A 57026-nucleotide genomic window follows, 5' to 3' on the forward strand; every position below is an offset into this window, starting at 1 on the left:
CCCGCGTGGGCGGCGTCTCGGCGGCGTCCGCCGGCGCGGCGGGGGCCGGTGCGGCGGCCGCCCGCGCCTGCAGGATGTCCTTCTTGCGCAAGGCCAGCACGCCCCGCTGGTAGTCGGAAATGCTGCGCCGGCCCAGGTGGTTGTCTATCATCCAGAGCCGCACGTCATCCATCGAACGGAACGTCGTGTTCTGCACGGTCCGGAATTCGATGCCGTGCTTCCTGCATATGCCGTAGCGGTTGTGCCCATCGACCAGCACGTTGCCCCACAGCACCAGCGCATCGCGGCACCCTTCGGCCAGCAGGCTGCCCTCCAGCGCGGCGTACTCGTCTTCGCTCAGCGGATCGATGTAAGCCCGCAGTTCTTCGTTGATTTCTATGTCCATGCAAACCTTCATCGCGGATCGGCCGGAAGTTTAATCGACGCGATTCCCGGACGCGGCCGGAACCCGTCAGGCGCTTTCGCGCGCGACGATGCGGAAGCCGATCTCGACGATGGATGCCGCCGGCCGCTGTCCGCCGGCGCGGGCCGCGATCATTTCCGCGGCCTTGGCCCCGATCGCGGCCCCGTCCACGTGCACCGAGGTGATGGAAGGCGACATCGACGCGGCGATATCCATGTCGCCGAAACCGACGACGGCCAGTTGTCCGGGCACGTCCACGCCCTGCACCATGGCCTCGGTAAGGACGCCCGCCGCCATCAGGTCGGATGTGCAGAAGACGCCGTCGATGTCCTTGCCGCTGCGCCGCAGCGCGCGCAGGCCCTCGCGTCCCTGCGCATGCGTGGTCGGCGCGGGCAGATAAAGCGCGACGGGCTCGGGCAGGCCCATTGCGAGCGCCGCACGCACGTAGCTCGCGGCGCGCAGGTGCGCCCGCTCGTCATCCCCGCTCAACACCGCCAGACGGGTCTTGCCGGCCTCGAACAGATAACGGCTGACGGCCGCGCCGATCTGCTCGTGCGACACGCTCAACAGCATGTCGATGGGCGTGGCCGTGGTGTCCCAGGTCTCGACGACGGGGATGCCGGAAGCCTGGAGCAGGCGGCGCCCCTGCGGCGAATGCATGACGCCGGTCAGCACGATGCCGTCGGGGCGACGGCCGATGATGGCCCGCAGCAGCGCGTCCTCGCGCGGTACGTCGTAGCCGCTCTGCCCCACCATGAGCTGGTAGCCCCGCGCATCGAGCGACTCCGTCAGGGCCGTCAGCATGCCCGCGAACAAGGACCCCGCGACCGACGGCACCAGCACGGTCACCAGATGGCTGCGCGACAGCCGCAGCGCGCCCGCCATCAGATTCGGCACGTAGCCCAGCGCCGCGATGGCGGCATTGACCTTCTCCAGCGTGGCCGGGGAAACCTGCTGCGGCGTATTGATGGCACGCGATACGGTGATCATCGAGACGCCGGCCGCCTGGGCCACTTCGCGCACGGTCACCCGCGCCCGCTCGGCCGGCTGGTCGGAAACAGAGGCAGGCTTACGAACGGAGGCAGACATCGGCGGCGTGGCGGCGGTACGGGTAGGACATGAGACGAAAGGCTAACCCGGCGCGCCCGCCGATAGCGATCCACGGGACCTGGGTTTCCACCTATGGCGTCTCCACGGCCCGGGATCATACATTCTGCCCACGCGGATGTTAACGTTAACAAGTCATGAACAACGCTGACATCCCGGATTGGTAACGTTAACATTCACAAGAATACGGAGACGACATGAACGCCAAAGCACGCGCATGGATAATCGGGATGGCCCTGGCGGCAGCCTCCGGCGCAGCCCATGCCTGGCCCGACAAGCCGGTGACCATGGTGGTCCCCTTCCCGCCGGGCGGCGCGACGGACTCGGTGGCGCGTGCCGTCGCCAACAAGCTGCAGGAACGGCTCAAGCAATCCTTCGTGGTCGAGAACAAGGCCGGCGCCACCGGCACCATAGGGGCCGCGCAGGTCGCCCGCGCGGTGCCGGACGGCTACACGCTCATGGTCACCTCGCTCGCGCCGCTGGTCGTCGCGGAACACCTGATGAAGGACCTGCCCTATGCTCCGGCCAAGGACTTCACCTACCTTACCGTCGCCGTGCAGGCCCCCAATGTCCTGGTGGTCAGCCCTTCCCTGGCGCCCAAGGTGGGCAACGTCCAGGATGTCCTCTCGCTGCTCCGGTCCCGGCCGGGGGCGGTCAGCTTCGCCACCTCGGGGGCGGGCTCGTCGGACCACCTGACCGCGGAACTGTTCTGGCAGAAAACCGGGACGAAGGGACTGCACGTTCCGTACAAGGGCGGCGCGCCCGCCATCGCCGACCTGCTGGGCAACCAGGTCGACATGTCGTTCCAGAACGTCAACGCCGTACTGCCCCACATCAAGGCCGGCAAGCTCAAGGCCATCGCCGTCACGGGCAACACCCGCTCGCAGGTGCTGCCCGACGTGCCCACCTTCGCCGAAGCGGCGGTGCCCGGCCTGGTGGTCTATTCCTGGCAAGCCGTCGTCGCGCCCAAGGGATTGCCGGCCGACCTGCGCAACCAGATCTCGGCCGCGCTGACCGACGCCATCAAGGATCCCGCCGTCAGCAAGCCTTTCACCGACGTCGGCCTGGAAGTCGTGGCGAACTCGAGCGATGAGTTCACACGCTTCCAACGGCAGGAAAGCGCGCGCTGGAAGGAAGTGATCGAGACCGGAAACATCTCCATCCAATAACGCGACCGCCCCGGAAACGATCATGCCTTCTGCTTTCCCGCCAGCCGGACACACGCCCACCGTCACCCGCATGCGGGTGGTTCCGGTGGCCGGCCGCGACTCCATGCTGCTCAACCTCAGCGGTGCCCATGCGCCCTACTTCACCCGCAACCTGGTCATCCTGACCGACAGCGCCGGCCATACCGGCGTGGGCGAAGTACCGGGCGGCGAGAACATCCGCGCGACGCTGGAAGACGCGCGCGACTTCATCGTCGGCAGCTCCATCGGCCGCTATACCGACACGCTCAACCGGATGCGCAATACCTTCGCTGGCCGCGACGACGCGGGCCGCGGGCACCAGACGTTCGACCTGCGCGTTGCCATCCACGCCGTCACGGCTGTCGAATCGGCGCTGCTCGATCTGCTGGGCCAGCACCTGGAGGTGCCGGTGGCCGCGCTGCTGGGCGAAGGCATACAACGCACGTCGGTGCAGATGCTGGGCTACCTGTTCTACGTGGGCGACCGCGCGCAAACCCCGCTGCCCTACGCCAGCGCTCCGGAGGAAGCGGACGACTGGCTGCGCCTGCGGCACGAAAAGGCGCTGACGCCCGAGGCCATCGTCGGGCTGGCCGAAGCCGCCTATCGGCGCTATGGATTCGAGGACTTCAAGCTCAAGGGCGGAGCGCTGCGCGGCGAGGAAGAGATCGAGGCCATCCACGCCCTGCATGAACGCTTTCCCAGGGCGCGCATCACGCTCGATCCCAATGGCGGCTGGCTGCTGCGCGACGCCATCCGCCTGTGCCGCGACATGCATGGCGTGATGGCCTATGCGGAGGACCCCTGCGGCGCCGAGGGCACGTACTCCGGCCGCGAGACCATGGCCGAGTTCCGGCGGGCAACCGGACTGCCCACGGCCACCAACATGGTCGCCACCGACTGGCGTGAAATGGCACACGCCCTGTCGCTGCAATCCGTCGACATTCCCCTTGCCGATCCGCACTTCTGGACCCTGCAGGGCTCGGTGCGCGTCGCCCAGGCCTGCCAGGCGTTCGGCCTGACCTGGGGCTCGCATTCCAACAATCATTTCGACATCTCGCTGGCGATGTTCACCCACGTGGGAGCGGCCGCGCCGGGCCGGGTCACCGCGCTCGACACGCACTGGATATGGCAGGACGGCCAGAATCTGACGCGCAATCCGCTGCAGATCCGCGGCGGCCGCATCGAACTGCCCCAGGCTCCCGGGCTGGGCATCGAACTCGACATGGACGCGGTCGAGCAGGCGCACCAACTCTACAAACGGCACGGCCTGGGCGCACGCGACGATGCCATGGCCATGCAGTACCTGATACCGGGCTGGAGGTTCGACAACAAGAAACCCTGCCTGGTCCGCTGAAGAAAGCCGCCGGGGCGGCCAATCATTCCGACTTGCACAAGAACACCAAGGAGACAAGCAAGATGAGCACTGCATCGCGACAGGCAGGAAAACTGCTGCCGGCGTTCATCGCCGCGGCCCTTCTGGCTGGCTGTGGCGGGGGCGACGACGGAAGCGCAGGTCCCGTGCCCCCGGGTCCGCCGGGAGCGACGGTTTCGTTCCGAACGGCCGGCCTGGTCCAAGGCCTTCCCCATCTGGAAACCGATTCCGGCGGCAGGCAGACCGTACACGTCACCATCCTGACGCAGACGGGCCTGAAGACGCTGTCCACCGCCCCCAGCACGCCGGAACGTGCGGCGGCGATCAAGGACGGGCTCGTGCCGGGCAATCTCGTGGACTGGCTCGCATCCCCGGCCGGTACCGTCATCGTGCCCGAGGACGGTTCGCCTGCCTTCAACGTGATCCTGTCCAAGGGCTCGTCGTCGGCTGCCCAGTTCAACCTGCAGAAGTACGGCGCGGCGGTCACCCGCAACGACGGCGCCCCGGGGCCCATGGTGGCCGCCGGATGGGTCTACGGCAAGACCGGGTCGACCATCACGGTCGGCGACGGCACGACAGTCACCGCGGACCAGGCGGGCCGGGCGTATGCCAAGCCGATCAAGCGCTACGAGGAAACCTACACCGTCGCTTCCGATGCAAGGGTCTTCAACGTCAACACCGAGGACTACGCCAAAAGCGAGACGTCCACGTTCGGCGCCATCCCCGTCACCGCCGACTACCACTATGGCACCACCTCGCGCCAGGCCGCATATCTGCTGTTCGACGACAACTACTTGAACGCGGATCGCGCCAAGGTCGTGGCGATCTGGTACTTCACCCCGCCCTCCAAATCCGATGGCAAACCCACCTGGGACGTTCCCACGCAAAGCCCCATGCTGGGGGACAAGGGCATCGATCCGGTTTCAGGCCTGCCCTACGTGGCCATCAACGCGACCTCGGTATCCTCCGCGCCCTACAGCCGCAGCACCGAGCCGTTCGAGATGGTGAAGAACACCATGTACTACGTCGGCGACAACGAAGTGGCCTCGTACGTGCTGAAGGCCGACATGGGGACCGCGGACACCTCCGACGACAAGGTCATCAAGATCGACGCGGGCTGGCCCAACAGCGGCTACCAATACTGGAAGAACATGGAGCTGGTGGGGATAGACCCCCGGTCGGTCACCGACCTGTGGCTCACGCATGGCCACGCCGACCACTACGGCACGGCCGTCGAGCAGCTCAAGATGATGGACAACGCCGGCAAGACCATGGACGTCTGGGCGTCGAAAGAGGACGTGGCGGGCGTCAAGAGCGACCTGCAAGGCAACGCGTGGGACATCCCCGGCGCCCTGCCCGAATCGGAAACCGCCCTGCGTGCCCGCACCAACAAGTTCTACGACTACGACCGGTGGTACGACTTCGGCAACGTGAGGATCATGGTGATCTGGTCGCCCGGCCACACGCCGGGGTCCACCAACATGCTCTTTCGCGTGAAGAATCCGGCAGACGGCAAGTTCTACACCTTCGGCTATCACGGCGGGTATGGCTTCAACGGCCTGAACTCCCCGACTGCCGCCAACGGTTGGCGCCGCCTGTCCTTCCAGCACGGCTTCAGCTACCTGCAGAGCACCGTCGAAGTGGATTTCGTGGCGCCGCAGCATACCAATCAGTATCCCATCGTCGAGGTCTACCAGGCGCTCAAGGCCTACAACCGGGATCCGGCCAACGCCGGAAAGCAACTCACGATGATGGAGGCGATGACCTCCAGGGTCTACGATGCGCCGGTCCTGGGCGGCGGCAAGATCACGAGCGAATTCGCCAACCAATTGGAGAAACGTCGCTCGGTGGCCTCGTACCGGGCCAGCGATGAAGCCAACCGCTCGTACAAGAGCATAGAGACCTCGGGCCCCTTCAAGCCTGGCCGGGAAGCGGGCCTGGCCAACGTCCGGGCGACACTGCTTGACGAAGGGAAAATCATCCAGGGCTTCGTCGGCGCCCAGAACAAGAACCCGTCGATCCCGCTGCTGGCCAATGGCATCGTGATCCCGACGGACAGCTACGTGAACGACCCTGGCGGCTTCTACGTCCAGGTTGCAGTCGACGTGCAGGACAGCACATACAAGGGCTACATCCCCCCAGGATACAAGCAGGCAAGTCCGGGTATGGGCACCGAGATCACCTATGACGGCGGTCCGGTCGAATCGGTGCATGCGGCCACGGGCACCTTCCACCCGCCCGAGTACCTGCGGACCCAGCGCCTGAACAGCCTGGCCGAGGCACAAGCCGTCCTGGCCAGGGTCGCCAAGGGCCGGACAGTCACGCTGTCGCTTACGCCGGCGAGCGAGATCGTCGTGCCGGCCAACGTCGCCGATGCCTTCCGCTAAGGCCGTCGACGGGACAGGGCCACGGCCGCGAGAAACGGCCGTGCCCGCGCGCATGGCCGCGTGGCTGGTCCTGGGCGGATGGCTTGCCGTAGCGGCCGGGGGAGACATTTCCGGCGCGCGGACCGGCGACGATGCCGCGGCGGCATACGAAATGGCACGCCATTACGGTGGCCTGACCGGCGCGGCGCTTGATCGCCAGAAGTCTTTCGACTACATGAGCAAGGCTGCCGAGCTTGGGCACGGCCCTGCGCAGGTCGATCTTGCCTTCATGTACTACAACGGCAACGACCGCGTACCCAAGGATCTTTCCCAGGCGTTCCGCCAGTTCCGCAAGGCGGCGGCGGGCGGATCGGTGATCGCGCAATGCATGCTGGGCGATTTCTATGGGCAGGGACTGGGAGGCGCTCCGCGGGACGACAAGGAAGCATTCAAGTGGCATCGGTTGGCCGCCTCCGGGAATGACCGCTGCTCCCCCAAGTCCCAGTACGCCCTGTACCAGGCCTATGCGGCGGGCCGGGGAGTCGCCAGGGATACGCGTACAGCGGTCGCCTGGCTGGAACGCGCGGCCCAGGCGGGCAACCCGGTGGCCCAGGCCAGGCTGGGACGGGCCTACCTCGAAGGTGACCTCGTTCCCATCGACCTTGAACAGGGCAAGGCATGGCTGAAGAAATCACGCGAAGGCGTCGCCCCTCACGATGATGAAGAGGAAGGCGCTCACGACCATTAGGGCCTGTTCACGCCAGATTGGCGCCCGCCGGAACGGTCGGCATGCGATTGACCTCCACGGTGACGTGGACCAGTTCCTCGTGGATGGCCAAGGCTTCCCGGAAATAGGAAGGCGTGGCCGGCGTATCGGTCACGATACCCAGGATGCAGGCATACTTGCCCTTGCCGACCCGCCAGACGTGGAGATCCGTGATCGTCGCCTTGAACGGGCAGGCCGCGACCACCTCGCGGATCTCGGCCACGACGGGCGCATCCATTTCCGCATCGAGCAGGACTTTTCCCGAGGCCCGCAGCAGGCCGTACGCCCAGACGGCGACCAGGCCGGCGCCGACGATGCCCATGACCGGATCCAGCCAGGCCGCCCCCCATAGCTTGCCGCCGAACAGCGCGATGATGGCCAGCACCGACGTGGCGGCATCGGCCACGACGTGCAGGTAGGCCGAACGCAGGTTCAGGTCGCTGCCGTGCTCGTGGTCGTGGTCATGCCCATGATGATGGTCATGTCCGTGGCCGTGATCGTGTCCGTGATGCCCGTCCTTCAACAGCCACGCGCAGGCGAGATTGACGAGCAGGCCGACGGCCGCGATGGCGATGGCTTGATCGTAGTGGATCGTCGCGGGGGACATCAGCCGCTGGACGGATTCGTAGAGCATCAGCGCGGCCACGCCGGCCAGGAACAGCGCGCTCGTATAACCGCCCAGCACTTCGATCTTCCAGGTCCCGAACGCAAAGCGTCCGTCGTTCGCGTAGCGCCGTGCCGCGCCGTAGGCCAGCACCGCCAGGCCCAGCGCCAGGGCGTGGGAACTCATGTGCCACCCGTCGGCCAGCAACGCCATCGAATTGAACATGTAGCCGCCCACGATCTCGGCGACCATCATCGCCGCCGTGAGCAGCACCGCCCGGCGGGTGTTGCGTTCGGCCAGGGGATTGCCTTCGTCGAAGACGTGACTGTGGGTCCAATCCTGGGAAATGAGGGATGTCGACATGATGCGGCCCGTTCCGGTGTATCGTGTATATACTATACCCCAGTATAGTTCCAATGAAAGGCGACGGCCATCCATGGCACACACCCTCCACAACCAGAAGCAGCTCCTGACGCGCGTGCGCCGGATCAAGGGACAGGCCGCGGCCCTGGAGACCGCCCTCACCCAGGAAGCCGGCTGCGTGGCGATCCTGCAGCAGATCGCCGCGATACGTGGCGCGGTGAACGGGCTGATGGCCGAGGTGCTGGAAGGGCACATCCGCGAACACCTGGGCCGTGCCGACGTACCCGCCGACGTCCGCGCGGCCGACCTGGAAGAAGTCGTGGCCGCCGTGCGGTCCTACATGAAGTGACGCCTGGACACGCGCCATGATCAAGCGGATGAAGCAGTGGGCCCGGCGCATCAAGCAGGACGTCGTCGCGGTCTGGCTGGCGGCCCGGGATCCTCGCACCCCCTGAATGGCCAAGGTGCTCGCCCTGCTGGTGGCCGCCTATGCGGTCTCCCCCATCGACCTCATTCCCGACTTCATCCCCGTGCTGGGATACCTGGACGACCTCATCATCGTTCCGCTCGGCATCCTGCTGGTGGTGCGCCTCATCCCCGCCGGCCTGATGGCCGAATTCAGGCGGTCGGCCGCGGACATGTCGAGCCGGCCGGTCAGCCGGGTGGCCGCGGCCGTGTTCATCGCGGTTTGGATACTCGCCGCGGCGCTACTCCTGTTAGTCTTCTTCCAGAAGGCGGCATCCGCCTGACTCGACAAGGAGACCCGGTGGGCAATACGTTCGACATCGACGCGTACCTGGCACGGCTCGGATACCAGGGCTCCACGGCCCCTTCCCTCGCGACGCTGGACGCGCTGACCAGCGCCCACTCGCAATCCATTCCGTTCGAGAACCTGGACGTGCTGCTGCGCCGGCCCATCCACCTCGAACCCCAGCGCCTGTACGACAAGCTCGTCACCGCGCGCCGCGGCGGCTATTGCTTCGAGCTGAACGGCCTGTTCCTGGAACTGCTCGCGCAGTTGGGCTTTGCCGCGCGCCCCCTGGCGGCGCGAGTGCGCCTGGGCACGACCGATCGCAGCATCATGGTTCAACGCACGCACCTGACGCTGGCGGTGACCCTGGACGGGCAGGACTGGATCACCGATGTCGGCGTCGGCGCGACCTCGCTCACGCGCGCCCTGCGCCTGGAGGATGGCCTGATCCAGGCCACGTCCCACGACGAGCGGCGCCTGGTGCGCGAGGACGGCAGGTGGTACCACCAGGTGCAGCATGCCGGCCAGTGGGTCGACGTCTACGAGTTCACCGGCGAGGACATGCCCATGGTCGACCGCGAGGTGGCGAACTGGTACACCAGCACGCATCCCGCTTCGCACTTCCTGCAAGGACTCACAGCGGCGCGTGTACTGCCCAAGGGTCGCCGGGTGACCTTGTCCGGCAAGGTCCTGAAATTCCGCGCGGCCGACGGCCATGCCCGGGAACAGGAACTGGACGGCCCGCAGGCGCTCCAGGCGGCGCTGCGTGAACATTTCGGGATCGATCTGCCCATCGACGCGCTGCGGACGATCCCGCTGGAAGTCACCCCGCCTTCGCCTCGAACGGATTGAAAACCTCCACCCCAAAGGGAGCGAAATCGCCGGCGTTGCGTGTCACCACTACCAGTTGGTGCTGCTGCGCGGTGGCAGCAATCATCGCATCCTCATACAGCGTGTCGGAGCGCCGGTGCATCAGTCGCGCCCAGCGCCTGAAGGTTTCCGCATCCATGGGCAGGACGTTGTACGAGGCAGCCACCAGATCGGCCCAGCGAGCGATTTCGTCGGCCTTGTCCGGATCCTGGTCGCGCGTCAGTTCGATGCCGGCCTCAATCTCTCCCAACGTGACCGCAGACAGATAAAGGTCGCCATCGGCAATGGACCGGAGCCAGGCGACGACGGCGCCATGCGGGCGCGGCCGTCGCAATTCGGAAATGACGTTAGTGTCCAGCAGATACATGCGGCGCGCTCAGCGAATAGGCGCAATGCGTCGGCGCCGTGCCGCCCCACGTGGCGGCACGAGGCACTCCGTACGTGCGGTATCCGAAAGCAGCAGTTCCTTCAACGACGGCTTGGCCGCTGCACGCAGGCGTTTCCATTCGGCGGCGGGGACGAGCACCGCGGCTTCGGCTCCACGCTTGGTCACCATCTGCGGTCCCTCCGAGAGACACGCCTCAAGAAACTCGCTGAAGCGCGCCTTTGCGTCCTGTATGGCCCAGCTTTTCATGATGCAGCACCCCATAAAAGACTAGTCATCTGACTAGTTTACAACTTGACTCCATCTCCTACAATCGATCCGTGGCAATCTGTCTCATACTCGCTGGTAGTCGACAGCCCTCACTACAATGCCATATTTGACAGGGACAGCACTCCGCTTTCCAGTAGAACCTGGTCAAAGTTGTCCATTGCTCTCATCCAGCGCCTCACGAACTTATTGATTTTTAATGAAAGAATCGGATACCAGCGCACACACCCCCATGATGCAGCAGTATCTCCGCCTGAAGGCCGAAGCCGGCCCTCTGCTGCTGTTCTACCGCATGGGCGATTTCTACGAGCTGTTCTACGACGACGCGGAAAAGGCCTCGCGTCTGTTGAACCTGACGCTCACCACCCGCGGCGCCTCCAATGGCGTGCCCATACGGATGGCGGGCGTGCCATTCCATGCCGTCGAACAATACCTGGGCAGGCTGGTCAAGCTGGGCGAATCGGTCGCGATCTGCGAGCAGATCGGCGATCCCGCCACGTCCAAGGGACCGGTGGAACGCCGGATCGTCCGCATCGTGACGCCCGGCACGCTGACCGACGAGGCCCTGCTTCCGGCCAAGGCCGACCGCGCCGTCGCCGCGGTCCAGCCGGGCAACGGCAAGACCGGCCGCGTGGGCATCGCCTGGCTGAACCTGGCCAGCGGTGAATTCCGATTGACCGAATGCGCGCCCACCCTGCTGGCGAGCGAGCTGCACCGCATCGCGCCGGCGGAAGTGATCCTGGCAGAAGGCCAGCCGCTGCCGGTCGATTTCAGCGCCCCCATCAGCCCGGTTCCGGTCTGGCACTTCGAAACCAGCGGTGCCCGCCAGCAATTGCTGAACCACTTCGGCACGGACTCGCTGGCCGGATTCGACGTCGAGGACATGCCCGAGGCGATCTGCGCGGCCGGCGCGCTGTTGCGCTATGTCTCGAACACGCAGTCCCAGGCGCTGGCGCACGTGCAGCAGCTGACCGCCGATCGCGCCAGCCAGTACGTGCTGCTCGATCCCGTCACCCGCCGCAACCTGGAGTTGACCGAAACCCTGCGCGGCGAAGAGTCCCCCACGCTGTTCTCGGTGCTGGACCACTGCCAGACGCCCATGGGCAGCCGGCTGCTGCGCCGCTGGCTGCACCACCCGCTGCGCGACAACGCCCCTGCGGCGGCCCGCCTGCGCGCCATCGAGACCTTGCTCGATGGCGGCGATCCGCGCCTGCTGCAGGACGCGCTGGCGCCGCTTCCCGATGTGGAGCGCATCTCCGCGCGGGTGGCCCTGCGCTCGGTGCGGCCGCGGGAGCTGGCCAGCCTGCGCGATGCGCTGGCGCTGCTGCCTGGGCTGCACGCCATGGTACTGCGCCTGGCCGGCGAAGGCTCGATGCTGTCGGCCGATCCCCAGGCGCGGCTGCCCGAACTGGCAGCCCAGCTCGCGCCCGATCCCGCCATCGGCGAGCTGCTGGCGCGCGCCATCGCCGCCGAACCGGGCGTCAATGTGCGCGACGGCGGCGTGCTCGCCGCAGGCTTCGATGCCGAGCTCGACGAACTGCGCGCGCTGGAATCGCACAGCGGCGACTTCCTGGTGCAATTGGAGAAACGCGAGCGGGAACGCACGGGCATCGCCAACCTGCGCGTGGAGTTCAACCGGGTGCACGGTTTTTTCATCGAGGTCACGCGCGGCCAGACCGACAAGGTCCCCGACGACTACCGCCGCCGCCAGACGCTCAAGAACGCCGAACGCTACATCACTCCCGAACTCAAGACCTGGGAAGACAAGATCCTGTCCGCCCAGGACCGCGCGCTGGCGCGCGAGAAATGGCTGTACGAGCAATTGCTGGACACGCTGGCGCCGCACGTGCGCGCGCTGACGCGAACGGCCGCGGCGCTGGCCGAGATCGACGTGCTGGCCGCCCTCGCCTTCCATGCCCGCAACAACGACTGGGTCGCGCCCGAGCTGCTGGATACGGCCGAGATCCATATCGAACAGGGCCGCCATCCGGTCGTGGAACGGGTCATCGAGCGCTTCACGCCCAACGATTGCCGGCTGGCGCAGACCCGGCGCATGCTGCTGATCACCGGTCCCAACATGGGCGGTAAATCGACCTACATGCGGCAGACCGCGCTAATCGTGCTGCTGGCGCGCATCGGCAGCTTCGTGCCGGCGCGGGCTGCGCGCATCGGCCGCATCGATCGCATCTTCACCCGCATCGGCGCCGCCGACGACCTGGCGGGCGGACGCTCCACCTTCATGATGGAGATGATCGAGGCCGCCGCCATCCTGGCATCCAGCACGTCCGACAGCCTGGTGCTGATGGACGAGATCGGCCGCGGCACCTCGACCTACGACGGCCTTGCGCTGGCCTGGGCGATCGCCTTCCAGCTCGTATCGCAGAATCGCGCGCTGACCCTGTTCGCCACGCACTATTTCGAACTGACGCGCCTGCCCTCGGTACGCCCCGAGGTCGCCAACGTCCACCTGGCCGCGGCGGAGTCGCACAAGGGAATCGTGTTCCTGCACGAGGTGCGCGAAGGCCCCGCCAGCCGCAGCTACGGTATCCAGGTCGCGCAGCGCGCGGGCATTCCCGCCGCGGTCGTGCGCATGGCGCGGCGCGAGCTGGAGAAGCTGGAGACGCAGGGAGCCCAGGTCCCGCAGATGGCGCTGTTCGCGCCGCCGCAAGACGAGGCGGCCCAGGCGCAGGAAATGGAGCAGGCACGGGATCACGCCATGGAGGCCGTGCGGGACGCACTCGATGGCATCGACCCGGACCGCCTCAGCCCGCGCGAGGCGCTGGATGAACTCTACCGGCTCAAGAGCCTGGCCCAGCCGCAATGACCGCCACGCCGCCACGCCCGCTTTCCTGGCCCCGCCTTCTGCTGGCGGCGGCACTGGCGTGCGCGTCCATGGCGCCGGCGGCGGCCGCCACCAACGCCGAATCGGGCTATGCGGCCCGCCATGGTTTTGCCTTCGCCCTGCTGGGCGGGGTGCCCGCGCATGACGGCGAGGAAGCGGCCGTTGCCCAGACGCTGGCGCAGTTCGGCACCGAGACCGACCTGGCCATCCATACCGGCAACATCAAGGGCCGCGACGAGCGCTGCGACGACAAGACCTATGCCCGCCGGCACGCGCTGCTGGACGGCAGTCCCGTCCCGCTGGTGCTGGTTCCGGGCGAAAACGACTGGGCCGAGTGCGACCGCCCCGCCGCCGGGCAGTTCGGGCCCGTCGAACGCCTGAACCGGCTGCGCGAGCTGTTCTTCGATCCGGACGATTCGCTGGGCATGCTCAAGCTGGACCTGCAGCGCCAGAGCGAGACCGCCCGCTTCCGCGGCTATCCCGAGAACGCGCGCTGGGAATACGGAGACGTACTGTTCGTCACGCTGAACATCCCGGGCAACCAGAACAATTACCGCACGGGAGCCGGGCGCAACGGCGAATACGAGGAAAGGATCCAGGCCGATGCCTCGTGGCTGCGGCAGGCCTTCGCCGCCGCCACGCGGCTCAAGGCGCGCGGCCTGGTCCTGGCCTTTTCCGCCGACCCGCATTTCGAGGGCCGGCACACCGTGGCCGGCGGCGTGGATCCCTACGCCACGCTCAAGACCGACCTGGCCCGGCTGGCCTCCAAATATGCCGGCCAGGTCCTGGTCGTGCACGGCGGCGGCACGTCGCCCGACCGGCATCGGCCCGGCCATGCCCTGGCGGATCACCCGGTCAAGTTCAACGGCAAGACCCTGCAGAACGTCGCGCGCGTCGCGATGCCGGCCGCCCCCGGGCCCGCTCATTGGCTCAAGGTGAGCGTGGAGCCGGGCAACCGGGATGTCTTCCGGATAGAAAACGCCAACACGGTGCTGCGCCCCCCGCAGCCCCGCTAACGCCGGACGCGGCGGCTCAATGCAGGGTGCCGGGATTGCGGCGGGCCTCGATCAGCGCGTCCAGGACATCGTCGCTCTCGTCCTCGCTGTCGGCGTACCCTTGCTCGATCTCCTCCTGGTCGGCCGGGCGGACCTCCAGCAGCTTGATCCGTACGCGCAGCGCCATGCCCGCGTAGGGATGGTTGGCGTCGAGCACCACCTTGTCGTCGGTCAGGTCCGTGACGGAGAAGATCAGCGCGTTCTCGTCGCCCTCGCCGTCGTCGGGCTCGACCTCGGTTTCCTCGTCGTCCCCGGTATCGCCAGGCACGCCTTCGAACTGCATGCCCACCTCGATCGGCTCCGGAAAGCGCGAACGCGGTTCGACCCGCAGCAGTTCCGGGTCGTAGTCGCCGAACGCGTCGCTCGGCTCGAGGTGGAAAGTCTGCTCGAAACCGGCGGTCTTGCCCTCCAGGCCGTCGTCCAGGCGGGGCAGCAGGCTGTCGAGCCCGCGATAGAGGAAGCTCACGGGGCCACCGCTGTCATCGAGCGCTTCCCCGTCCGTGCTCATGATCCAGAACTCGACCGTGACGACGGTATTCTCGCCGACGGCCAGGGACGGATCGCTGTTGGAAGCGGTCATAATCTTGGTTTCCCGTATACGTTGGATGGCCTTTCATTCTACAGGCTGGCCCCGCCCCTCCCGGACGCAAAGCATTCCCATGACACCCGACCTTCCCACCCGCCTCCTGGGCGGCCTCTCGCCATCCCGGTTCATGCAGCGCCACTGGCAGCGCAAGCCGCTGTTGATACGCGGCGCCTTCGAGAATTTCCGGCCGCCGCTCTCCATCGCCCAGGTCAAGCGGCTGGCCCGCCGCGACGACGTCGAATCCCGGCTGGTGTGGCGCGAGCAAGGCGCGTGGCAGATGGAGCACGGCCCGTTCGGGCGGCTGCCCTCCGCGCGCGAACCGGAATGGACGCTGCTGGTCCAGGGCGTGAACCTGCACGACGACGCGGCGGCCAACCTGATGGCGCAGTTCCGCTTCATTCCCGATGCGCGGCTGGACGACGTGATGATCAGCGTCGCCACCGACCGCGGCGGCGTCGGTCCGCACTTCGACAGCTACGACGTGTTCCTGCTGCAGGCCAGCGGACGCCGGCGCTGGCGCATCGGCCGCCAGCGCGACCTGGAGCTGGATCCGGACGCGCCGCTCAAGGTGCTGCGCCGTTTCGAGCCCACCGAGGAGTTCGTGCTGGAAGCGGGCGACATGCTGTACCTGCCGCCCGCCTACGCCCACGACGGCATCGCCGAAGGCGACGACTGCATGACGATTTCCATCGGTTTCCGCTCGCCGTCGCTGGCCGAACTGGCGCGCGGCATGCTGGAGTTCGCGTCCGAATCTCTGACCGAGCGCCTGCCGTCGGCGCTGCGGGGTCACTACAAGGACGCCGGCCAGCCCGCGGCAAGGCAGCCCGCGGCCCTGCCCGAGGCCATGGTCGAGGCCGCGCTGGCCGCCGTATCGGCGGTGAAGTTCGACGCCGCGCTGGCCGCACGCTACCTGGGCCGCTGGTTGACCGAGCCCAAGCCGGAGGTCGTGTTCGATGCTCCCGACCCCGCGACGCTGCCCGACCTGGAAGCGGACTGGCCGTCATCGGGCGAGCTGGTGCTGGATCGCCGCACGCTGATGATCCACCGGGGACGGATGCTGTTCATCAACGGCGAAAAGGCCGAGGTCGATGCGACCCCGGCCCTTCGTGGACTGGCGGACCTGCGCCGCCTGGCGTGCGTCTCGGCGAAGCCGGACGACGGCGAACGCGCGGCCCTGCAGGAGTGGCTGGAAGCGGGTTGGCTTCGCTACGACTCCTGAAGCCAGGGCCCGCCAATCTTGCCTACTTGCGCGCGGCCAGCGCGACGTTGATGCATTCCTCGTCCAGGTTGCCGCCCGGCGCGCCGCCGACGCCGATCGCGCCGATGGTGTCGTTGCCGACCTTGATGGGCACGCCGCCCGCCAGGATCAGGAAGTCGTTGATCGCCACCAGTTGGCGCGCGCCGGGGTTGTTCTCGATGGCATTGGCCAGCGCCGAGGTGGGAGCGCGCATCGTCAGCGAGGTATAGGCCTTGCGGCGCGAGGCATCGGCGGTGTGCGGGCCGGACAGGTCGGACCGCAGCATGGCCAGCACGTTGCCGCCGCGATCGACCACGGTGGCGGCGACCTGGTAGTTCTTGGCCGCGCAGGCTTGCACGGCGGCCTGGGCCAGCTCGGTGGCCTGGGACAGCGTCAGCGACGCGGGCGTTTGCGCGTAGGCGCTGGAACCGGCGCAGGCCGCCAGGACGAACAGGGTCTTGAGCAGACGGGACATCGTTTTTTCCTCCTGTGGAATCGACACCCGCAGTGTGCCGGCGCGCAGGCCGGCCGCCCATCGTGCCCGCTACGCACCGGCATCCGTAGCCCTACGGATGCCCTCCCGGTCCCGGCTCCTGGCTGGCCTGCGCCAGGCGGGCGAACTCGACCACCGACGTACTGCCTATCTTCTCGGAGATATGGGCGCGATGGGTCTCCACCGTGCGCGGAGACAGCTCCAGCGCCGCGGCGATCTCCTTGGTGGCATAGCCCTGCGCCACCAGCGCCAGGACCTGGCGCTCGCGCTCGGTCAGGCGCGCGAGCAAGGCGCGCTGCTCGTCCTGCTCGCGATAGCGGGCCAGCGCGGCAAAGGCGGCGTTGATCGCCTCCATCAGCACGTGCTCGTCCACCGGCTTGCTCAGGAAATCCTCCGCCCCCGCCTTGAAGGCTCGCCGGCATGCCTGCATGTCGCCATGGCCGGTCAGCAGGACGATGGGCCAGCCGCAACCCGACTCCTGGAGCTTCTGCTGCAGTTGCAGGCCCGTGATGGCCGGCATGCGCAAGTCCAGCACGATGCAGCCCGGCTCCAGCTCCGGCTGGCGGGACAAGAAATCCAGCGGATGGGCGAAGGTCTCCACGCGCAGGCCATACGTGGACAGCAACAGCGCCACCGCGTCGCGCACGGCGCGGTCGTCGTCGACCAGATAGACGGGGGGTTGGGAGGTCACGCCGTGGGCTCCTGTGGGGTTCGCCGGTCCCTGGCCAGCGGCAGCAGCACGGTGAACCGGGCACCGCCCTGGGGCCGGTTGGCCGCCGAGATGCTGCCGTCGAAATGGTGGACGATGCTCTCGCAAATGGCCAGGCCCAGCCCCATGCCGTCCGCCTTGTCGGAACGGAAGGGCTCGAAGACGTGCGGCAGCATGTCCGGCGCCACGCCCGGGCCGTCGTCGCTGACCACGATGCGGGCCATGCCCTCGCTCTCGTCGAGGCTCAGCACGATGCGCCGCCTTTCCAGCGGAACCACGGCCAGCGCATCGGCGGCGTTGCGGATCAGGTTGTACATGACCTGCCCCGCCTGCACCCGGTCCACCCACGCGACGGGCGCCGGCTGGGTCGCCTGCGTTTCAAGCCGCACGCCGCGGGCCGACAGGTCCGCTCCCATCAGCGCCACCATGTCGGCCGCCACCTCGCCCAGGTCGCAAGCCTGCGCCGCCGGCGGGTGGGCGCCGACGTAAGCGCGCATGCGGGCCAGGATGTCCGCGGCCCGGCGGGCCTGCTGCACGTTGGCTTCCAGCACGCGGCGCATGGCGTCCGGCTCCGTACCGGGCAGGCCGGCAAGGCGCAGCGCGGCCTGGCTCTGGCTGAGCAGCGCGGTCAGCGGCTGGTTCAGCTCGTGCGCGATTCCCGAGGCCATTTCTCCCATCGCATTGACCCTCGCCGCGTGCGCCAGGGTGGCTTCCTGCTTGCTCAGCCGACCGGCCTGGCGGGCCCGCTCGGCATCGCCCCGTGCCTGCACGGCACGGAGCCGCTGCACGGCCAGCAAGGCCGCCAGCGCCAGCAGCGCCAGGGACACCAGGACCAACAGGGCCAGCGGCCGGCCCAGTGCCAGGTCGCCCCACCCCGGATGGCGGGACAGCCGCAGCATGATGGGCTGGCCGGCGTTTTCCAGCATGCGTACCGCCGCCATGGCGGGCGGATGCAGCCCCTTCCGTGGCGGGGCCGCGCCATGGTCGATCCCGGCCGCCGCCCCGTCCAGGCGCAGGGCCAGCCGCGTCCCCATGGGCAATTCATCGGCCGCGACCAGCTCGGCCAGGTCTACGGTCAGCACCAGCGCCAGTTGACCCGCCGCGGGGGGCAATCGCTTGACCAGCAGATAGCGGGGCTGGCCCGGCTCCGGCACCGTGCTGACCGGCCGCCCCGGCTGGGCCGCGGCGATCACCGCGCCCAGGCGTTGCGGCTCCAGGGGCGGGAGGCCCGACCGGCGGCTGGACACCAGCGTGCGCCAGCCAGCCTGGGACGACGGTTGTTCCCAACCGATCAGGTCCACTCCTTCGATGCGTGGATAGAAAGCGCGGATGGCGCCCGCCACCTGCCTGATCTCCTCGAGCAGGATACGGTCCGATCGCTGCGCCAGCGCCGCCATGCTGGTCAGGTGGGCGTCGTGCTGCGCGATACGCTGCGACACGAGCCCGGCCACGGCGTCGGCCGCGCCGTCCAGGTCCGCGCGCAACCGGTCCAGCGCCTGGCGATACAGCACGACGGCTCCGGCCAGCACCAGCACCAGCCAGGCCCCCGCCAGGACCACGGCCATCGCGGATTGACGTTTCATCATGGGTGCAGATAGTACTTGCAGGCGCCCCGCCACGCTCGCCTCCCGCTCGGAATCCCCATGCCGGCAGGCATATCGGAGACTGGCGATCTATAATTCGATCCATGGCGATATTCTTCGCCCATTCAGTCTTCCGCCATGGATCTCGACGCCACCATCAAGGCGCTGGCGCATCCGGTGCGACGCGACATTCTGCAGTGGCTCAAGGAGCCCGAACGCCATTTCGCGGGGCAGGAACACCCGCTCGAAGTCGGCGTCTGCGCCGGAATGTTCGAACGTTGCGGCCTGTCCCAGTCGACCGTTTCCGCCCACCTGGCCACCCTGCAGCGCGCCGGTCTCGTCACGACCCGGCGCATCGGGCAATGGGTGTTCTACAAGCGCAATGAAGAAGCCATCGCCACGCTGCTCGATCAGTTGCGCAAGCTCTGACTGCGCGGGAAATTCCCGGCGCGGCGGGTCGAAATGTTGCGTCAAAAACCACAAACCGAAACCCTTGCGCACATTATTGACCAATCGGATACACAAATTGCTTACGCAAATCTTACTTCCAGCTTCCACCATGGAAAATACCTAGAGACGCTGATAGAATTTACCCGTGCTCGAATAACGGCAGACACAGCAGCCCTTGTTTGGGTAATAACGGGAAATAGCGCTATTTCTGGTTTGTGTATTACGACTGACACCTCAAAGGAAAAGAGATCATGAAGAAGACCCTGCTCCTGGCCTCGCTGCTGGCAATCGCTCTGTCGGCTTGCGGCAAGAAGGAAGAAACCGCTCCGGCCCCCGCCGAGTCGACCCCTCCCGCCGCCACCACCCCGGCTGAGCCCGCCCCCGCCCCGGCCGAACCCGCTGCTCCGGCTCCCGCCGAGCCCGCCGCTCCGGCCGACCAGGCTCCTGCCGCCCCGGCTCCCGCCCAGCAGCAGTAAGTCGAATGCGGAAACCCGGCCGGCCCCGCCGGCTCCGGGTTCCTGCCAATCGACGGCCGCATGCGCGGCCAAGAAAAAGCCCGCAGTTATAAACTGCGGGCTTTTCTCATTGACTCAGCGTCACCCAATCGAACCCGGTGTCCTGGTCCGCCACGCCGATCTCCTGGGGCTGCCAACCCAATATCGGCGCAAGCGCCGAGCGCGCCAGTTCCGGCACATTGTTTTTCTTGCTCAGATGCGCCGCGTGCAGGAACTTCAGGCGCGACCGGTCCATCACGCGCAGGATCTCGGCCGCCGCCGCATTCGACAGGTGGCCGTAGCGGCCGGCTATCCGGTATTTCAGCGAAACGGGGTAATCGCTGCGCGCCAGCATGTCCGGGCAATGATTGCATTCCAGCACCAATGCATCGCAGCCGGACAGCGTCCGGTGAACGTGCGGCGTGCCCTCGCCCAGGTCCGTCAGCACGCCCAGCCGCCACTGGCCGTCGTCCAGCACATACTGCACCGGCTCGCGGGCGTCGTGGGGCACCGGAAACGGCTGCACGTGCAAGCCGCCGATGGCAAAGGCGGTGTGGCTGTCGCAGCAGACGGCGGTCATGCCTTCGGGGATGCGGGCGGCAACGGCCGCACGCGTGCCCGTGGTCAGATGCACCGGAATGCCATGGCGGCGGGCCAGGCGGAACACGCCGCCGATGTGGTCGCCATGCTCGTGCGTCACCAGGATGCCGTTCAGGGATGAAGGCTCGATGCCACGGCCGAGCAGGCGCCTTTCGACCTCCCTCAACCCGAACCCGCAATCGATCATGACGCGGGTCACCGACAGCCCTTCCCTGGCCTCGACGACGAGGGCATTGCCCTCGCTGCCGCTGCCAAGACTCGTATAGCGCATGAAGCCCACCTAGGAAATCCACCCCCGGGCGGCCTGCGACCGCTCCCCCTCCAGGGGGCGGCGCTGGCGGACCGGCAAAGCCGGATCCGCGGCGCCCTGGATCAGACGGGACTCATGGCCGACCCCAACCATTACTTCAGCTGGTTGGACAGGACGTTCAGGATACGCCGGCCGGTGGCGGTGTTCTCGGGCGCCCCCTGCGCGTTCAGCACGGTGACCTGGGTACGGTCATTGGAGGTGACCAGTTTCACGCGGTACTGCGGACGGGTCTCGGGCTTGTCGCTGCCGCGTCCGAACAGGCGGCCGAAGAAGCCCGGCTTGCTGTCGGTGCTGGCCGCGTCGGTATCGACGTAGCGGACGTAGTAGACACCCTCGGCGCGGTTGCGGTCCTCGACGGTGAAGCCGCCACGGTCCAGGGCCAGGCCCACGCGGCGCCAGGCACGATCGAACGGCTCGGCGATCTGCAGGGCACCGGTGTCGCCCGAGCCGGTCACCAGTTGCGGCGCCGCGCCGGTGGCCACGGGCGCCGCATTGGTCACGGCCGCCTTGGCACGGTCGAAATCGGCGCCCAGGCGGACCATCAGGCGGCTCAGCATTTCTGCTTCCAGGCCCGGGTCGTTGGGACGCGAGGTCCAGGTGGTCTGGCTCTTCTCCGCGCCGGTCAGCACCTCGACCGCGCCGCGATGGCTGATGTAGATCTCGGTGCTGTTGCCCACGCGCTCGAGGCGGGTGCGGAACATGTCGCGTTCGCCGGTGGACCACAGCGAATCGAAGACCTTGCCGATGGTGTTGCGGATGAAGTCCTGCGGGATCTTCGCCCTGTTCTCGGCCCAATCGGTTTCCATCACGCCGGCCTGGGGCAGGTCTTCGCGCATCAGGAAGCCCAGGTCCTGCCAGAACTGGCGCACGACCGGATAGAGCTGCTCGGGCGAGCGATCGACGACCACCAGCCAGCGCTGGTCGCCATCGCGTTCCACGCGCATGTCCGAACGCTCGGGCAGCACGTTGCTGGCGGCCGGCTGCCGGGTTTCAGGCTGGGCCGTGGAGTAGCTGGAGAAGGTCGTGGTCGAGGGCGCCGGCGGCGTCGACCCGGAAGAGGTCTGGGAGGGGATCTGGAACCGGTTGTCGGTGGGAAGCTGCGTCAGGTCGGGAGGCACTTCCAGCTTGGCCGAGGGCGGCTTGGATGCGCTCTTGTAGTCGATGGACTCTTCCTTGCCCAGCAACTGGTTGACGCTGCTGCAACCCGCGAACAGCACGGACAGGGAAATCAGCGCCGGCAGGACCGCCACGCGCGGCAAACTCGTACGAACTGCATTCATTGATGGGTAACTCCTGAAGCCACCGCCGGCCCATGCGGGGTCCGGCGGGTCATGTCGGGGCGAAACATGGGGGGCGTGTGGGGTTCAGATCTCGACACCGGCCGCCTTGAGCGCCTCGCGCACCGCAGCGTGGTGCTGCGCGCCGAGTTCGGTCATGGGCAGGCGATATCCCAGCGCCGTGCGTCCCATCCGGGCCAGGGCCCACTTGACGGGAATGGGATTGGGTTCGAGGAAGAGGTTGCGGTTCAGCAGCGCCAGGCGCTGATTGATCCGGGCGGCCAGGCGGGCATCGCCGGCCAAGGCCGCCACGCAAAGCTCATGCATCAGGCGCGGCGTGACGTTCGCGGTGACCGAGATGTTGCCCCGGGCCCCCAGCAGCATCAGCGCCGCCGCCGTGGGATCGTCGCCGCTGTAGATCGCGAAACCCTCGGGTACCTGGCCAAGCAGCAACGCGCCCCGGCCGATATCGCCCGTGGCGTCCTTCAGGCCGACGATGCCGGGCACCTGCGCCAGGCGCACCGTGGTCTCGCCCGCCATGTCGCAGCCGGTGCGGCCCGGCACGTTGTACAGGATCATGGGCAGGTCGACCGCCTCGGCGATGGTCTTGAAGTGCCGGTACAGGCCTTCCTGCGTGGGACGGTTGTAGTAAGGCACCACGGACAGGCCGGCATCGGCGCCGACCTTCTTGGCCGCCTCGGTCAGCTCGATGGCTTCCGCCGTGGAGTTGGCGCCGGTACCGGCGATGACCGGCGCGCGGCCCGCCACGTGCTGGACGGCAAAGCGGATCAGTTCGACATGCTCGTCCACCGACACGGTCGGCGATTCGCCCGTCGTTCCCACCACCACGAAGCCATCGGTGCCCTCAGCCAGGTGCCAGTCGAGCAAAGCCCGGAAGGCCTCGAAATCGAGCTTCCCGTCTGGCTGCATCGGAGTGACGATTGCGACGATGCTGCCTTCAATAGGAGTGCGAGATGTGGTTGCCATACGCTGCCAGGGTGACCCGAAACGGGACGACGAAAAGGGAAATCAATGGAGTATACCGCCTGTAGAGGCTCGCTCCTACGCCGCGCGCGCCTCCCAGGAAACCGCGGATCCGGCTCCGCCGGTCCGCCGGTTTCGCCCCCTGGGGGGCGCGCGTCAGCGCGTAGGGGGGGGTCACAGAAACAATCGAACGATGGCGTCACCCAGGGCGAGCATGGGCTGGACCAGGAAGCCCAGCATGCCGGTCATCAGCAGCACGAGCAGGATCATCATGCCGTAGGGCTCGATCTTGGAGTATTTCCACGCCAGGCCGTGCGGCAGCAGGCTGAAGATGATGCGGCCGCCATCCAGTGGCGGAATGGGCAGGAGGTTCAGGGCCATCAGCATCAGGTTGACCTGTACGCCCGCCACCGCCATGGCGACGAAGAAGGTCTCGTCCACGCCGGACTGGACCATGAGCTTGAGCCCTACCGCCCAGATGATGGCCATGACGAGGTTGATGCCGGGGCCGGCGGCGGCCACCCACAGCATGTCCTGCTTGGGCCGGCGCAGGCGGCCGAAGTCGACGGGCACGGGCTTGGCCCAGCCGAACAGCAGGCCCGCCCCGCCCAGCAGCTTGCTGGTCAGCAGGATGACCGCCGGCACCAGCAGGGTGCCGATCGGATCGATGTGCTTGATCGGATTGAGCGTCACGCGCCCGGCCTGGGTGGCCGTATCGTCCCCGAACATGCGCGCCACGTATCCGTGGGCGGCCTCGTGCAGGGTAATGGCGAAGATCAACGGGATCGCATAGACCGCGATTGTCTGAATGATGGAATCCATCGCGGCATTGTAGCGGCAGAGCATGGCCGTCCGGCGACGGCCATGCGCTTTTCCGGACCGGGGATTACCCCGCGATGCCGAGGGTGGCGGGGTCGCCCCGGCCACGGCGCACGACCTCCGGCTCCGGGCCGGTCAGGTCCACCACGGTGGTCGGTTCGAAGGGACAGGCGCCCCCATCGACCACCGCCGCCAGTTCATGTTCGTAGCGCTCGCGTATCTGCTCGGCGTCGTTGAGCGGCTCGTCCTCGTTGGCGGGAATCAGCGTGCTGGACAACAGCGGCGCGCCCATTTCCTCCAGCAGGCACAGCGCGATCGGATGGTCCGGCACGCGTATGCCTATGGTCTTGCGCGAAGGGTGGGACAGCCGGCGCGGCACCTCGCGCGTGGCCTCGAGGATGAACGTCCAGGGGCCGGGCGTGGCGGCCTTCAGCAACCGGTATTGCTGGTTGTCGACGTGGGCGAACTGGCCGATCTCGGCCAGGTCACGGCACAGCACCGTCAGGTGGTGCCGCTCGTCCACGCCACGCAGGCGCCGAAGCGCCTCGGCGGCATGCTTGTCGTCCAACGGCGCCACCAGGGCATAGCTGGAATCGGTGGGGATGGCCACCAGCCCGCCGGCGCGGATCAGCTGCACCGCCTGCTTGAGCAGGCGCAGTTGGGGATTCTGAGGATGAACCGAGAAAAACTGTGCCACGTCGACCGACCCTCGCAAACATCGACCACGCCCGGAAACCGTCCGGGCACCTTGTCGCCGGAGCCCGGCGGCTCAATCGGCTGCCAGCGCGCGCAGCTCGGCGGCCAGCTTGTCCAGCGCGGCATCGCGGCCGGCGGCATCCGCGAAGCGCGAGCCGCGCGCGACCACCGCGCCATCGACCTCCAGCACGTAGGAGTCGCCTTCCGCCCGGATCGCCTTGGCCGGGTCGGGCAGCGCGCGCAGCTGCTTGATGACCGCTCCGGCCGCCTGCGCGTCGGCATGGGCCTCGGACAGCAGCAGGTCCTGTCCGTCGGCCGCCAGGAAGCGGAAGCGGAAGCGCCCGTCATCGTCGCGGAAGCTGACGAAACGGGCCTGCTTGCCCGCCTTCTTCTTCGCGGGCTGCGCCGCCGGCGACGCACGCGGGGTGTCCAGCCCCACGGCGGCCCGCAGTTCGGCCAGGAACGGCCCGCCGATGGCGCGCGCCTTGCGGGCGCCTTCCAGCAGGATGTCCTCGATCTCGTCGGGACGGGCCATCAGGGTGTCGTAGCGCTCGCGCATGGGCCCGATTTCGCGCTCGATGCGTTCGTATAGCGCCTGCTTGGCGTCGCCCCAGCCCAGGCCGTCTTCCAGCGAACGCCGGAACGCGGCGGCCTCGCCCTCGTCGGCGAAGGCCCGGTAGATCGTGTAGAGCTGGGAGTTGTCCGGATCCTTGGGTTCGCCCGGCAGGCGCGAATCGGTCACGATGCGGCCGATGGCCTCGCGCAAATGCCTGGAGCCGCCCTCGAACAGGGGAATGGTGTTGTTGTAGCTCTTGGACATCTTGCGCCCGTCCAGGCCCGGCAGCGTGGCCACGGCCTCGTCGATCTGCACCTCGGGCAGCACGAACAGTTCGCGGCCGCCGCCGTACAGATGGCTGAATCGCTGGGCGATGTCGCGCGCCATCTCGATGTGCTGGATCTGGTCGCGGCCCACCGGCACGCGATGGGCGTTGAACAGCAGGATGTCGGCCGCCATCAGCACGGGATACGAGAACAATCCCATCGTCACGCCGGCGTCCGGGTCTTCGTTGTCGGCCACGTTCTGGTCCACCGCCGCCTTGTAGGCGTGGGCCCGGTTCATCAGGCCCTTGGCGGTGACGCAGGTCAGCAGCCAGCACAACTGGGGGATCTCGGGCAGGTCGGACTGCCGGTAGAAGGTGACGCGCCGGGGATCGAGGCCGGCGGCCAGCCAGGTCGCGGCGATCTGCAGGCGCGAGCGCTGCAGGCGGACGGGATCCTCGCACTTGATGAGCGCGTGATAGTCGGCCATGAAGAAGAAGGCATCGTTGTCGTCGTTGCGGCTGGCCAGGATGGCGGGGCGGATGGCCCCCACGTAGTTGCCCAGGTGGGGCGTGCCGGTGGTGGTGATGCCGGTGAGGATGCGGGTTCTCATGGGTCGAAGCGCGACGAGCGGGAAGATGGAACGTAGAGCCGCAGTGTACCTCCCGGGGCCATGGGATGCCCGGGCATGGCGGATAATGGCGGATTGCCTTTCATGTTCCCAGGACTGTCATGTCTTCGATCACGTTCACGCTGACGGGCGAGTTTGTGCCGTTGTGCGATTTGCTCAAGCTCACGGGGCTTGCCGACTCGGGAGGGGCGGGGAAGGCGCTGGTTGCGGCGGGGGTGGTGAAAGTGGATGGGAAGGTGGAATTGCGCAAGACGTGCAAGATACGGGCCGGCCAGGTCGTGGAAATGGACGGGGCGCGGATCCTGGTCCAGGGCTGATGACAGCGCCTGGACCGCCCCGCTCCGCTTCACCCGCTCAGTGCGCCTGTTCCCACGTATAGCCCGTGCCCACCTCGGCCACCAGCGGCACCTTCAGCTCGGCCACGTTGCACATCATCTCGGGCAGGCGGTGGGCGACGATTTCGCTTTCCTCGCGCGGAACTTCCAGGACGAGTTCGTCGTGCACCTGCATGACCAGGCGCGCGCCCAGCCGGTCGGCGTCCAGCCAGTCCTGCACGGCGACCATGGCCATCTTGATGAGGTCGGCGGCGGTGCCCTGCATGGGGGCGTTGATGGCGGCACGTTCGGCGGCCTGGCGGCGGGGGCCGCTGCCGCCGCGGATCTCGGGCAGCCACAGGCGGCGGCCGAAGACGGTTTCGACGTAGCCCCGCTCGCGCGCCTGTTCTCGGGTGTCGTCCATGTAGCGCGCCACGCCCGGGTAGCGGGCGAAATAGCGGTCGATGTAGTGCTTGGCGGCGTCGCGCGTGATGCCCAGGTTGCTGGCCAGGCCGAACGCGCTCATGCCGTAGATGAGGCCGAAGTTGATGACCTTGGCGTAGCGGCGCTGTTCGGCGTTGACCGCCTCGGGCTGGACGGCGAAGATCTCGGCCGCCGTGGCGCGGTGGATGTCCTCGCCGCGCGCGAAGGCCGACAGCAGGTTTTCGTCGCCGGAGATGTGGGCCATGATGCGCAGTTCGATCTGCGAGTAGTCGGCCGACATGATCAGATTGCCCGGCTCGGCCACGAAGGCCTCGCGCACGCGCCGCCCCTCGGGCGTGCGCACCGGGATGTTCTGCAGGTTGGGATCGCTGGAGGCCAGCCGGCCCGTGACCACGGCAGCCTGGGCGTAGCTGGTGTGCACGCGCCGGGTCCGGGCATTGATCATCTTGGGCAGCTTGTCGGTGTAGGTGGACTTGAGCTTGGCCAGGCCGCGGTAGCTCAGCAGCGCCTGCGGCAGCGGATAGTCCTCGGCCAGCTTGCTCAGCACGTCCTCGTCGGTGGACGGCGCGCCGCCCGCGGTCTTCTTGACCACCGGCAGCTGCAGCTTGCCGAACAGGATCTCGCCCAACTGCTTGGGCGAGTTCAGGTTGAACGGCTGGCCGGCCAGCTCGTAGGCGCGCTGCTCGAGCACCAGTAATTCCTGGCCGATGGCATGGCTCTGGCGGGCCAGTTCCTCGGGATCGATGCGCACGCCGTTGCGCTCGACGATGGTCAATACCCGCGACACGGGCAACTCGATGGCGTAGATGCGCGCCAGGCCGGCGTCGGCCTCGATGCGCGGGTACAGCGTGGCATGCAGCTGGAGCGTGTAATCGACATCCTCGCAGGCATACTGGGTGGCCACGTCGATGGCGACTTCGTCGAAGCAGAGCTGGTTGACGCCCTTGCCGCATACGTCGACGAAGGACAGGCCCTTGCGGCCCAGCCAGCGCTGCGACAGGTCGTCCAGCGACACGCTGCGGTGCGACTCCAGCACGTAGGCTTCGAGCATGGTGTCGTGCGCCACGCCGCGCAGCGCCACCCCGGCGTTGGCCAGGACGTGGGTGTCGTATTTGGCGTTGTGCAGCAGCTTGGGGGCGTCGGCGTTCTCCAGCCAGGGCGCCAGGCGCGCCAGCACTTCGTCCCTGGGCAATTGCTCGCCTGCGTCCGGGTGCCGATGGGCCAGCGGGATGTAGCAGGCCTCGCCCGGCCTGACCGCGATGGACAGGCCCACCAGCCGGGCCTCCATTTCCACCAGCGAATCGGTCTCGGTATCCAGGGCGACCAGCGGCGCCGCCTGGATGGCGGCCAGCCAGCGGTCGAAGGCGGCCCAGTCGCTGACCGTCTCGTAGTTCACCGTTTCCGGCGCGGCCGGAGCATCCGCCTGCACGCGTGAATCGCCCTCGGGAATGCGGGACTCGTCGCCCGTCAGTTCGCGCAGCCAGGTGCGAAAGCCGTAGCGTTCGTACATGACCTCGAGCTTCTCGCGGTCGGCCTCGCGCATGGTGAGCGCGTCCAGGTCGGGAATGTGGGCGCTCAGGTCGCAGTCGGTACGTATGGTGATCAGGGATCGGGTCAGTTCGAAATTCGGGATCGCCGTGCGCAGGTTGGCGCCCGCCACGCCCTTGACGGTGTCGGCCTGCGCCACCAGTTCCTCCAGCGTGCCATACTGGGAGAGCCATTTGGCCGCCGTCTTGGGCCCGACCTTCTCCACGCCGGGCACGTTGTCGACCGAATCGCCGATCAGCATCAGGTAGTCCACGATGCGCTCGGGCGGCACGCCGAACTTCTTCACCACCCCTTCGGCATCCAGCGTCTCGGCGGTCATGGTGTTGACCAGCGTCACGTGGTCGTTGACCAGTTGCGCCATGTCCTTGTCGCCGGTGGAAACGATGCTGTGTATGCCCTGCTGCGCCGCGCGCAGGGCCAGCGTGCCGATGACGTCGTCGGCCTCGATCCCTTCGATGGCGAAGACCGGCCAGCCCTGGGCCCGTATGGCCTCGACGATGGGCCCGACCTGGCGCGCCAGGTCTTCGGGCATGCTGGCCCGGGTGGCCTTGTACTCGGGATAGAGCTCGTCGCGGAAGGTCTTGCCCGGCGCATCGAAGATGCAGGCGAGGTAGTCTGCCTTATGATCGTTCAGTGCGCGGCGCAGCATGTTCAGCACGCCGTACAGCGCGCCGGTCGGTTCCCCTTGCGCGTTGCGCAGGTCCGGCAGGGCGTGGTATGCGCGATAGAGGTAGCTGGACCCGTCCACCAACAGCAACGTCTTGATCATGATCAAACACAGAGAAATCGAAATAGGCAAGGAAACCCACGACAGCGGGAACGCCCCGAAGAAACCCGGACGCATCCCCGGCCTGCGGGATGTGGTGAGCGTGGAACGCGCCACCGCCACCAAGGCACGGGAGTCATGGCATGTGCTGGGGATTATGTCAGAGTTCTTCGAGGCGTCCGAACGCCTGGCGCAGATCCGGCCGGCGGTCAGCATCTTCGGCAGCGCCCGCATCCCCGCCGGCGACCCTCGCTACGACATGGCCGAGCTGATCGCCCGCAAGCTGTCCGAGGCCGGTTTCTCCGTCATTTCGGGCGGCGGCCCCGGCATCATGGAAGCGGCCAACAAGGGCGCCTACGAGGGCCCCAGCCCCAGCGTCGGACTGAACATCGAACTGCCCCACGAGCAGTCGAACAACGCCTACCAGAACATAAGCCTGTTCTTCCGCCACTTCTTCCCGCGCAAGGTGGCCTTCGTCAAGTTCACGTCGGCGTACGTGGTGCTGCCGGGAGGCTACGGGACGCTGGACGAGCTGTTCGAGGCGCTGACGCTCGTGCAGACCAACAAGAGCCGGAAGATGCCCATCATCCTGGTCGGCTCCGAATACTGGCGGGGACTGGTGGACTGGATCCGCGCCCAGCCGCTGGCGCAAGGGCTGATCTCGCCCAACGATCCCGACCTGCTGCAGGTGATCGACGACCCCCAGGCCATCGTCGATGCCATCTTCGATTTCTACCAGCACGAGGGCTTCACCCAGTCCCCGGGCGAGCGCGAGCGGCTGCTGAACCTGTAGCACGCGCCACGGACGGGCCGGCGGCGGGGACGATGACGCTAGAATGCGGGGTAATCGTCGATACCCGCCCTCATCCCGCTTATCCATGGCCGTATTCACCCCCGTCACCGAAACGGATGCCCGCGCTCTGCTTGCCGACTACACGCTGGGCGAGTTGCGCGCCCTGCGCGGCATCCCTTCCGGCATCGAAAACACCAACTACTTCCTTACGACCAGCCAGGGCGAATACGTGCTGACCCTGTTCGAGCGCCTGACGCGCGAGCAGCTGCCGTTCTACATCGACCTGATGACCCATCTGGCCGAACTCGGGATTCCCGTCCCCCACCCCCAGGCGACGCGCGACGGCCGCCGGCTGGCGGAGCTGAACGGCAAGCCTTGCACCATCGCCACCCTGCTGCCGGGCAAGTGCGAGATGTCGCCCCAGGCCGCCCACTGCGAGCAGGTCGGCGCCACGCTGGCCCGCATGCACCTGGCCGGACGCGACTTCCCGTCGGTGCAGCCCAACCTGCTCGGGCTTGCCTGGTGGCAGCAGACCGCGCCCGTCGTCGCCCCCTACCTGGATCCGGCCGCGGCGGCCATGCTGCGCGACGAAGTGGACGTCCAGACGGCGTTCGCGCAGACCGATGCCTGCCGCGCGCTGCCGCAGGGTCCCGCGCACTGCGACCTGTTCCGCGACAACGTCCTGTTCGCCGGCACGCGCGAGGCGCCCGTCCTGGGCGGTTTCATCGACTTCTACTTCGCCGGCTGCGACACCTGGCTGTTCGACCTGGCGGTGTGCGCCAACGATTGGTGCATCACCCACGCCAGCGGCGCATTCCGCCCCGAGCTTGCCCAGGCGCTGCTGGGCGCCTATGCCCGGGTCCGGCCGCTGACGGACGCCGAGCGCGCCTCGTGGCGCACCGTGCTGCGGGCCGCCGCGCTGCGCTTCTGGATGTCCCGCCTGCGCGACTTCCACCTGCCGCGTCCGGCGCAGACGCTGACCCCGCACGACCCCACCCATTTCGAACGCATCCTGCGCCTGCGGCGCGATGGCGACCTTTTTCCGCTTCCCTGAACCATGACACACGCTTCCGACCGGCACGCGCCGACGAGGACCCACGCACACATCCCGCATACGCAGGGAGGCCGCTGATGCAAGCCGCTTCCCTTGCACCCAGTGCCGGCTGGCAATGGGCGCGCGACGGACTCGCCCTGTTCCGCCTGCAGCCCATGGCGATGTTCACCTGGGCCTTGACTGTGGGCTTCATGGTCCTGGTGGCCAGTATCCTGGCCCCCATCGGCCCCTTGCTGTTCGTCGTCGGCATGCCGGCGATCACGGTCATGACCCTGGAGGCCTGCCGCGCCATCGAGCAGGGCCGCACCGTGCTGCCCCTGCGCCTGTTCCTGGTGCTCAAGGCTCCGGGCTTGTTCAAGAAGCTGCTGGCGATGGGTGCCCTGTACGTGGCCGCCGTGCTGGCCGCGGGCCTGGTCGCCTTCCTGCCCTTCGCCGACGGCCTGAGCGAGGCGATGTCCGGCCTGTCGTCGGATGACGTCGGCGGCGTCCTGGCCACCATGCGTGCCCCCATCGCCCTGTTCGGCATCTTCTACGTCATCATCGCCGGGCTGTTCTGGCATGCGCCGGCGCTGGTCGCCTGGCACCGGCTGGGCATCCGCAAGGCCCTGTTCTTTTCCGGCATCGCCTGCTGGCGCAACAAGGGCGCCTTCCTGATGTACGGCGCGACCTGGCTGCTCGTGGTGCTGGCCCTGGAACTGGGCGGCGGCCTGCTCGAGGCCGTCGGCCTGTCGCCGACGATTTCCGGGCTGATCCAGATGCCTTTCAATTTCGTCGCCGCCGCGGTCCTGTATTGCAGTTTTTATCCTACTTACACCAGCGTATTCGGAGCGCCGCCCGCGCCGGGTTTCAGCAACGGTACGTAAGGGATTTTGTGGGTGATTTTCTCAGTGAAAACCCGGGACTTCGCCCACGCCGCCGGCATTTTCCGGTTCAATCCGGCAAACGCGGTTGACGGGCACAACGATAGCCCGTATAACGGCGGGGCATGATTTTCAAGAGTACGAGTTGCTGTACAAAATCGCTTACCACTGCGGTACGGTTGTTCATGGTCTCCATCCTTGATTGTCTTGCTTACATTCGTTTGGTTTTTTCATTTCAAGGATAAACACCATGGAAACCGGTACCGTCAAATGGTTCAACGACGCCAAGGGTTTTGGCTTCATCACGGCTGATTCGGGCGGCGACGACCTGTTCGCCCACTTCTCCGAAATCCGTGTGGACGGATTCAAGACCCTGCAGGAAAACCAGAAGGTTCGTTTCGAAGTCACCGTTGGCCCCAAGGGCCGCCAGGCTTCCAACATCCAGCCCGTATAAGCTATAATCAGCTTATCCGCCGAAACCCCCGCTTGCGGGGGTTTTTGTTTTTGCCTGGAAGAAAAGCTCCCGCCAGGGGGCCATCCCCAGCTTCCGCGACACGGCAAACCCAAACCCAGGCGGCAGCCACTACGCCCCGGCCTTGCAACGGCTTCGGCGTTTCACCGCGAACTTCCCCGTCATCGATGGCGCCTCGCGCCACCTTGCCGCATGCCATGGCGTCGCCATGGCCGAAGCTCGCATTTATGCATTCGCATGCACAGGAGGAATTGACCATGGCGAATAAGGAAGAACTGATCGAAATGGAAGGCATCGTTGCCGAAGTGCTGCCCTCGACCAGCTTTCGCGTCACGCTGGAAAACGGCATGGAGGTTGCCGCCTACGCATCGGGCAAAATGCGCAAGCACCGCATCCGTATTCTGGCCGGCGACCGGGTCACGATGGAACTGTCTCCATACGACCTGACCAAGGGGCGCATCAGCTTCCGCCACAAGGACGGCCCGTCGCCCGCCCCCGGCCACCGCCCGCAGCGGCGCAACTGACATGCCGCGACAGGCGTGCCGCCACAAAGCCTGAAGCTGCTCAGACCGGATCGAGCTTGGCCATGGCGAGCGCCAGCGTCTTGGTTCCCACGCCGCCGAAATTGACCTGGACCTGGGCATCCTGGCCACTGCCCATGAGGCTGACGATGACCCCTTCGCCGAACTTCGGGTGCGCCACGCTCTGGCCCACCTTGAAGGTGCGCCCGTTGACCTCGACCCCGGCATCGGACGTGCGGCGGCTCGAATAGCCCTCGGACGAGCCCACATAGGGCGCGTCCTTGGCCGGCCGCGAAAAGCCGCCGCGCTCGGACTCGTCGCCCCAGGCGGCGTGTCCCCAGCCCCCGGCGGTATCCACCGCCTTGGCCCGGCCGTTGCGCGGCGTCAGCCACTTCAGCGACTCCTCGGGCACCTCGCTCAGGAACCGGGACTGCATGTTGTAGCGCGTCTGGCCATGCAGCATGCGCGTCTGCGAGAAGCTCAGGTACAGGCGCTCGCGGGCGCGCGTGACCGCCACGTACATCAGCCGCCGCTCTTCTTCCAGCCCGGATTGCTCCAGGACGCTGTTCTCGTGCGGGAACAGCCCTTCCTCCAGCCCGGTGATGAAGACCGCCTCGAACTCCAGCCCCTTGGCGGCGTGCACGGTCATGAGCTGGACCGCATCCTGCCCTTCGCTGGCCTGGTTGTCGCCGGCCTCCAGCGCCGCATGCGACAGGAAGGCCGCCAGCGGGGACGGCAGTTCGACGCCGGACTCGGGCAGCGTCTGCGCCAAGGCGCCGGCATCGGCCAGGCCATAGCCGTCCTCGGCGGCGAAGGCGGCCGCCGCGTTGACCAGTTCCCGCAGGTTCTCGATGCGCTCGGCGCCTTCTTTTTCCTGCAGGTAGTGCTGGATCAGGCCGCTGGCCTCGATCACGTGGTCCACGATCTCGTGCAGCGGCAGATTCTGCGTCTCGAAGCGCATGCGATCGACCAGGCTCGCGAACTGGGCCAGATTGTTGCCGCCCCGGCCGGGCACCTGGCTGACCGCCGAATACAGGCTGCAATTGTGCAGGCGGGCGATGTCGGCCTGCTGCTCGAGCGTGCGGGCGCCAATGCCTCGTGCCGGGAAATTCACCACGCGCATCCAGGCGGTGTCGTCGTGCGGGTTCTCCATCAGGCGCAGGTAGGCCAGCGCGTGCTTGACCTCCTGGCGCTCGAAGAAGCGCAGGCCGCCATAGACCTTGTACGGGATGCCCGACGAGAACAGCGCATGTTCCAGCACCCGCGACTGGGCGTTGCTGCGGTACAGGATGGCGATCTCGCGGCGCAGCCTGCCCTCGCCCACCAGCGAGCGGATCTCCTCGATCACCCACTGGGCTTCCTGGGTGTCGGACAGCGCCTCGTACACGCGGATGGGCTCGCCATGCCCCTGGTCGGTCCACAGGTTCTTGCCCAGGCGGCCGGAGTTGTTGCGGATCAGGGTGTTGGCCGCATCCAGGATATGTCCGTGCGACCGGTAGTTCTGCTCGAGCCGGATGACCCGCTCGTGGGCGTATTCCCGCTCGAATTCCGCCATGTTGCCGACGTTGGCGCCGCGGAACGCATAGATCGACTGGTCGTCGTCGCCCACGGCGAACAGGGCCGCGCCGCCGCCTGCCAGCAGCTTGAGCCAGCGATACTGCAGCCGGTTGGTATCCTGGAACTCGTCCACCAGGATGTGGCGGAAGCGGTGCTGGTAGTGCTCGCGAATGGGCGCGTTATGGGTCAGCAGCTCGTAGCAGCGCAGCAACAATTCGGGGAAGTCGACCACTCCCTCGCGCTGGCACTGGGCATCGTACATGCCGTAGAGCTCCACCATCTGCCGGTTGAAGCTGTCGTAGGCCTCGACCTCGGTGTGGCGCAGCCCCTCTTCCTTGGCGGCGTTGATGAAGTGCTGCACCTGGCGCGGCGGGTATTTCTCGTCGTCCACGCCCGCGCCCTTGAGCAGCCGCTTGATGGCCGACAACTGGTCGGCCGTGTCCAGGATCTGGAAGGTCTGAGGCAGCCCGGCATCGCGGTAATGCGCGCGCAGCATGCGGTTGCACAGGCCGTGGAAGGTGCCTATCCACATGCCGCGGGTGTTGATGGGCAGCAGCGCGCTGATGCGGGTCAGCATCTCGCGCGCGGCCTTGTTGGTGAAGGTGACCGCCATCAGCCCGTGCGGGCTGACCTGGCCGGTCTGGATCAGCCAGGCCATGCGCGTGGTCAACACCCGGGTCTTGCCGCTGCCGGCGCCAGCCAGCACCAGGGCGTGGCGCGGTTCGATCGTGACGGCGGCGTGTTGGGGGGGGTTGAGATTGTCGAGCAGGGACATGGGCGCAATGCTGGGAATGAGAGAGTGCGGCAGGCAGTCTAGCACCGCTGGCCCAGGAGGGCCCCGCCTGCTTCTATAATGAGGGGTTTAGCCGGCCGGCTGCCCCGCGCGAGCCGGCCCAGGCCCGCGGCCATGGCGTCATCGCCGCGCCAGAATACCCTAGACCAGCCCGGAACCCATGCAGGAACGCTACGCTCCCAACGAGATCGAATCCGCCGCCCAGAAGCACTGGGAAGCGACCAACGCCTACCTGACGGTAGAACACGCGAAGAACCCCGACGGCTCGGAAAAGCCCAAGTTCTACGCCTGCTCGATGCTGCCCTATCCCAGCGGCAAGCTGCACATGGGCCACGTGCGCAACTACACGATCAACGACGCCATGTACCGGCAGTTGCGCATGAAGGGCTACAACGTCCTGATGCCCATGGGCTGGGACGCCTTCGGCATGCCGGCCGAGAACGCCGCCATCAAGTCCAAGGTGCCGCCCGCCAAGTGGACCTACGACAACATCGCCTACATGAAGAAGCAGATGAAGGCGATGGGCCTGGGCATCGACTGGTCGCGCGAAATGACCGCCTGCGACCCGCGGTACTACAAGTGGAACCAGTGGCTGTTCCTGAAGATGCTGGAAAAAGGCATCGCCTACCGCAAGACCCAGGTGGTGAACTGGGATCCGGTGGACCAGACCGTGCTGGCCAACGAACAGGTCATCGACGGGCGCGGCTGGCGCTCGGGCGCGCTGGTGGAAAAGCGCGAGATCCCCGGCTACTACCTGCGCATCACCGATTACGCCGAGGAACTGCTGGACGAGGTCAAGAACAACCTGACCGGCTGGCCCGAGCGCGTGCGCCTGATGCAGGAACACTGGATAGGCAAGAGCGAGGGCACGCGCTTCGCCTTCACCCACGACATCCGCGACGCCGCCGGCCAGTTGATCCAGGACGGCCGCATGTACGTCTTCACGACGCGCGCCGACACCATCATGGGGGTCACGTTCTGCGCCGTCGCGCCCGAACACCCCCTGGCCCTGCACGCCGCCGCCACGGATCCCGCCCTGGCCGCCTTCATCGAGGAATGCCGCAAGGGCGGCGTAACCGAGGCCGAGCTGGCCACGCGCGACAAGGAAGGCCTGCCGACCGGCCTGACCGTGGTGCATCCGCTCACGGGCGAGGCTGTGCCGGTCTGGGTCGGCAACTACGTGCTGATGAGCTATGGCGACGGCGCGGTCATGGGCGTTCCCGCCCACGACGAACGCGACTTCGCGTTCGCCAGGAAATATGGCCTGCCCATCAAGCAGGTCATCGAGGCCGAAGGCCAGGTCTTCTCCACCGACGCCTGGCAGGAGTGGTATGGCGACAAGCAGGTGGCACGCACGGTGAACTCCGGCAAGTACGACGGCCTCGGCCACCAGGCCGCCGTCGATGCCATCGCGGCCGACCTCGCGGCCAAGGGCCTGGGCGAGAAGCGCACCACCTTCCGCCTGCGCGACTGGGGCGTTTCGCGCCAGCGCTACTGGGGCACGCCCATTCCCATCATCCACTGCGAGGCCTGCGGCCCGGTGCCGGTGCCCGAGAAGGACCTGCCGGTCGTGCTGCCCGAGGACCTGATCCCGGATGGCAGCGGCAACCCGCTGGCCAAGAGCGAATCGTTCCTGAAGTGCGTCTGTCCGCAATGCGGCAAGCCCGCCCGGCGCGAGACCGACACCATGGACACTTTCGTGGACTCGTCCTGGTACTTCATGCGCTATACCTCGCCCGGCAACGACGCCGCGATGGTCGACGAGCGCAACGACTACTGGATGCCGATGGACCAGTACATCGGCGGCATCGAGCACGCCGTGCTGCACCTCTTGTACGCCCGGTTCTGGACCAAGGTGATGCGCGACATGGGCCTGGTCAAGTTCGGCGAACCCTTCGTCAAGCTGCTGACGCAGGGCATGGTGCTCAACCACATCTATTCGCGCAAGAACGAAAAGGGCGGCATCGAATACTTCTGGCCCAACGAGGTCGAGAACCTGTACGACGCCAAGGGCGCCATCGTGGGCGCCAAGCTCAAGGCCGACGGCTCGCCGGTGGATTACGGCGGCGTGGGCACGATGTCCAAGTCCAAGAACAACGGCGTCGATCCGCAGTCGCTGATCGATACCCAGGGCGCGGACACGGCCCGGCTGTTCGTGATGTTCGCCAGCCCGCCCGAGCAGACCCTGGAATGGTCGGGCTCGGGCGTGGACGGCGCGCACCGCTTCCTGCGCCGCCTGTGGTCCTTCTGCCATGCGAACCGCGAACGCATCCAGGCGGCGCTGGGCCGCCCCGCCCCGGCCGACTGGTCGTCCGCCAGCCAGTCCGTGAAGCTGCTGCGCCGCGACGTCCATGCCATCCTGAAGCAGGCCGACTACGACTACCAGCGCATCCAGTACAACACCGTGGTCTCGGCCAGCATGAAGCTGCTGAACACGCTGGAGGATGCCAGGCTCGACGGCGAGACCGGCGACGCCGCGCTGGCCGAAGGTACGCGCATCCTGCTGTCGGTGCTGTATCCCATCGTGCCGCACCTGACCTGGCAGGCCTGGCGCGACCTGGGCTATGCCCAGGTCCATGGCGACCTGCTGGACGCGCCGTGGCCCGAGCTGGACGAGGCCGCGCTCGTGACCGACGAGGTCGAGCTGATGCTGCAGGTGAACGGCAAGCTGCGCGGTTCGCTGTCGGTGCCCAGCAGCGCCGACAAGGCCGCCATCGAAGCCCTGGCCGTCGCGCATGAAGCCGTGGGCCGGTTCCTCGAGGGGCGCCAGCCCAAACGCGTTATCGTTGTCCCTGGCAAACTCGTCAACGTGGTGGGCTGATGCAGCAAACGAGCTCGAAGTCGCTACCCCTGGGCGCCGCCTCTCACGGCCGGCGCCGTTTCCTTCGCCTGGCTGCCGCGACAGGCGGAATGGCCGCGCTGGCGGGCTGCGGCTTCGCGCTGCGGGGCACGGCCGACCTGCCCTTTTCCACGCTCTACATCGGCGCCGCCGACACCTCCGAGCTCGGCGCGCAATTGCGCCGCTACGTGCGCAACACGACCAATACGCGCATCGTCGAGGATTCCAAGGCGGCGGAAGCCCAGTTGCAGATCCTGCAGGAGACGCGCGAACGCAGCATCCTGTCGCTGGACGCCTCGGGCCGCGTGCGCGAATTCGAGCTGCGCTACCTGTTCGCCTTCCGCGTCCACGACGGCAAGGGCCAAGACTACATCCCGCCCACGACCATCGCGCTCAAGCGCGACCTGACCTTCAGCGACGCGAATACCCTGGCCAAGGACTCCGAAGCCAACCTGCTGTATCGCGACATGCAGAACGAAGCCGTGCAACAGGTGCTGCGCCGCATGGCCGCGGTCGAGTCCAAGCAGCCCAGTTGATGAAGAAGATGAGGCCCCCCCCTACGCGCTTCGCGCGCCCAGAATGGTGTGCCCCCAGCCGCTACGCGGCAGCCCCCAAGGGGGCCGGGACCCGCCTTGGGGCGGCCCGGCGTCGGGTCCCGAGGGGCGATGCTGGCGGACCGGCGGAGCCGGATCCGCGGCATCCAGGATCGCAGCGACGGTCCGCCGGAGGCACCCTATGAGGCAATTGCGTCCAGAACAACTGATTGCCCAGCTTCAGCGGGCGGGCGAGCAGCTGGAACCGCTGTATACGGTGACCGGCGACGAGCCCCTGCTCGTGATCGAGGCTTGCGACGCCTTGCGGGCGGCGGCCACGGCTGGCGGCTTCACGGAACGGGAAACGGTGGTGGCGGATGCCCGCAGCGACTGGAATGCGCTACTGAGCGCCTCGCAGTCGATCTCGCTGTTCGGCGATCGCCGGCTGCTGGAGCTGAAGATCCCGACCGGCAAGCCCGGCAAGACCGGGGGCGAGGTCATCGCGCGGCTGGCCCGGCAGGCACCGGGCCAGCGGGGCGAGAGCGTCACGGTGGTGATGCTGCCCAAGCTGGACAAGACGACCCGCTCGTCGGCCTGGTTCTCGGCGCTGGCCGAACACGGCATCGTCGTGGACGTGCCCACCATCGAACGGCCGATGCTGCCCGGCTGGGTGGGCGAACGGCTGGCTCGGCAGCAGCAGCGCGCCGGCGCCGAGGTCCTGCAATGGCTGGCCGACCGCGTCGAGGGCAACCTGCTGGCCGCGCACCAGGAAATCCTCAAGCTGGGCCTGCTGTATCCGGAAGGCGCGCTGACGCTGGAACAGGTGCAGGACGCGGTCATGAACGTGGCGCGCTACGACGTATTCAAGCTGCGCGACGCCATGCTGGCGGGCGACGCCAAGCGCGTGGTGCGCCTGATCGAAGGCCTGCGCGCCGAGGGCGAGGCCCTGCCGCTGGTGCTGTGGGCGGTGGGCGAGGAAATCCGCCTGCTGGCCCGCCTGGCCCAGGCCGGCCAGCAAGGGCAAAGCGTGCCGGCGCTGATGCGCACGCTGCGCTTTTTCGGCACGCATGAACAATTGGCCAACCAGGCACTCAAACGGCTGACGCCCCAGGCCTGGACCGCCGCCGTCCACCACGCCCACGAGGTGGACAAGATCATCAAAGGGCTGCGTGTTCCGGGACGCCTTCCGGATCCGTGGCACGAAATCACGCGGCTGGCGCTCAGGCTCGCGGCCTGAAACGCCCCGCCCCCTGCGATTCATACGAATGGAAATCTCTACGCTCGACCAAACCATGCGCCGGATCGGCGCCAGCGCCCGCGCCGCCGCCCGGCTGGTCGCCCGCGCCGACGACCGTGCCAAGGCCGCGGCGCTGCGCGCCATGGCTGCCGGCCTGCGCGACCACAAGGACTGGCTGCAGGCGGAAAACGCCAAGGACCTGGAAGCGGCCCGGGCGAACGGACTGGACGCGGCCATGGTCGACCGCCTGACGCTGTCCGACAAGGCCCTGGGGCTGATGGCCGCCGGCCTGGAGCAGATCGCCGCCATGCCCGATCCCGTGGGCGAACTGACCGAGACCCGCACGCGGCCCAACGGCATGCAGGTGGCGCGCATGCGGGTCCCGCTGGGCGTCATCGCCATCGTCTACGAGTCGCGCCCCAACGTCACCATCGACGCTGCCGCGCTGTGCCTGAAATCGGGCAACGCCACCATCCTGCGCGGGGGTTCCGAGGCCATCCATTCCAATACCGCGCTGGGCCGCATCGTGCGCGCGGGCCTGGAAGCCGCCGGCCTGCCCGCCGACGCCGTGCAGGTGGTCGAGACCACCGACCGGGCGGCCGTGGGCAAGCTCGCCACCATGACCGAGTTCGTGGACGTCATCGTCCCCCGGGGCGGCAAGGGGCTGATCAAGCGCCTGTCCGAGGAAGCGCGGGTGCCGGTCATCAAGCACCTGGACGGCATCTGCCACGTCTACGTCGACCGCGACGCCGACCTGGCCAAGGCCCACACCATCGCGTTCAACGCCAAGACCTACCGCTACGGCATTTGCGGCGCGATGGAAACCCTGCTGGTCCATGCCGGCGTGGCCAGGGCCTTCCTGCCCCCGATGGGACAGGCGTTTACCGGACACGGCGTCGAAATGCGGGGCTGCGAGCGCACCCTCGCGCTGGTGCCGCAGGCCGTGCCCGCGACCGAGGAAGACTGGGACACGGAATACCTGGGCCCCATCCTGTCGATCAAGGTGGTGGACGACCTGGACCAGGCCATCGGCCACATCGAGGCCCATGGCTCCCGGCACACCGACTCCATCGTCACCGAGAACCTGTCCGCCGCCCGCCGCTTCCAGCGCGAGGTCGATTCGAGCTCGGTCTACGTCAACCTGCCGACCTGTTTCGCCGACGGCTACGAATATGGCCTGGGCGCCGAGATCGGCATCTCGACCAACAAGCTGCACGCCCGTGGGCCGGTCGGGCTGGAAGGGTTGACCACGCTGAAATGGATCCTGACCGGCGACGGCCAGACGCGGGGCTGATGCCGCGCGCCCTGCCATGCGGCGGATGCGGCCCGTTGGCCCGTCCCGCCGTCCGATTCCGCCGCCCTCGCGGCACGCATGCATCGACAAGGAAGCGCCTATGCTGTGGGTAAAAGCTTTTCACATCGTCTTCGTCGCCTCGTGGTTCGCCGGCCTGTTCTACCTGCCGCGCATCTTCGTCAACCTGGCGCAGGAAACCAATGCCGCCGCGGCCACGCGGCTGCTGGGCATGGCGCGCCGGCTGTTCCGCTTCACCACCATCCTGGCCGTGCCGGCCGTCCTGCTGGGCCTGTGGCTGTATGTGGGCTATGGTATAGGCCGCGGCCCCGGCAACGGCTGGATGCACGCCAAGCTGGCCGTGGTCGTGCTCGTCATCGGCTACCACCATGCCTGTGGCAGCCTGCTGCGCAAGTTCGAGGCCGGCCGCAACGCCCGGTCCCACGTGTTCTACCGCTGGTTCAACGAGGTTCCCGTGCTGCTGTTGCTGGCCGCCACGGTTCTCGTTGTCGTCAAACCCTTTTGATTGGCCCAAGTCTTGTCCGATACTCCCGAGCGCAAGAAACCCACGCTTTCCCTTCCCAGCCGTCCGCGGCAGTCCGGCGCCCCGCAGGATGCCGACCGGCGCGTCCGCTCGGGCCCGCGCGCCCACCGCGTGGCGCGGGCGGCGCTCGAAAGCGGCAAGCAGCCCACCGCGGCGGACGCACCGAGGGACGACGTCCCGGTCCGTCAAAGCCGTGAAGGCCGTCCCTCGGGGAAACCGCCGGCATCCGTGCCGGGCGACAATCGGGACCGGCGGCGACGCGACGACGAGCCTGGCGCGCGCCCGCGCGAGCGGCAGGCAGGCCGCCCGGCCCCCACGGCCGAACCCCGGCCCCGCGGCGCGCAGGCCGAGACCTTCGCCATGTTCGCGCCCTGCCCGCAGGGCCTGGAACAGGCGCTGGTCGACGAACTGCATGGGCTGGGATACGACGACGCCTACGCCGGCCGCGCCGGTGCCCATTTCACGGCCGACTGGAACGGCATGATGCGTGCCAATCTGGAATCGCGGCTGGCCACACGCGTCCTGGTCCGGGTCGCGCACGGCGCCGTGCGCGACGAGGACGAACTGCTGGAACTGGCCCGGGCCACTCCCTGGGAACGCTGGTTCGGCGCCGAGCAGACCCTGCGCGTGGATACCTCGGCCGTGCGCAGCCCGATGAAAAGCCTGCAATTCTGCAATCTGCGGGTCAAGGACGGCATCTGCGATCGCCTGCGCGAACTCGAGGGCGAACGTCCCAGCATCGATACCGTCCGGCCCGATGCGCGCGTGCATGCCTTCCTGGACGAAACCAGCGCCACGCTCTACCTGGACACCTCCGGCGAATCGCTGTTCAAGCGCGGCTGGCGTCTGGACAAGGGCGAGGCACCGCTGCGCGAGAATCTCGCGGCGGGCTTGCTGGCACTGTCCGGCTGGCCCGCCGACGTGCCGCTGATCGACCCCTTCTGCGGCAGCGGCACCATCCTGATCGAGGCGGCGCTCAAGGGATTGCGCGTGCCGCCCGGCATCTCGCGGCCCTTCGCCTTCGAGCGCCTGCGCGGCCACCAGGACCGCCGCTGGCGCGACCTGAAGGATGACGCCCGCGCCCGCATCCTGCCCGAACTACCCATGCAATTGGCCGGCGCCGACATCGATCCGCGTGCGATCGACGCGGCGCGCGAGAATGCCCACCGGGCGGGATTGACCGAAGACGCGGTCTATTTCGAGGTGGCCGATGCGCGCGACACCTGCCCGCTGGACGAACGCGCCGGCTGGCTGATTACCAATCCCCCCTACGGGGAACGCCTGGACCTGGAGGAAGACCGCCAGCTCTGGTCGGAGTGGGCCAGCACGCTCAAGCGGGAATTCGGCGGCTGGCAGTTGCACGTCATCACCAGCGACCTGGAACTCCCCCGCAAGCTGCGCCTGGACCCGTTCCGGCGCACGCCCGTCTACAACGGCGCGCTGGCCTGCCGGCTGTTTGGTTTCCAACTGGTCAAGGGCAGCTTCCGCCGCTGAACCTTCCTCCGGCGCCGTCAGGCGCCATTTTTCTGCCCTGTTGAGTGATTTATAAACATCCAAACTGAGGCTGGAGGGCAACACTTGACCGCTCATTCATGCTGCGATGCGACAAAGGCTTGCCTTATCCTGGGGTTTCCCCTAATATAGGGTTATCACCTAGGGGATAGCACCTAGGCAACCACTGTAAAGGATACAGCCATGAAATACGTTCAAGACAGCAAGCTGACCGACACGCTCGAGCGCGAACTGATCCGTGGCGAACTGGCCAACGAATTCGAACAGCCCCGTCCGTTCCAAGCCCTGCGCGCCGCGGCCAAGCAGGTTCTGAACCTGATCGCCGACCTGAAGGCGAACGCCCGCCGCTACAACGTCCAGTACGTCAACGGCTGATCGCAGCTCATGCGGTGCCCCGGCAAGGGCGTCCCCGTTCGCGGGAGACGCCCTTTGTTCATTCCGGGACCAGGCATGGACGGATGAAATGTCGACGGGTTGAATGACAAGGGGCGCCGCAGCGCCCCTTGTTTCATTGCACGGTAGAGGTTGGCGCCGCCTTGGCGGCCACCGTGTTCTCTTCCCAACCGCCCCCCAGCGACTTGTACAAGCCCACCAGGTTGTTCAGGCGCTGCGTGCGCGCCTGCAACAGGCTTTGTTCGGCGGTGAACAACGCGCGTTGCGCATCCAGCAGCTGCAAATAGCTGTCGACCCCGTTGCGATACCGCATGTCGGACAGTTCCAGGCTGCGGCGGGATGCATCTACCAGAGTCTGTTGCGACTGGATCTGCCGATCGAAGGTACCCTTGGCGTCGAGCGCGTCCGCCACTTCCCGGAAGGCCGTCTGGATCGTTTTCTCGTACTGGGCCACCGCGATGTTCTTGCGGGCTTCGGCCAGGTCGAGGTTGGCCCGGTTGCGGCCACCGTCGAAGATGGGCAGGCTGATCTGAGGCGCGAAGCTCCAGGCCAGTGAGCCGCTGTCGAACAGCCCGGACAACTGGCTGCTGGCGGTTCCGAACGCGCCGGTGAGCGAGATCCTGGGGAAGAACGCGGCCCGGGCGGCACCGATATTGGCATTGGCACTGCGCAATTGCTGCTCGGCCGAGCGGATGTCGGGCCGGCGCTCGATGAGGTCGGACGACAGACCGACCGGCACGTCGGCCAGCAACGCCTGCTCGCTCAGCGGTCGCGGCGCGGGCAGGTCGGCCGGCAGGGGCTGGCCGATCAGCAACACGATCGCATTGGTGGCCTGGGCCCGGTTGCGCTCGGCGATGGCCTGCTCGGACAGCGCGCTCTGCACCAGCGACTCGGCCTGCTGGAGCTCAAGCTCGGAAGCCGCGCCGGCGTCGTAGCGCAGTTTGATCAGGTTGTACGAATCCTGCCGGGTCTTCAGCGTACGCTGGGCCAGCGCCAGCAGTTCGTCGCTGGAGCGCTCGTTCAGGTAGGCATTGGCCAGCTGGGCCACCAGGCTGATCTGCGTGCTGCGCCGCGTTTCCTCGCTGGCCAGGTACTGCGCCAGCGCGGCCTGGCTCAGGCTGCGGACGCGGCCGAACAGGTCCAGTTCGAACGCCGTCACGCCCAGGTTCACCTGGTACTGGCTGCCTATGGTCGAGCGGCCGGAGTACGACAGGTCGCCGGGCGTACGCTGGCGCGTGCCGTTGGCGTTGGCATTGACGCCGGGGAATTGGTCGGCGCGCGTCACGCCGTACTGGGCCCGGGCCGCTTCGATGTTCAGCACCGCCACGCGCAGGTCGCGGTTGTTCTCCAGCGACAGCGCGATCAGCCGTTGCAGACGTTCGTCGCCGAAGAACTGGCGCCAGCCTATGTCGGCCGTGGCCGGCTGCGAGCCGGCCGGCGCGGCGCCGTGGGCGGAGAAATCCGCCTCCACCGGTGCCGCCGGGCGCTCATAGGTCGGGATCATCGAGCATCCCCCCAGCAAGGCGGCGACGGCCACCGCCACGAGTGAGTATGCGGGTCGTTTCATATCAGTTTCCTTCATGCTTGACCGTTCCCGCCGCGCCGGCGTCGCCCTTGTTCGGCTCGTCGTCATGGTGCCCCATGACATGCAGCGATTCGGGCTTGGTCTTGAACAGCCTCAGCACCACCACGAAGAACACGGGCACCAGAAACACGGCCAGCAGCGTGGCGGAAATCATGCCGCCCATCACGCCGGTACCGATGGCGCGCTGCGCACCCGAGCTCGCGCCGGTGGCGATGGCCAGCGGCAGCACACCCAGGATGAACGCCAGCGAAGTCATGACGATGGGGCGGAAACGCAGGCGCGCCGCCTCGATCGTGGCCTCGGCCAGGCCCTTGCCCTCGGCATAGAGGTCCTTGGCGAATTCCACGATCAGGATCGCGTTCTTGGCCGACAGGCCGATGATGGTGATCAGGCCTACCTTGAAGAACACGTCGTTGGGCATGCCCACCAGCGTCACCGCCAGCACCGCGCCCAGGATCCCCAACGGCACCACCAGGATCACCGAGAACGGGATGGACCAGCTTTCATACAGCGCGGCCAGCACCAGGAACACCACCAGCAGCGACAGGGTCAGCAGGATGGGGACCTGGGCACCCGACACGCGCTCCTGCAGCGACTGGCCCGTCCATTCGTAGCCGATGCCCGGGGGCAGCTCGCGCACCAGGCGCTCCATCTCGCTCATGGCCTCGCCGGTACTGAAGCCCGGCTTGGCATCGCCCGAGATCTTGTAGGCGGGATAGCCGTTGTAGCGGATCACCTGCACCGGCCCCTTGGCCCACTCGGACGACGCGAATGCCGAGAACGGCACCAGGCCGCCGCTCGAGTTGGCGGCGTACAGGCGCAGCAGATCGTCCGGCGACATGCGGTCCCCGGCCTCGGCCTGCACGACCACGCGCTGGACGCGGCCGGCGTTGATGAAGTCGTTCACCACGGCCGAGCCCACCGACGTGGACAGCGCCGAACGGATGGAATCGAACGACACACCCAGGGCGTTGGCCTTCTCGCGATCGATCAGCAGCCGCAGTTCAGGCGCGTCCTCCAGGCCTTCGACGCGGGCGTACGCGATCACGGAGCTCTTGGCGACGGCGCCCAGCAACTGGTCGCGGGCGTCGCGCAGCGCGTTGTGGCCCAGCCCGCCACGGTCCTGCAGGCGGAACGTGAAGCCGGTCGCGTTGCCCAGTTCGGGAATGGCCGGCGGCACGATCGAGAACACCATGGCGTCCTTGATGCGGGCGAAGAAGCTGCCGTTGGCGCGCGCGGCCTCGGCCTGCGCCGATTCGTCCGCGCCGCGCTCGGACCAGTCCTTGAGGGTGGCGAACGACAGCGCCGCGTTCTGGCCCATGCCCGAGAAGCTGAAGCCCAGGATGGTGATGATGGACTTCACCGACGGCCGCTCGGAGTAATGCGCTTCCATGACCTCGACCGCCTCGCGGGTGCGGTTGGCCGAGGCGCCCGGGGGCGTCTGGATGTCGGTGATCACGTAGCCCTGGTCTTCCGCCGGCAGGAACGACGACGGCAGGCGCAGGAACGTATAGGCCATCACGGCCAGGATCGCCGCATAGATGACCATGTAGCGCCCGGTCTTGGCCAGCAGGCGGCCCACCCAGTTCTGGTAGCCGTCGGCCGTCCGGTTGAAGCTGCGGTTGAACCAGCCGAAGAAGCCCTTCTTCTCGTCATGCGCGCCCTTGGGGATCGGCTTGAGCAGCGTGGCGCACAGCGCCGGCGTCAGGGACAGCGCGAGGAAGCCCGAGAACATGATGGACGTGGCCATGGCCAGCGAGAACTGCCGGTAGATCACGCCCACCGAGCCGCTCATGAAGGCCAGCGGCAGGAACACGGCCGTCAGCACCAGCGTGATACCGATGATGGCGCCGCTGATCTGGCCCATGGCCTTGCGGGTGGCTTCCTTGGGCGGCAGCCCTTCCTCGACCATGATGCGCTCGACGTTCTCCACCACCACGATGGCATCGTCCACCAGGATACCGATCACCAGCACCATGCCGAACATGGTCAGCACGTTGATCGAGAACCCGGCGATCAGCATGCACGCGAACGAGCCCATCAGGCAGATCGGCACCACGATGGACGGGATCAGCGTGTAGCGGAAGTTCTGCAGGAACAGGAACATCACCAGGAACACCAGCACCATGGCCTCGACCAGGGTATGGAGCACCTTCTCGATCGACGCCTTCACGAAGGGCGAGGTGTCGTACGGGATGTCGTACTTGTAGTCGGCGGGGAAATAGGCCGCCAGCTCTTCCATCTTGGCCTTGACGCCCTCTGCCGCCGACAGCGCGTTGGCGCCGGGCGCCAGTTGCACCGCCACGGCGGCGGTCGGCTTGCCGTTCAGGCGCGACGAGAACGCGTAGGTCTCGGCGCCGACCTCGATGCGCGCGACGTCGCGCAGGCGCACGGACGAGCCGTCCGGATTCGCGCGCAGCACGATGTTGCCGAACTCCTCGGGCGTGGCCAGCTGGCCGCGCACCGAGATGGTGGCGGTGATCTGCTGGTCCGGCAGATTGGGCTGGTCGCCGATGGCGCCCGCCGGCAACTGCACGTTCTGGCCGGCGATGGCGGCATTGACGTCGGCCGTGGACAGCTTGTAGCCCACCAGCTTGGCCGGATCGATCCAGATGCGCATGGCCCGCTGCGAGGCGAACAGCTGCGCCCGGCCCACGCCGGGGATACGGCGGATCTCGCTCAGCACGTTGCGGGTCAGATAGTCGCCCAGGCCCACGGCATCGGTTTCGCCGCTTTCCGAGGACAAGGTCAGCACCAGCAGGAAGTTGGTGCTGGCCTTCTCCACCCGCAGCCCTTGCTGCAGCACGGATTGCGGCAGGCGGGACTCGACCCGCTTGATGCGGTTCTGCACGTCCACCGCGGCCAGGTCGGGGTCGACCCCCGGCGCGAAGGTGATGTCGATTTCGGCGCGGCCAAAGTTGCTCTGCGACTCGAAATACAACATGCCCTGCGCGCCGTTGAGCTCGTCCTCGATCAGGCTGGTGATCGACTGGGCCACCGTTTCGGCCGACGCGCCGGGATAGGTGGCCGACACCGAGATGACCGGAGGCGCCACCGCCGGGTACTGCGACACCGGCAGGTTGGGAATGGCCAGGACGCCTGCCAGGATGATGAACAGCGCGACCACCCAGGCAAAAATCGGCCTGCTAATGAAAAATTGCGACATGTCTGGTGACTCTCTTAGAGATGCTTCGGGCGGCCCGACAGGACCCGGCTCGACTTTGACGAAGCCGGGTTCGCCCTGCCTGCGTCTCGACCGGACCGGTCTTCACCGGTCCGCGCACCCGGGGCGGATCGCGCGCCGGGCACGGTACCGATCACGACTTGCTGCCTTGCTGGCCAGCCGGCTGCGCCGGCGCGGGTTCGGCCGCGGGCTTCCAGGGTACGGGCTTGACCTGCGCGCCCGGACGCACCTTCTGGAAACCTTCGACGATGACCACGTCGTTGGGCTTGAGGCCCTGGGTCACGATCCAGCGATCGCCCACCGCGGCGCCGGTCTTGACGGGACGCGGCTCGACCTTGTTCTCGGCGCCGACCACGTAGACCGACGCATCGCCGTTGGCGCCGCGCTGCACCGCCTGCTGCGGCACGGTCAGCGCCGCCTCGTCGATACCCTGCTCGACCCGCACCCGCACGTACATCCCCGGCAGCAGGACGTTGTTCGGGTTCGGGAACTCGGCGCGCAGCGTGACCTGGCCGGTGCTTTGATCGACCGTGACGTCCGAGAAGAGCAGCTTGCCGGTCAGCGGATAACGCGAACCGTCGTCCAGCACGAGCGAGACACGGGCTTCGTTCGGCGCGACCTGCTTGATCTTGCCGCTGTCGAAGGCCGCGCGCAGCTGGCTCAGTTGCGCCACGGACTGCGTGAAGTTGGCGTAGACCGGATCCAGGCGCTGGATGACCGCCAGCGGCGTGACCTCGCCCTGGCCGACCAGCGCGCCCTCGGTAACCAGCGCGCGGCCGATGCGGCCGGAAATCGGGGCCGTGACGGTGGCATAGTCCAGGCTGAGCTTGGCCCGGTCCAGCGCGGCCTTGGTGGCCGACACGGCCGCCTGCGCCTGCTTGTACGAAGCGACGGCGTTGTCGTACTCCTGCTTGCTGACCGCGTTCGCCTTCACCAGCGGCTCATAGCGCTCGGCCAGCATGCGGGCCTGGTACAGGTTGGCTTCGTCGCGCTCGAGATTGGCCTTGGCGCTGTTGTAGTCGGCCTGGAAAGGGGCCGGGTCGATCTTGAACAGCAGTTGGCCCGCCTTGACGTCGCTGCCCTCGCGGAACGCGCGCTGCAGCACGATGCCCGCCACGCGCGCGCGGACCTCGGCGATGCGGGTCGCTTCCAGGCGCCCGGGCAGTTCGTTGACGATGACTTCCTTGGTCGGCGTGATGGTGACCGTGCCGATCTCCATCGGAGGAGGCGCTCCCGCGCCCTGCTGCGCGCCACCGTTTCCTTTGCCGCAAGCAGACAGCGCCAGCAGGGTCGCCAGCGATACCGCGCCTAGCAGATAGGGTGAGCGTCTTTTGCGTTGCATAGCATTCCTCTAGGCATAGACGTCGCGGCACGGATGAAGCCGAAACGTAGTCGAAATCCCGGGATGACGAAAGCCTTGCGCGTCCGGCGGCCTGGCGCGCGCCGGGTGCGGACGGGAAGACATTGCGGACATCATGAAGCAGGCGATTATACAAACATTCATGGATGTTTGTATAAAAAGAACGAATTTTTTTGTTTCGTCAGTTGAGCGCGAGAATATGTCAAGTAGGCATTAACCCCTTGCAGGGCTAGGGCTTTTCCCGGCTTGCGTCGCGCCTGGCGCAGCATGCGCTCCCGAGGAGAAATGCTCCCACACTTTTGCGGCCCGTTGCTGCGCCTTTTGCGATTTTGCTCCGCCATCGTTGCGGCATAAACAACACCCCGCCCCCTCCGCGGCCCGGCGGGAGCGAGGCCGCACCGGACCGGATCGGTTTATATTCTGGCCATGCGCCCGCGCACCGCATCGAACGATAAAGGACAGAGGAAGCCCCATGCGTCTGGACAATGGCCGAGAAAGCAGCAACATCGAAGACCGGCGCGGCGGCGGTCCCCGCCTGGCGGGCCGCGGTTCACTGGGCATAGGCGCGGTGGTGCTGGCGCTGGTCGCCATGTACTTCGGCGTCGATCCATCCGTGGTTCTGGACCTGGCCTCCGGCCCCGGCCAGTCGGTCCAGGAATCGTCGGGACCGCCGCCGGCCGACGACAAGCAGGCCCAGTTCGTCTCGAAGGTGCTGGCCGACACCGAGGACACCTGGAGCCAGCTATTCACCGCGTCCGGCAGCCGCTACACCGAGCCGAAGCTGGTCCTGTACTCGGGCGCCACGAATACCGCGTGCGGCACGGGCCAGGCGGCCATGGGGCCGTTCTACTGCCCCGGCGATGCCCGCGTCTATCTCGACATGAGCTTTTTCGAGGAAATGCAGCGTCGCCTGAACGCCCCGGGAGACTTCGCCCGCGCCTATGTGATCGCCCATGAGATCGGACATCATGTCCAGAACCTGCTGGGCACGGCCGACAAGGTCAATCGCCAGCAGCGGCGCTCCAGCCAGGTCGAGGCCAACCAGTTGTCGGTGCGGATGGAACTCCAGGCCGACTGCTACGCCGGCGTCTGGGCCTATCACGCCAATCGGGCCCGGCAGATCCTGGAGCCCGGCGACGTGGAAGCCGCCCTGAACGCCGCCTCGGCCATCGGCGACGATCGCCTGCAAAAGGAAGCCCAGGGCTACGTGGTCCCGGACGCCTTCACGCATGGCACATCGGCCCAGCGCGTGCGCTGGTTCAAGCGTGGACTGGAAAGCGGCAATCCGGGCAACTGCGACACGTTCTCCGCGGCGTCGCTCTGACCGCCGCGTGAACACCCCGCCGCAATGCGCGAGCCCCGCCTAGGCGGGGCTCATTGCTTCGGCGGTGCCTGCCGGCACCTCAGCGATAGATGTAATCCCGGCGGAACGGATACGCCTGGCCGGCCGGCTCGTCGAGCTGGCTTGCATCGAATACGCCCTGACGCTGGCACAGCACCTGATTCAGCGAAATCCAGCCCTGCTCGAACGCCATGGCACAGCCGGCCAGGTACAGCCGGTAGGCCCGCACGGACTTGGCGCCCTGCTCGCCCGGCAAGATCCGGTAGGCCTCGTCCAGCTTGGCCTCGAGCCCGTCGCTCCAGGCCCACAGCGTGCGTGCGTAATGGGGGCGCAGATTCTCGACGTCGACGGCTTCCAGCCCGCCGTCGCTGAGCGTCTCCAGCACCTTGCTGACATGCACCAGTTCCCCGCCCGGGAATATGTACTTCTCGATGAAGTCTCCCATTCCGCTGCCGAGCTGGGCGTTATAGGTGCCACCGGAGGTGATCCCGTGGTTCATCACCAGGCCGCCCGGGCGCAGAAGCCGGCGGATCTTCGAGAAATAGGCGGTCAGCTGGGCACGCCCGACGTGCTCGAACATCCCGACGGACGCGATCTTGTCGTAGGGCTGGGTTTCCTCCAACTGGCGATAATCCAGCAGCACCATCCGGACACGGTTCTGCAGCCCCTTTTCCTCGATCAGGCGATTGACGTGCGCATGCTGGTTCTTGGACAGGGTGATGCCGGTGGCGTCGACGCCGTAGTTCTCGGCGGCCCACAGCAGCAGGCCGCCCCATCCGGCGCCGATGTCCAGGAACCGCTCGCCTTCCTGGAGCCGCAGCTTGCGGCAGATATGGTCGAGCTTGGCTTCCTGGGCCTGGGCCAGCGTCATGCCGGAATCGCGGTAATAGGCACACGAATAGACGCGGCGCGGGTCCTGCCACAGGCCGTAGAAATCATCGGACAGGTCGTAGTGGAACTGGATCTGCCGCGCGTCGCGGTCCATGGTGTGGCGCATGGCCGACGTCGCCTTGCGCCCCAGCTCCGACAGCCAGCCGGGCGGGGAATTGTCCACGGGCGACTCCGTCAGTATGGCGGCGGCCGCCGCCATCAGGTCGCGCATGTTGCCGGTTATGTCGACGCGCCCCTCGACATAGTCTTCGCCCAATTGGCCGATACGCCCCCGCACCAGGTGGGAGACGGATCGCAATGTCCTGAGCTTGAACCCGACCTTCGCATTGTCGGCCCCCAGCCGGGTGCCATCGGGCAGTATGAGTTGAACGGGAATGGGTAAAGCCGAAAGCCGACGTTCCGCCTGAGAAAAAAGTGCATTCATGTAGGGTTTTCCGTATTCCACAACCTGTCAGTCGCGACAGACGCGCGTTTTTATCGGCGCTCAACCCGCACAGGCAAAGATCCCCCTAGGTCGGCGCTTTTCGGTAGACCAAACTCGTAACCACTTTGCTTTTTTATCCTAGCACCAAAAACGCGGACGTTCATGGCATCCCATGGCGTCCAAAAACCCTATTCATAATGAGGGATGCAGCCTTTCCGGCGTCAGTGTGGCGTCCCGCTCGCCATTACCCATCCAGGCCTGGCCTTCCTGCACGTTGCATTGCAGCTGCATGTTTCGTTCCGCGAGCCGGGCCAGCGCGGCGGTATCGTCGGGGGCCAGCCGGAAAATCTGCAGATTATCCAGCCGCGCCACCTTGTCCTGGTTCTGGCGCCACCACGCGTCGGCGGTGCGGCCATAGGCATAGAGCACCACCCGCGCGGCGCGGGCGCATGCCTTGCGCAGCCATTTCTCGTCCGGCAAGCCCACTTCTATCCAGACGTCCACGGCACCGGTCAGATCCTTGCGCCATAGATCCGGCTCGTCGTCGGTCGACAGCCCCCTGCCGAACGCCAGCTCCTCGTCCGCATTCAGCGCGAAGGCCAGTACCCGCACCATCATTCTTTCATCGGTTTCCGAGGGATGGCGCGCAACGACCAGGGAATGTTCCGCGTAGTACCCCCTGTCCATGTCCGCTACCTGCAGTACCGCCTTGTAAACCACCGAACGTAGAGCCATGTCTTTTCATGCGGCCGCCCGCGGCGGCCGTTCCTCAAAAATTCCGGAGTCGGACGGCCTTGCGCAGGCGACTCCGGGAAATTACCCAAGTAGGTTTCCGAATGAACTTCCGGCGCAAATGGCGCTCTATTCTTTTGAAAATGTATCCGTTTTCACATAAGGGCTTCACAGCTTGGAAAATTCGCTTCTAAAATGCGCTGGCAATCCCGCGTTCCAAATCGAGTATTTCCTCTGCCCTTCGCCTGAAAAAACCACCTGGACAAAAATGGCTAAAGATACCTACCAATCACTGCAGGCCCAAATCCGCAAGCTTCAGGAAAAAGCGGAAAGCGTTCGCCAGAAACAACGCCAGCCTGTCATCGCTTCCATTCTTCGCTCGATGCAGGAATTCTCGATCACGCTGGACGAGTTGAAAGCCGCCCAGGCCAAGGGCGGGGCGCCCCGCAAGCGGGCGAGCGGCACCGCCGCCAAGGCCAGCGCGGCAAAACCCGCCAAGCAGGTCGCTCCCAAGTACCGCCATCCCGAAACCGGCGAAACCTGGACCGGCCGCGGCAAACCCCCGCGCTGGCTGGTGGCGGCCGAAGCCGGCGGCGCGACGCGCGACCAGTTTCTCATCGCCCAGTAATACGGCGCAGGCCGGCAGGGCCTTTGTAAAGGTGGTTTTACGATTCATATCCGTAAAACCACCTTTTTGATTGTTACCATCCGGAAAGGTTTACCCGTCCAAAGCCTCGGATTATTACGGTCGTGAATTATTTCTTGAAGGCGAAATAAACCGCGCCCACCAGGCAGCACGCCGCCCATAAATGGTTCAGCCGCAGCCGCTCATCCATGAACAGCAAGGCGAACGGCACGAACACCGTCAGCGTCACCACCTCCTGCAATATCTTCATCTGCGTTACGCTAAGGAAATCGAAGCCGTAGCGGTTCGCGGGCACCATGATTGCATATTCAAAAAAAGCCAGCCCCCAGCTCGCCATCAGGGCCAGATACCACGGACTGCCATGGGCGTATCGCAGGTGTCCATACCATGCGAACGTCATGAATGTGTTGGATAACGCCAGAAGCCCCACGAATGCCAATATCTGGGCAGCCATGCGCCCTCTCCTCAGTCAAACAAGCCAAAACATGGTATGCTTACATACATTCATGCATGTATATAAGCATTGCGCAGGGGCACCTTAGCTAGATAGCCCATTCACTCACACACCTCCGTCCGGCTGCCTTCCAGGCTGATGCCGGACACCACCGGCTGGGCATGGCCATGGTACGCAAAACGAAAGAGGAAGCGCTCGAAACCCGCACCCGCATTCTCGAAACCGCCGAGCAGATCTTCAGCGAACAAGGCGTCTCGCACACGTCGCTGCAAGATATCGCGGCGGCCGCCAATGTAACCCGTGGCGCGATCTACTGGCACTTCAAGAACAAGACGGACCTGCTGGACGCGATGCTGCAGCGGGTCAAGATGCCGATCGAGGATGCGCTCGAGCGCAGTTGCGACGCCAACTCCCCGGATCCGCTCAACCAGTTGCGGCGCAGCGCCGTCGGCGCCATGCAATTGATCTCCGAGGGCGCGAGCGCGCAGCGGGTCTGTGAGATCCTGCTGTTCAAGTGCGAATATGTGGCGGAAACGGCGGACATGCGCCGTCGCCACGTGGAAAGCCGCAAGGTCGCCCTGGGCCGCTACGAAGACGGCTTCCGCCGCGCCATCGCCCTGGGGCAGCTTCCGCCCCACACCGACCCGCGCATAGCCGCCCTGGGCCTGCACGCCATCATGCATGGCCTGTTCATGGACTGGATGCTGGAACCGGGCGACTTCGACATCACCGAAGTGGGCGGCCGCGTCATCGACGACTTCCTGGCGGGGCTGAAGATCAGCCCGCCGCCGGCCCGGGCCGGCTGAGGCGCGAGCGCTACCTGCGCTGCTCCACCTCGTAGGTGACGTCCCGGACCTGTCCGTTCGTGTCGGGGAAACGATCGAAGATCGCCCGCACGAGGTAGGGCATCACCTGCGGAATGGAGTCGCCCGAGCCGGTGCTCACGGCCGTGGACTCGTAGACTTTCTGCCCGTTCTGCCTGGCGTCCCGGATCTCCACCCGCAGCGACGCGCGGGATGCGTCTACCGTGGTGGACGTCCAGGTCGGCGGGTACGGGGGCCCCCAGGCGAAACCCATGCCGCCGCGGCCGCGATAGCCGAAGCCGCCCCAGCCGTAGCCCCACGGCCCCCAGGGCCCGTAGAAGGGATCGTAGGCCGGACGCTCGATGCGCACCTGCACCGGCTCGACGCCGTACGAGAAGCTGACGGTGAAGCGGGCGGGCTTGCCCGCCTCGGCCTCGACCATGCCGGTGGGGCCGAGGCCAGACCGGATCATGTCGGCGTATTCGCGATATTCCAGGCTGTCCCGCTGCGCCGCGGACGTATCGAATTTCCAGGTGGCGCCGACGGCATCGGCCGGCCATTGCTGGAAGGTCGTGACGCGGGCCGGCACCGTGGTCGCGCAGCCCGCGAGCAACGCCACGGCGGCCACCTTCGCGACGCGGCTGGCCCATGTCCAGCCGCCCCGTCCGAAGAAAGAATTACATTTGGATATCGACATGGTGCTTTCGCGTCCGCAGCAAGAATCGTAATTTAACCGTTATGGCGCTTGGACCGACACGAGGTGTTTCGGTTCTCGGCCGACGCGTCCCGCCCCGCCCCGCTACAATCCCATCCCTGCGCCGCCACTCGTTTCCGCCATCATGCGTACCGATACTCCCGTCACCATCAGACGCCAGAATTACCTTCCGTTTCCGTATGACATCGCGACGGTCAGGCTGGAATTCGACCTCGACCCCGCCGACACCCTGGTCCGTTCGCTGCTGGAGGTACGGCGTACCGGCGAAGGCCCGCTGGTCCTGGACGGCGAGGAACTGGAACTGGTCGCCGTCAAGGTGGACGGCCGGGACTGGAGCGGACACTACCAGGTGGACGGCAGCACCCTGACGCTGGACGACCTGGGCGTCCAGGCGCAGGTCGAGATCGTCTCGCGCTGCCGGCCCGAGGCCAATTCGGCGCTGATGGGGCTTTATATCTCGAACGGCGTCTTCTTCACGCAGTGCGAGGCCGAGGGCTTTCGCCGCATCACCTGGTTCCCCGACCGGCCCGACGTCATGTCGCGGTATTCGGTGGTGCTGCGGGCCGACAAGAAACGCTTCCCGCAATTGCTGTCCAACGGCAACCTGGTCAAGCAGGCCGACCTGCCCGATGGCCGCCACGAAGCGCATTGGGAAGACCCCTTTCCCAAGCCCTGCTACCTCTTCGCGCTGGTCGCGGGCACCCTGACCTGGCGCGAGTCCCGCATGCGCACCCGCTCGGGCCGCGAGGTGCTGCTGCAGGTCTACAGCGACCCCGGCAGCGAGGCCAAGACGCAGTACGCGCTGGAGTCGCTGGAGCGCGCCGTGCGCTGGGACGAGCAACGCTTCTCGCTCGAACTGGACCTGGACCGCTTCATGATCGTGGCCGCCCGCGATTTCAACATGGGCGCCATGGAGAACAAGGGCCTGAACATCTTCAACGCCGCCTACGTGCTGGCCGACCCGGAAAGCGCCACCGACGCCAACTTCAGCGCGATCGAAGCGGTGATCGGGCACGAGTATTTCCACAACTGGACCGGCAACCGCGTCACCTGCCGCGACTGGTTCCAACTGAGCCTGAAGGAAGGCCTGACCGTCTTCCGCGACCAGGAATTCACCGCCGACATGATGGCGCAGGGACTGGACGCGCAGGCGGCCGCCAGCGCGCGCACGGTCAAGCGCATCGACGACGTCGTGACGCTGCGGGCCGCGCAGTTCCCCGAAGATGCCGGCCCGATGGCGCACCCCATCCGGCCCGAGAGCTACCAGGAGATCGGCAACTTCTATACCGCCACGGTCTACGAGAAAGGGGCGGAAGTCATCCGCATGCAGCAGACCCTGCTGACGCCCGCGGGCTTCACGCGCGGGCTGGCCGAGTACTTCCGCCGGCACGAT

At 66.9% G+C, this 57026-nt stretch carries 51 protein-coding genes and 2 pseudogenes (1 of these 53 running past the window's edge); 29 read left to right on the plus strand and 24 right to left on the minus strand.

The features are described from left to right. A pseudogene (locus CDO46_RS27530) lies at positions 1 to 385 on the minus strand (hypothetical protein); the annotation flags it as partial. 66 nt (positions 386 to 451) lie between these two features. Continuing rightward, positions 452 to 1492 (minus strand): LacI family DNA-binding transcriptional regulator, encoded by a 1041-nt coding sequence (locus tag CDO46_RS27535; protein ID WP_087841771.1) that lies wholly within the window; start codon positions 1490 to 1492, stop codon positions 452 to 454. Between the two features lie 215 nt (positions 1493 to 1707). Between CDO46_RS27535 and CDO46_RS27540 the strand changes: the two genes are divergently transcribed. The 4 genes from CDO46_RS27540 to CDO46_RS27555 all read left to right on the plus strand — a co-directional run bounded on the left by CDO46_RS27540 (position 1708) and on the right by CDO46_RS27555 (position 7183). After that, entirely contained in the window at positions 1708 to 2679 is a 972-nt protein-coding gene (locus tag CDO46_RS27540) for a tripartite tricarboxylate transporter substrate binding protein (protein ID WP_087841772.1), read from the plus strand. A 22-nt stretch (positions 2680 to 2701) separates the two neighbouring features. After that, on the plus strand, positions 2702 to 4051 hold the full coding sequence (gene gudD / locus CDO46_RS27545; RefSeq protein ID WP_087841773.1) for a glucarate dehydratase: 1350 nt from the start codon (positions 2702 to 2704) through the stop codon (positions 4049 to 4051). A gap of 62 nt (positions 4052 to 4113) precedes the next feature. Further along, positions 4114 to 6456, plus strand: coding sequence for an MBL fold metallo-hydrolase (locus tag CDO46_RS27550; RefSeq protein WP_087841774.1), 2343 nt, complete (start codon positions 4114 to 4116; stop codon positions 6454 to 6456). Positions 6457 to 6496: 40 nt separating this feature from the next. Beyond that, entirely contained in the window at positions 6497 to 7183 is a 687-nt protein-coding gene (locus CDO46_RS27555; protein WP_165963285.1) for a tetratricopeptide repeat protein, read from the plus strand. Between the two features lie 7 nt (positions 7184 to 7190). Here the strand turns inward: CDO46_RS27555 and dmeF are convergent, their stop codons facing one another. Next, positions 7191 to 8168 (minus strand): CDF family Co(II)/Ni(II) efflux transporter DmeF, encoded by a 978-nt coding sequence (gene dmeF / locus CDO46_RS27560; protein WP_087841776.1) that lies wholly within the window; start codon positions 8166 to 8168, stop codon positions 7191 to 7193. 73 nt (positions 8169 to 8241) lie between these two features. Here dmeF and CDO46_RS27565 point away from each other — a divergent pair, with 73 nt between their 5' ends. The 3 genes and pseudogenes from CDO46_RS27565 (at position 8242) to CDO46_RS27575 (ending at position 9771) form a co-directional block, all read left to right on the plus strand. Beyond that, complete coding sequence (locus tag CDO46_RS27565) at positions 8242 to 8517, plus strand: metal/formaldehyde-sensitive transcriptional repressor (protein ID WP_087841777.1); 276 nt, start codon at positions 8242 to 8244, stop codon at positions 8515 to 8517. A gap of 25 nt (positions 8518 to 8542) precedes the next feature. Beyond that, a pseudogene (locus CDO46_RS27570) lies at positions 8543 to 8917 on the plus strand (YkvA family protein); the annotation flags it as partial. A 17-nt stretch (positions 8918 to 8934) separates the two neighbouring features. Further along, positions 8935 to 9771: an arylamine N-acetyltransferase gene (locus tag CDO46_RS27575; protein ID WP_087841778.1), complete on the plus strand. Its 837-nt coding sequence runs from the start codon at positions 8935 to 8937 to the stop codon at positions 9769 to 9771. Here the strand turns inward: CDO46_RS27575 and CDO46_RS27580 are convergent. Further along, positions 9743 to 10156 (minus strand): type II toxin-antitoxin system VapC family toxin, encoded by a 414-nt coding sequence (locus CDO46_RS27580; protein ID WP_087841779.1) that lies wholly within the window; start codon positions 10154 to 10156, stop codon positions 9743 to 9745. The two genes, CDO46_RS27575 and CDO46_RS27580, sit on opposite strands and share 29 nt — an antisense overlap. A gap of 9 nt (positions 10157 to 10165) precedes the next feature. Then, positions 10166 to 10423 (minus strand): type II toxin-antitoxin system Phd/YefM family antitoxin, encoded by a 258-nt coding sequence (locus tag CDO46_RS27585; protein ID WP_087841819.1) that lies wholly within the window; start codon positions 10421 to 10423, stop codon positions 10166 to 10168. Positions 10424 to 10673: 250 nt separating this feature from the next. On the opposite strand from CDO46_RS27585, the gene mutS reads away from it, so the two are divergent. Then, positions 10674 to 13265: a DNA mismatch repair protein MutS gene (gene mutS, locus CDO46_RS27590; RefSeq protein ID WP_087841780.1), complete on the plus strand. Its 2592-nt coding sequence runs from the start codon at positions 10674 to 10676 to the stop codon at positions 13263 to 13265. Further along, a complete protein-coding gene (locus CDO46_RS27595; RefSeq protein ID WP_087841781.1) occupies positions 13262 to 14299 on the plus strand; it encodes a hypothetical protein in 1038 nt (345 codons plus the stop codon). The genes mutS and CDO46_RS27595 overlap by 4 nt, the downstream gene beginning before the upstream one ends. Before the next feature lie 16 nt (positions 14300 to 14315). Here CDO46_RS27595 and CDO46_RS27600 read toward each other — a convergent pair whose 3' ends face one another. Further along, the gene (locus tag CDO46_RS27600) at positions 14316 to 14918 is read right to left on the minus strand and encodes a peptidylprolyl isomerase (protein WP_243724628.1); all 603 of its coding nucleotides are present in this window, start codon (positions 14916 to 14918) and stop codon (positions 14316 to 14318) included. Between the two features lie 79 nt (positions 14919 to 14997). Here CDO46_RS27600 and CDO46_RS27605 point away from each other — a divergent pair, with 79 nt between their 5' ends. Then, the gene (locus tag CDO46_RS27605) at positions 14998 to 16143 is read left to right on the plus strand and encodes a cupin domain-containing protein (protein ID WP_087841782.1); all 1146 of its coding nucleotides are present in this window, start codon (positions 14998 to 15000) and stop codon (positions 16141 to 16143) included. A 22-nt stretch (positions 16144 to 16165) separates the two neighbouring features. Here CDO46_RS27605 and CDO46_RS27610 read toward each other — a convergent pair whose 3' ends face one another. The 3 genes from CDO46_RS27610 to CDO46_RS27620 all read right to left on the minus strand — a co-directional run bounded on the left by CDO46_RS27610 (position 16166) and on the right by CDO46_RS27620 (position 18949). Next, positions 16166 to 16636 (minus strand): heme-binding protein, encoded by a 471-nt coding sequence (locus CDO46_RS27610; protein WP_087841783.1) that lies wholly within the window; start codon positions 16634 to 16636, stop codon positions 16166 to 16168. Between the two features lie 91 nt (positions 16637 to 16727). Next, a complete protein-coding gene (locus CDO46_RS27615) occupies positions 16728 to 17345 on the minus strand; it encodes a response regulator transcription factor (RefSeq protein ID WP_087841784.1) in 618 nt (205 codons plus the stop codon). Continuing rightward, positions 17342 to 18949, minus strand: coding sequence for a sensor histidine kinase (locus tag CDO46_RS27620; protein ID WP_140416922.1), 1608 nt, complete (start codon positions 18947 to 18949; stop codon positions 17342 to 17344). Before CDO46_RS27620 ends, CDO46_RS27615 begins: the two co-directional genes overlap by 4 nt. A 135-nt stretch (positions 18950 to 19084) precedes the next feature. Here CDO46_RS27620 and CDO46_RS27625 point away from each other — a divergent pair, with 135 nt between their 5' ends. Further along, entirely contained in the window at positions 19085 to 19375 is a 291-nt protein-coding gene (locus CDO46_RS27625; protein WP_087841786.1) for a helix-turn-helix transcriptional regulator, read from the plus strand. 272 nt (positions 19376 to 19647) lie between these two features. Next, on the plus strand, positions 19648 to 19872 hold the full coding sequence (locus tag CDO46_RS27630; RefSeq protein WP_087841787.1) for a hypothetical protein: 225 nt from the start codon (positions 19648 to 19650) through the stop codon (positions 19870 to 19872). Positions 19873 to 19978: 106 nt separating this feature from the next. Here CDO46_RS27630 and CDO46_RS27635 read toward each other — a convergent pair whose 3' ends face one another. The 6 genes from CDO46_RS27635 to CDO46_RS27660 all read right to left on the minus strand — a co-directional run bounded on the left by CDO46_RS27635 (position 19979) and on the right by CDO46_RS27660 (position 26008). Next, positions 19979 to 20761: an MBL fold metallo-hydrolase gene (locus tag CDO46_RS27635; RefSeq protein WP_087841821.1), complete on the minus strand. Its 783-nt coding sequence runs from the start codon at positions 20759 to 20761 to the stop codon at positions 19979 to 19981. Positions 20762 to 20892: 131 nt separating this feature from the next. Beyond that, positions 20893 to 22080 carry an outer membrane protein assembly factor BamC gene (gene bamC, locus CDO46_RS27640; RefSeq protein WP_087841788.1) on the minus strand — a complete coding sequence of 396 codons (1188 nt, stop codon included), beginning with the start codon at positions 22078 to 22080 and terminating at the stop codon, positions 20893 to 20895. 84 nt (positions 22081 to 22164) lie between these two features. Beyond that, entirely contained in the window at positions 22165 to 23064 is a 900-nt protein-coding gene (dapA, locus tag CDO46_RS27645) for a 4-hydroxy-tetrahydrodipicolinate synthase (protein ID WP_087841789.1), read from the minus strand. Positions 23065 to 23235: 171 nt separating this feature from the next. Continuing rightward, complete coding sequence (locus CDO46_RS27650) at positions 23236 to 23883, minus strand: site-2 protease family protein (protein ID WP_087841822.1); 648 nt, start codon at positions 23881 to 23883, stop codon at positions 23236 to 23238. 64 nt (positions 23884 to 23947) lie between these two features. After that, positions 23948 to 24577, minus strand: a complete 630-nt coding sequence (locus CDO46_RS27655; protein ID WP_087841790.1) for an L-threonylcarbamoyladenylate synthase — start codon at positions 24575 to 24577, stop codon at positions 23948 to 23950. A gap of 72 nt (positions 24578 to 24649) precedes the next feature. Continuing rightward, complete coding sequence (locus tag CDO46_RS27660; RefSeq protein ID WP_087841791.1) at positions 24650 to 26008, minus strand: tryptophan--tRNA ligase; 1359 nt, start codon at positions 26006 to 26008, stop codon at positions 24650 to 24652. A 119-nt stretch (positions 26009 to 26127) separates the two neighbouring features. On the opposite strand from CDO46_RS27660, the gene CDO46_RS27665 reads away from it, so the two are divergent. Continuing rightward, positions 26128 to 26343, plus strand: coding sequence for an RNA-binding S4 domain-containing protein (locus tag CDO46_RS27665; protein ID WP_087841792.1), 216 nt, complete (start codon positions 26128 to 26130; stop codon positions 26341 to 26343). Between the two features lie 37 nt (positions 26344 to 26380). Here CDO46_RS27665 and polA read toward each other — a convergent pair whose 3' ends face one another. Further along, positions 26381 to 29101 (minus strand): DNA polymerase I, encoded by a 2721-nt coding sequence (gene polA, locus CDO46_RS27670; RefSeq protein WP_087841793.1) that lies wholly within the window; start codon positions 29099 to 29101, stop codon positions 26381 to 26383. Here polA and CDO46_RS27675 point away from each other — a divergent pair. The 5 genes from CDO46_RS27675 to infA all read left to right on the plus strand — a co-directional run bounded on the left by CDO46_RS27675 (position 29100) and on the right by infA (position 32801). Next, positions 29100 to 29891, plus strand: a complete 792-nt coding sequence (locus tag CDO46_RS27675) for a TIGR00730 family Rossman fold protein (protein ID WP_087841794.1) — start codon at positions 29100 to 29102, stop codon at positions 29889 to 29891. The two genes, polA and CDO46_RS27675, sit on opposite strands and share 2 nt — an antisense overlap. Positions 29892 to 29976: 85 nt before the next feature. Beyond that, positions 29977 to 30945, plus strand: coding sequence for a homoserine kinase (locus CDO46_RS27680; RefSeq protein ID WP_087841795.1), 969 nt, complete (start codon positions 29977 to 29979; stop codon positions 30943 to 30945). Between the two features lie 77 nt (positions 30946 to 31022). Next, positions 31023 to 31808 carry a BPSS1780 family membrane protein gene (locus CDO46_RS27685; protein ID WP_087841796.1) on the plus strand — a complete coding sequence of 262 codons (786 nt, stop codon included), beginning with the start codon at positions 31023 to 31025 and terminating at the stop codon, positions 31806 to 31808. 247 nt (positions 31809 to 32055) lie between these two features. After that, positions 32056 to 32259: a cold-shock protein gene (locus CDO46_RS27690; protein WP_087841797.1), complete on the plus strand. Its 204-nt coding sequence runs from the start codon at positions 32056 to 32058 to the stop codon at positions 32257 to 32259. 275 nt (positions 32260 to 32534) lie between these two features. Beyond that, entirely contained in the window at positions 32535 to 32801 is a 267-nt protein-coding gene (gene infA, locus CDO46_RS27695; RefSeq protein WP_087841798.1) for a translation initiation factor IF-1, read from the plus strand. Positions 32802 to 32841: 40 nt separating this feature from the next. On the opposite strand, the gene CDO46_RS27700 is transcribed toward infA, so the two are convergent. Next, positions 32842 to 35130 carry a UvrD-helicase domain-containing protein gene (locus CDO46_RS27700; protein WP_087841799.1) on the minus strand — a complete coding sequence of 763 codons (2289 nt, stop codon included), beginning with the start codon at positions 35128 to 35130 and terminating at the stop codon, positions 32842 to 32844. A 178-nt stretch (positions 35131 to 35308) separates the two neighbouring features. On the opposite strand from CDO46_RS27700, the gene leuS reads away from it, so the two are divergent. From leuS to CDO46_RS27735, 7 genes are all read left to right on the plus strand, one after another. Continuing rightward, positions 35309 to 37969, plus strand: a complete 2661-nt coding sequence (gene leuS / locus CDO46_RS27705; RefSeq protein WP_087841800.1) for a leucine--tRNA ligase — start codon at positions 35309 to 35311, stop codon at positions 37967 to 37969. Then, positions 37969 to 38523, plus strand: a complete 555-nt coding sequence (lptE, locus tag CDO46_RS27710) for an LPS assembly lipoprotein LptE (RefSeq protein WP_087841801.1) — start codon at positions 37969 to 37971, stop codon at positions 38521 to 38523. The genes leuS and lptE overlap by 1 nt, the downstream gene beginning before the upstream one ends. 199 nt (positions 38524 to 38722) lie before the next feature. Next, positions 38723 to 39757 carry a DNA polymerase III subunit delta gene (holA, locus tag CDO46_RS27715; protein WP_087841802.1) on the plus strand — a complete coding sequence of 345 codons (1035 nt, stop codon included), beginning with the start codon at positions 38723 to 38725 and terminating at the stop codon, positions 39755 to 39757. Between the two features lie 34 nt (positions 39758 to 39791). After that, a complete protein-coding gene (locus CDO46_RS27720) occupies positions 39792 to 41051 on the plus strand; it encodes a glutamate-5-semialdehyde dehydrogenase (protein WP_176400863.1) in 1260 nt (419 codons plus the stop codon). A 100-nt stretch (positions 41052 to 41151) separates the two neighbouring features. Next, positions 41152 to 41574 (plus strand): CopD family protein, encoded by a 423-nt coding sequence (locus CDO46_RS27725; RefSeq protein WP_087841804.1) that lies wholly within the window; start codon positions 41152 to 41154, stop codon positions 41572 to 41574. 12 nt (positions 41575 to 41586) lie between these two features. Continuing rightward, on the plus strand, positions 41587 to 43086 hold the full coding sequence (locus CDO46_RS27730; protein ID WP_087841805.1) for a class I SAM-dependent RNA methyltransferase: 1500 nt from the start codon (positions 41587 to 41589) through the stop codon (positions 43084 to 43086). A gap of 201 nt (positions 43087 to 43287) precedes the next feature. Beyond that, positions 43288 to 43479, plus strand: coding sequence for a hypothetical protein (locus CDO46_RS27735; RefSeq protein WP_087841806.1), 192 nt, complete (start codon positions 43288 to 43290; stop codon positions 43477 to 43479). 133 nt (positions 43480 to 43612) lie between these two features. On the opposite strand, the gene adeC is transcribed toward CDO46_RS27735, so the two are convergent. The 3 genes from adeC to CDO46_RS27750 form a co-directional block, all read right to left on the minus strand. Next, a complete protein-coding gene (adeC, locus tag CDO46_RS27740) occupies positions 43613 to 45064 on the minus strand; it encodes an AdeC/AdeK/OprM family multidrug efflux complex outer membrane factor (protein WP_087841807.1) in 1452 nt (483 codons plus the stop codon). Between the two features lies 1 nt (position 45065). Beyond that, positions 45066 to 48248: an efflux RND transporter permease subunit gene (locus CDO46_RS27745; protein ID WP_087841808.1), complete on the minus strand. Its 3183-nt coding sequence runs from the start codon at positions 48246 to 48248 to the stop codon at positions 45066 to 45068. A gap of 151 nt (positions 48249 to 48399) precedes the next feature. Next, complete coding sequence (locus tag CDO46_RS27750) at positions 48400 to 49608, minus strand: efflux RND transporter periplasmic adaptor subunit (RefSeq protein ID WP_087841809.1); 1209 nt, start codon at positions 49606 to 49608, stop codon at positions 48400 to 48402. Between the two features lie 490 nt (positions 49609 to 50098). Here CDO46_RS27750 and CDO46_RS27755 point away from each other — a divergent pair, with 490 nt between their 5' ends. Next, positions 50099 to 50950: a neutral zinc metallopeptidase gene (locus CDO46_RS27755; protein ID WP_087841810.1), complete on the plus strand. Its 852-nt coding sequence runs from the start codon at positions 50099 to 50101 to the stop codon at positions 50948 to 50950. A gap of 79 nt (positions 50951 to 51029) precedes the next feature. Here CDO46_RS27755 and CDO46_RS27760 read toward each other — a convergent pair whose 3' ends face one another. Both CDO46_RS27760 and CDO46_RS27765 read right to left on the minus strand, forming a co-directional pair. Continuing rightward, positions 51030 to 52283 (minus strand): class I SAM-dependent methyltransferase, encoded by a 1254-nt coding sequence (locus tag CDO46_RS27760; RefSeq protein ID WP_087841811.1) that lies wholly within the window; start codon positions 52281 to 52283, stop codon positions 51030 to 51032. A 192-nt stretch (positions 52284 to 52475) separates the two neighbouring features. Continuing rightward, positions 52476 to 53018, minus strand: coding sequence for a YaeQ family protein (locus CDO46_RS27765; RefSeq protein ID WP_087841812.1), 543 nt, complete (start codon positions 53016 to 53018; stop codon positions 52476 to 52478). 265 nt (positions 53019 to 53283) lie between these two features. Between CDO46_RS27765 and CDO46_RS27770 the strand changes: the two genes are divergently transcribed. Beyond that, positions 53284 to 53643 carry an H-NS family nucleoid-associated regulatory protein gene (locus tag CDO46_RS27770; RefSeq protein ID WP_087841813.1) on the plus strand — a complete coding sequence of 120 codons (360 nt, stop codon included), beginning with the start codon at positions 53284 to 53286 and terminating at the stop codon, positions 53641 to 53643. Between the two features lie 127 nt (positions 53644 to 53770). Here the strand turns inward: CDO46_RS27770 and CDO46_RS27775 are convergent, their stop codons facing one another. Further along, positions 53771 to 54115, minus strand: a complete 345-nt coding sequence (locus tag CDO46_RS27775; RefSeq protein WP_087841814.1) for a DMT family protein — start codon at positions 54113 to 54115, stop codon at positions 53771 to 53773. A gap of 167 nt (positions 54116 to 54282) precedes the next feature. Between CDO46_RS27775 and CDO46_RS27780 the strand changes: the two genes are divergently transcribed. Further along, positions 54283 to 54921 (plus strand): TetR family transcriptional regulator, encoded by a 639-nt coding sequence (locus CDO46_RS27780; RefSeq protein ID WP_165963284.1) that lies wholly within the window; start codon positions 54283 to 54285, stop codon positions 54919 to 54921. Positions 54922 to 54931: 10 nt separating this feature from the next. On the opposite strand, the gene CDO46_RS27785 is transcribed toward CDO46_RS27780, so the two are convergent. Continuing rightward, positions 54932 to 55615: a DUF4136 domain-containing protein gene (locus tag CDO46_RS27785; protein ID WP_087841816.1), complete on the minus strand. Its 684-nt coding sequence runs from the start codon at positions 55613 to 55615 to the stop codon at positions 54932 to 54934. Between the two features lie 142 nt (positions 55616 to 55757). Between CDO46_RS27785 and pepN the strand changes: the two genes are divergently transcribed. After that, positions 55758 to 57026: the beginning of an aminopeptidase N gene (gene pepN / locus CDO46_RS27790; protein WP_087841817.1), read on the plus strand. It continues 1428 nt past the right edge of the window; only the first 1269 of its 2697 coding nucleotides appear in the window; the start codon lies at positions 55758 to 55760; its stop codon lies off the right edge, out of view.

It is taken from the genome of Pigmentiphaga sp. NML030171 (assembly GCF_002188635.1).
Classification (GTDB): domain Bacteria; phylum Pseudomonadota; class Gammaproteobacteria; order Burkholderiales; family Burkholderiaceae_B; genus Pigmentiphaga; species Pigmentiphaga daeguensis.

Coding starts and splice junctions, on each gene's coding strand:
- CDO46_RS27585 (WP_087841819.1), bottom strand. CDS start 10,423: ATGAAAAGCTGGGCCATACAGGACGCAAAGGCGCGCTTCAGCGAGTTT.
- CDO46_RS27760 (WP_087841811.1), bottom strand. CDS start 52,283: ATGAATGCACTTTTTTCTCAGGCGGAACGTCGGCTTTCGGCTTTACCC.
- CDO46_RS27725 (WP_087841804.1), top strand. CDS start 41,152: ATGCTGTGGGTAAAAGCTTTTCACATCGTCTTCGTCGCCTCGTGGTTC.
- CDO46_RS27780 (WP_165963284.1), top strand. CDS start 54,283: ATGGTACGCAAAACGAAAGAGGAAGCGCTCGAAACCCGCACCCGCATT.
- CDO46_RS27605 (WP_087841782.1), top strand. CDS start 14,998: ATGACACCCGACCTTCCCACCCGCCTCCTGGGCGGCCTCTCGCCATCC.
- CDO46_RS27620 (WP_140416922.1), bottom strand. CDS start 18,949: ATGATGAAACGTCAATCCGCGATGGCCGTGGTCCTGGCGGGGGCCTGG.
- CDO46_RS27665 (WP_087841792.1), top strand. CDS start 26,128: ATGTCTTCGATCACGTTCACGCTGACGGGCGAGTTTGTGCCGTTGTGC.
- CDO46_RS27755 (WP_087841810.1), top strand. CDS start 50,099: ATGCGTCTGGACAATGGCCGAGAAAGCAGCAACATCGAAGACCGGCGC.
- CDO46_RS27775 (WP_087841814.1), bottom strand. CDS start 54,115: ATGGCTGCCCAGATATTGGCATTCGTGGGGCTTCTGGCGTTATCCAAC.
- polA (WP_087841793.1), bottom strand. CDS start 29,101: ATGATCAAGACGTTGCTGTTGGTGGACGGGTCCAGCTACCTCTATCGC.
- CDO46_RS27660 (WP_087841791.1), bottom strand. CDS start 26,008: ATGAGAACCCGCATCCTCACCGGCATCACCACCACCGGCACGCCCCAC.
- mutS (WP_087841780.1), top strand. CDS start 10,674: ATGATGCAGCAGTATCTCCGCCTGAAGGCCGAAGCCGGCCCTCTGCTG.
- CDO46_RS27770 (WP_087841813.1), top strand. CDS start 53,284: ATGGCTAAAGATACCTACCAATCACTGCAGGCCCAAATCCGCAAGCTT.
- CDO46_RS27565 (WP_087841777.1), top strand. CDS start 8,242: ATGGCACACACCCTCCACAACCAGAAGCAGCTCCTGACGCGCGTGCGC.
- CDO46_RS27650 (WP_087841822.1), bottom strand. CDS start 23,883: ATGGATTCCATCATTCAGACAATCGCGGTCTATGCGATCCCGTTGATC.
- CDO46_RS27635 (WP_087841821.1), bottom strand. CDS start 20,761: ATGCGCTATACGAGTCTTGGCAGCGGCAGCGAGGGCAATGCCCTCGTC.
- CDO46_RS27610 (WP_087841783.1), bottom strand. CDS start 16,636: ATGTCCCGTCTGCTCAAGACCCTGTTCGTCCTGGCGGCCTGCGCCGGT.
- CDO46_RS27630 (WP_087841787.1), top strand. CDS start 19,648: ATGAAGAAGACCCTGCTCCTGGCCTCGCTGCTGGCAATCGCTCTGTCG.
- CDO46_RS27675 (WP_087841794.1), top strand. CDS start 29,100: ATGATCAAACACAGAGAAATCGAAATAGGCAAGGAAACCCACGACAGC.
- gudD (WP_087841773.1), top strand. CDS start 2,702: ATGCCTTCTGCTTTCCCGCCAGCCGGACACACGCCCACCGTCACCCGC.
- CDO46_RS27700 (WP_087841799.1), bottom strand. CDS start 35,130: ATGTCCCTGCTCGACAATCTCAACCCCCCCCAACACGCCGCCGTCACG.
- CDO46_RS27600 (WP_243724628.1), bottom strand. CDS start 14,918: ATGACCGCTTCCAACAGCGATCCGTCCCTGGCCGTCGGCGAGAATACC.
- lptE (WP_087841801.1), top strand. CDS start 37,969: ATGCAGCAAACGAGCTCGAAGTCGCTACCCCTGGGCGCCGCCTCTCAC.
- CDO46_RS27685 (WP_087841796.1), top strand. CDS start 31,023: ATGCAAGCCGCTTCCCTTGCACCCAGTGCCGGCTGGCAATGGGCGCGC.
- CDO46_RS27680 (WP_087841795.1), top strand. CDS start 29,977: ATGGCCGTATTCACCCCCGTCACCGAAACGGATGCCCGCGCTCTGCTT.
- CDO46_RS27765 (WP_087841812.1), bottom strand. CDS start 53,018: ATGGCTCTACGTTCGGTGGTTTACAAGGCGGTACTGCAGGTAGCGGAC.
- leuS (WP_087841800.1), top strand. CDS start 35,309: ATGCAGGAACGCTACGCTCCCAACGAGATCGAATCCGCCGCCCAGAAG.
- adeC (WP_087841807.1), bottom strand. CDS start 45,064: ATGAAACGACCCGCATACTCACTCGTGGCGGTGGCCGTCGCCGCCTTG.
- CDO46_RS27750 (WP_087841809.1), bottom strand. CDS start 49,608: ATGCAACGCAAAAGACGCTCACCCTATCTGCTAGGCGCGGTATCGCTG.
- CDO46_RS27550 (WP_087841774.1), top strand. CDS start 4,114: ATGAGCACTGCATCGCGACAGGCAGGAAAACTGCTGCCGGCGTTCATC.
- bamC (WP_087841788.1), bottom strand. CDS start 22,080: ATGAATGCAGTTCGTACGAGTTTGCCGCGCGTGGCGGTCCTGCCGGCG.
- holA (WP_087841802.1), top strand. CDS start 38,723: ATGAGGCAATTGCGTCCAGAACAACTGATTGCCCAGCTTCAGCGGGCG.
- CDO46_RS27540 (WP_087841772.1), top strand. CDS start 1,708: ATGAACGCCAAAGCACGCGCATGGATAATCGGGATGGCCCTGGCGGCA.
- CDO46_RS27745 (WP_087841808.1), bottom strand. CDS start 48,248: ATGTCGCAATTTTTCATTAGCAGGCCGATTTTTGCCTGGGTGGTCGCG.
- dapA (WP_087841789.1), bottom strand. CDS start 23,064: ATGGCAACCACATCTCGCACTCCTATTGAAGGCAGCATCGTCGCAATC.
- infA (WP_087841798.1), top strand. CDS start 32,535: ATGGCGAATAAGGAAGAACTGATCGAAATGGAAGGCATCGTTGCCGAA.
- CDO46_RS27785 (WP_087841816.1), bottom strand. CDS start 55,615: ATGTCGATATCCAAATGTAATTCTTTCTTCGGACGGGGCGGCTGGACA.
- CDO46_RS27690 (WP_087841797.1), top strand. CDS start 32,056: ATGGAAACCGGTACCGTCAAATGGTTCAACGACGCCAAGGGTTTTGGC.
- CDO46_RS27735 (WP_087841806.1), top strand. CDS start 43,288: ATGAAATACGTTCAAGACAGCAAGCTGACCGACACGCTCGAGCGCGAA.
- CDO46_RS27595 (WP_087841781.1), top strand. CDS start 13,262: ATGACCGCCACGCCGCCACGCCCGCTTTCCTGGCCCCGCCTTCTGCTG.
- CDO46_RS27535 (WP_087841771.1), bottom strand. CDS start 1,492: ATGTCTGCCTCCGTTCGTAAGCCTGCCTCTGTTTCCGACCAGCCGGCC.
- CDO46_RS27625 (WP_087841786.1), top strand. CDS start 19,085: ATGGATCTCGACGCCACCATCAAGGCGCTGGCGCATCCGGTGCGACGC.
- dmeF (WP_087841776.1), bottom strand. CDS start 8,168: ATGTCGACATCCCTCATTTCCCAGGATTGGACCCACAGTCACGTCTTC.
- CDO46_RS27580 (WP_087841779.1), bottom strand. CDS start 10,156: ATGTATCTGCTGGACACTAACGTCATTTCCGAATTGCGACGGCCGCGC.